General features: G+C 43.3%; 48 protein-coding genes and 2 riboswitches (2 of these 50 running past the window's edge). Of the genes, 37 read left to right on the top strand and 11 right to left on the bottom strand.

Annotated elements, in window-relative coordinates:
* Both ZOBGAL_RS04085 and ZOBGAL_RS04080 read left to right on the top strand, forming a co-directional pair.
* Positions 1-283, top strand: partial view of an inorganic diphosphatase gene (locus ZOBGAL_RS04085; RefSeq protein ID WP_013992240.1) — the 3' portion only. The gene continues 245 nt to the left of window position 1, outside the view; the window shows 283 of its 528 coding nt (coding positions 246-528); its start codon lies beyond the left edge, outside the window; it ends in the stop codon at positions 281-283.
* A gap of 108 nt (positions 284-391) precedes the next feature.
* Positions 392-2767 carry a sodium-translocating pyrophosphatase gene (locus ZOBGAL_RS04080; protein ID WP_013992239.1) on the top strand — a complete coding sequence of 792 codons (2376 nt, stop codon included), beginning with the start codon at positions 392-394 and terminating at the stop codon, positions 2765-2767.
* 58 nt (positions 2768-2825) lie between these two features.
* On the opposite strand, the gene ZOBGAL_RS04075 is transcribed toward ZOBGAL_RS04080, so the two are convergent.
* Positions 2826-3530 carry an energy transducer TonB gene (locus ZOBGAL_RS04075; protein ID WP_013992238.1) on the bottom strand — a complete coding sequence of 235 codons (705 nt, stop codon included), beginning with the start codon at positions 3528-3530 and terminating at the stop codon, positions 2826-2828.
* A 185-nt stretch (positions 3531-3715) separates the two neighbouring features.
* Here ZOBGAL_RS04075 and ZOBGAL_RS04070 point away from each other — a divergent pair, with 185 nt between their 5' ends.
* Entirely contained in the window at positions 3716-4723 is a 1008-nt protein-coding gene (locus ZOBGAL_RS04070; protein ID WP_013992237.1) for an App1 family protein, read from the top strand.
* 7 nt (positions 4724-4730) lie between these two features.
* Here the strand turns inward: ZOBGAL_RS04070 and ZOBGAL_RS04065 are convergent, their stop codons facing one another.
* Complete coding sequence (locus ZOBGAL_RS04065) at positions 4731-5345, bottom strand: deoxynucleoside kinase (RefSeq protein ID WP_046287740.1); 615 nt, start codon at positions 5343-5345, stop codon at positions 4731-4733.
* Between the two features lie 195 nt (positions 5346-5540).
* On the opposite strand from ZOBGAL_RS04065, the gene ZOBGAL_RS04060 reads away from it, so the two are divergent.
* The 6 genes from ZOBGAL_RS04060 to ZOBGAL_RS04035 all read left to right on the top strand — a co-directional run bounded on the left by ZOBGAL_RS04060 (position 5541) and on the right by ZOBGAL_RS04035 (position 16910).
* Positions 5541-6404 (top strand): GLPGLI family protein, encoded by an 864-nt coding sequence (locus tag ZOBGAL_RS04060; RefSeq protein WP_013992235.1) that lies wholly within the window; start codon positions 5541-5543, stop codon positions 6402-6404.
* Positions 6405-6458: 54 nt separating this feature from the next.
* Positions 6459-9137, top strand: coding sequence for a carboxypeptidase-like regulatory domain-containing protein (locus ZOBGAL_RS04055; RefSeq protein ID WP_013992234.1), 2679 nt, complete (start codon positions 6459-6461; stop codon positions 9135-9137).
* A 268-nt stretch (positions 9138-9405) separates the two neighbouring features.
* Positions 9406-10662 carry a methionine adenosyltransferase gene (metK, locus tag ZOBGAL_RS04050; RefSeq protein ID WP_013992233.1) on the top strand — a complete coding sequence of 419 codons (1257 nt, stop codon included), beginning with the start codon at positions 9406-9408 and terminating at the stop codon, positions 10660-10662.
* A 76-nt stretch (positions 10663-10738) separates the two neighbouring features.
* A riboswitch (SAM riboswitch) is annotated at positions 10739-10853 on the top strand.
* Positions 10854-10976: 123 nt separating this feature from the next.
* Positions 10977-12251, top strand: coding sequence for an O-acetylhomoserine aminocarboxypropyltransferase/cysteine synthase family protein (locus ZOBGAL_RS04045; RefSeq protein ID WP_013992232.1), 1275 nt, complete (start codon positions 10977-10979; stop codon positions 12249-12251).
* A gap of 68 nt (positions 12252-12319) precedes the next feature.
* Positions 12320-15712, top strand: coding sequence for a bifunctional aspartate kinase/homoserine dehydrogenase I (gene thrA / locus ZOBGAL_RS04040; protein WP_013992231.1), 3393 nt, complete (start codon positions 12320-12322; stop codon positions 15710-15712).
* A gap of 34 nt (positions 15713-15746) precedes the next feature.
* Complete coding sequence (locus ZOBGAL_RS04035; protein ID WP_046287327.1) at positions 15747-16910, top strand: trans-sulfuration enzyme family protein; 1164 nt, start codon at positions 15747-15749, stop codon at positions 16908-16910.
* Positions 16911-16983: 73 nt separating this feature from the next.
* On the opposite strand, the gene ZOBGAL_RS04030 is transcribed toward ZOBGAL_RS04035, so the two are convergent.
* The 6 genes from ZOBGAL_RS04030 to ZOBGAL_RS04005 form a co-directional block, all read right to left on the bottom strand.
* On the bottom strand, positions 16984-17694 hold the full coding sequence (locus ZOBGAL_RS04030; protein ID WP_013992229.1) for a fibronectin type III: 711 nt from the start codon (positions 17692-17694) through the stop codon (positions 16984-16986).
* On the bottom strand, positions 17691-20438 hold the full coding sequence (locus tag ZOBGAL_RS04025) for a T9SS type A sorting domain-containing protein (RefSeq protein ID WP_013992228.1): 2748 nt from the start codon (positions 20436-20438) through the stop codon (positions 17691-17693). Before ZOBGAL_RS04025 ends, ZOBGAL_RS04030 begins: the two co-directional genes overlap by 4 nt.
* Positions 20439-20735: 297 nt before the next feature.
* Positions 20736-21128 (bottom strand): nuclear transport factor 2 family protein, encoded by a 393-nt coding sequence (locus ZOBGAL_RS04020; protein WP_046287326.1) that lies wholly within the window; start codon positions 21126-21128, stop codon positions 20736-20738.
* A 68-nt stretch (positions 21129-21196) separates the two neighbouring features.
* Complete coding sequence (locus ZOBGAL_RS04015) at positions 21197-22036, bottom strand: MBL fold metallo-hydrolase (RefSeq protein ID WP_046287325.1); 840 nt, start codon at positions 22034-22036, stop codon at positions 21197-21199.
* 136 nt (positions 22037-22172) lie between these two features.
* Positions 22173-22754, bottom strand: coding sequence for a Crp/Fnr family transcriptional regulator (locus ZOBGAL_RS04010; RefSeq protein ID WP_013992225.1), 582 nt, complete (start codon positions 22752-22754; stop codon positions 22173-22175).
* Positions 22755-22890: 136 nt separating this feature from the next.
* Positions 22891-23547: a hypothetical protein gene (locus ZOBGAL_RS04005; RefSeq protein WP_013992224.1), complete on the bottom strand. Its 657-nt coding sequence runs from the start codon at positions 23545-23547 to the stop codon at positions 22891-22893.
* 208 nt (positions 23548-23755) lie between these two features.
* On the opposite strand from ZOBGAL_RS04005, the gene ZOBGAL_RS04000 reads away from it, so the two are divergent.
* The 15 genes from ZOBGAL_RS04000 (at position 23756) to ZOBGAL_RS03925 (ending at position 40639) form a co-directional block, all read left to right on the top strand.
* Complete coding sequence (locus ZOBGAL_RS04000; RefSeq protein ID WP_013992223.1) at positions 23756-24166, top strand: RrF2 family transcriptional regulator; 411 nt, start codon at positions 23756-23758, stop codon at positions 24164-24166.
* Between the two features lie 179 nt (positions 24167-24345).
* Entirely contained in the window at positions 24346-24609 is a 264-nt protein-coding gene (locus tag ZOBGAL_RS03995; protein ID WP_013992222.1) for a DUF2061 domain-containing protein, read from the top strand.
* Positions 24610-24615: 6 nt separating this feature from the next.
* Entirely contained in the window at positions 24616-25239 is a 624-nt protein-coding gene (locus ZOBGAL_RS03990; RefSeq protein WP_013992221.1) for a phosphoadenosine phosphosulfate reductase domain-containing protein, read from the top strand.
* A 54-nt stretch (positions 25240-25293) separates the two neighbouring features.
* Complete coding sequence (gene cysD / locus ZOBGAL_RS03985) at positions 25294-26208, top strand: sulfate adenylyltransferase subunit CysD (protein ID WP_316932907.1); 915 nt, start codon at positions 25294-25296, stop codon at positions 26206-26208.
* 57 nt (positions 26209-26265) lie between these two features.
* Positions 26266-27516 carry a sulfate adenylyltransferase subunit 1 gene (locus ZOBGAL_RS03980; RefSeq protein ID WP_013992219.1) on the top strand — a complete coding sequence of 417 codons (1251 nt, stop codon included), beginning with the start codon at positions 26266-26268 and terminating at the stop codon, positions 27514-27516.
* 122 nt (positions 27517-27638) lie between these two features.
* A complete protein-coding gene (locus ZOBGAL_RS03975) occupies positions 27639-29729 on the top strand; it encodes a HEPN domain-containing protein (RefSeq protein ID WP_013992218.1) in 2091 nt (696 codons plus the stop codon).
* Positions 29730-29731: 2 nt separating this feature from the next.
* Complete coding sequence (gene cobA, locus ZOBGAL_RS03970) at positions 29732-30529, top strand: uroporphyrinogen-III C-methyltransferase (protein WP_013992217.1); 798 nt, start codon at positions 29732-29734, stop codon at positions 30527-30529.
* A 2-nt stretch (positions 30530-30531) separates the two neighbouring features.
* Complete coding sequence (locus ZOBGAL_RS03965; RefSeq protein ID WP_013992216.1) at positions 30532-31593, top strand: NAD(P)/FAD-dependent oxidoreductase; 1062 nt, start codon at positions 30532-30534, stop codon at positions 31591-31593.
* Positions 31594-31746: 153 nt separating this feature from the next.
* A riboswitch (SAM riboswitch) is annotated at positions 31747-31853 on the top strand.
* Positions 31854-31961: 108 nt separating this feature from the next.
* Complete coding sequence (locus ZOBGAL_RS03960) at positions 31962-32963, top strand: homocysteine S-methyltransferase family protein (protein WP_013992214.1); 1002 nt, start codon at positions 31962-31964, stop codon at positions 32961-32963.
* A 44-nt stretch (positions 32964-33007) separates the two neighbouring features.
* Positions 33008-35746, top strand: coding sequence for a methionine synthase (gene metH / locus ZOBGAL_RS03955; protein WP_013992213.1), 2739 nt, complete (start codon positions 33008-33010; stop codon positions 35744-35746).
* 192 nt (positions 35747-35938) lie between these two features.
* Complete coding sequence (gene metF / locus ZOBGAL_RS03950) at positions 35939-36892, top strand: methylenetetrahydrofolate reductase [NAD(P)H] (RefSeq protein WP_013992212.1); 954 nt, start codon at positions 35939-35941, stop codon at positions 36890-36892.
* Between the two features lie 72 nt (positions 36893-36964).
* The gene (locus ZOBGAL_RS03945; RefSeq protein ID WP_013992211.1) at positions 36965-38059 is read left to right on the top strand and encodes an acyloxyacyl hydrolase; all 1095 of its coding nucleotides are present in this window, start codon (positions 36965-36967) and stop codon (positions 38057-38059) included.
* 17 nt (positions 38060-38076) lie between these two features.
* Entirely contained in the window at positions 38077-38895 is an 819-nt protein-coding gene (locus ZOBGAL_RS03940) for a head GIN domain-containing protein (protein WP_231854794.1), read from the top strand.
* A gap of 86 nt (positions 38896-38981) precedes the next feature.
* Positions 38982-40070, top strand: coding sequence for a serine hydrolase domain-containing protein (locus tag ZOBGAL_RS03935; protein WP_013992209.1), 1089 nt, complete (start codon positions 38982-38984; stop codon positions 40068-40070).
* 101 nt (positions 40071-40171) lie between these two features.
* A complete protein-coding gene (locus ZOBGAL_RS03925; protein ID WP_013992208.1) occupies positions 40172-40639 on the top strand; it encodes a hypothetical protein in 468 nt (155 codons plus the stop codon).
* 57 nt (positions 40640-40696) lie between these two features.
* Here ZOBGAL_RS03925 and gldA read toward each other — a convergent pair whose 3' ends face one another.
* The gene (gene gldA, locus ZOBGAL_RS03920; RefSeq protein WP_013992207.1) at positions 40697-41593 is read right to left on the bottom strand and encodes a gliding motility-associated ABC transporter ATP-binding subunit GldA; all 897 of its coding nucleotides are present in this window, start codon (positions 41591-41593) and stop codon (positions 40697-40699) included.
* A gap of 439 nt (positions 41594-42032) precedes the next feature.
* Between gldA and ZOBGAL_RS03915 the strand changes: the two genes are divergently transcribed.
* The 4 genes from ZOBGAL_RS03915 to ZOBGAL_RS03900 are packed head-to-tail and all read left to right on the top strand — an operon-like array spanning position 42033 to position 45968.
* Positions 42033-42860 carry a prephenate dehydratase gene (locus ZOBGAL_RS03915; protein ID WP_013992206.1) on the top strand — a complete coding sequence of 276 codons (828 nt, stop codon included), beginning with the start codon at positions 42033-42035 and terminating at the stop codon, positions 42858-42860.
* Positions 42857-44002, top strand: a complete 1146-nt coding sequence (locus tag ZOBGAL_RS03910; RefSeq protein WP_013992205.1) for a pyridoxal phosphate-dependent aminotransferase — start codon at positions 42857-42859, stop codon at positions 44000-44002. The genes ZOBGAL_RS03915 and ZOBGAL_RS03910 overlap by 4 nt, the downstream gene beginning before the upstream one ends.
* A gap of 23 nt (positions 44003-44025) precedes the next feature.
* Positions 44026-44886, top strand: a complete 861-nt coding sequence (locus ZOBGAL_RS03905) for a prephenate dehydrogenase (protein ID WP_013992204.1) — start codon at positions 44026-44028, stop codon at positions 44884-44886.
* On the top strand, positions 44886-45968 hold the full coding sequence (locus ZOBGAL_RS03900; protein WP_013992203.1) for a bifunctional 3-deoxy-7-phosphoheptulonate synthase/chorismate mutase type II: 1083 nt from the start codon (positions 44886-44888) through the stop codon (positions 45966-45968). Before ZOBGAL_RS03905 ends, ZOBGAL_RS03900 begins: the two co-directional genes overlap by 1 nt.
* 63 nt (positions 45969-46031) lie before the next feature.
* Here ZOBGAL_RS03900 and ZOBGAL_RS03895 read toward each other — a convergent pair whose 3' ends face one another.
* Complete coding sequence (locus tag ZOBGAL_RS03895) at positions 46032-46475, bottom strand: hypothetical protein (protein WP_013992202.1); 444 nt, start codon at positions 46473-46475, stop codon at positions 46032-46034.
* Between the two features lie 176 nt (positions 46476-46651).
* Here ZOBGAL_RS03895 and rsgA point away from each other — a divergent pair, with 176 nt between their 5' ends.
* The 9 genes from rsgA (at position 46652) to ZOBGAL_RS03850 (ending at position 57307) form a co-directional block, all read left to right on the top strand.
* On the top strand, positions 46652-47605 hold the full coding sequence (gene rsgA / locus ZOBGAL_RS03890; protein WP_046287736.1) for a ribosome small subunit-dependent GTPase A: 954 nt from the start codon (positions 46652-46654) through the stop codon (positions 47603-47605).
* A gap of 43 nt (positions 47606-47648) precedes the next feature.
* Positions 47649-48101 (top strand): D-aminoacyl-tRNA deacylase, encoded by a 453-nt coding sequence (gene dtd, locus ZOBGAL_RS03885; RefSeq protein WP_013992200.1) that lies wholly within the window; start codon positions 47649-47651, stop codon positions 48099-48101.
* 79 nt (positions 48102-48180) lie between these two features.
* The gene (locus ZOBGAL_RS03880; protein ID WP_013992199.1) at positions 48181-50091 is read left to right on the top strand and encodes a DUF3857 domain-containing protein; all 1911 of its coding nucleotides are present in this window, start codon (positions 48181-48183) and stop codon (positions 50089-50091) included.
* Between the two features lie 29 nt (positions 50092-50120).
* A complete protein-coding gene (locus ZOBGAL_RS03875; protein ID WP_013992198.1) occupies positions 50121-52181 on the top strand; it encodes a DUF3857 domain-containing protein in 2061 nt (686 codons plus the stop codon).
* Positions 52147-52473 (top strand): nucleotide pyrophosphohydrolase, encoded by a 327-nt coding sequence (locus ZOBGAL_RS03870; RefSeq protein ID WP_013992197.1) that lies wholly within the window; start codon positions 52147-52149, stop codon positions 52471-52473. Before ZOBGAL_RS03875 ends, ZOBGAL_RS03870 begins: the two co-directional genes overlap by 35 nt.
* Before the next feature lie 102 nt (positions 52474-52575).
* A complete protein-coding gene (locus ZOBGAL_RS03865) occupies positions 52576-53805 on the top strand; it encodes a 3-phosphoshikimate 1-carboxyvinyltransferase (RefSeq protein ID WP_013992196.1) in 1230 nt (409 codons plus the stop codon).
* Positions 53806-53976: 171 nt separating this feature from the next.
* On the top strand, positions 53977-55026 hold the full coding sequence (queA, locus tag ZOBGAL_RS03860; protein WP_013992195.1) for a tRNA preQ1(34) S-adenosylmethionine ribosyltransferase-isomerase QueA: 1050 nt from the start codon (positions 53977-53979) through the stop codon (positions 55024-55026).
* A gap of 83 nt (positions 55027-55109) precedes the next feature.
* Complete coding sequence (gene rlmN, locus ZOBGAL_RS03855; RefSeq protein WP_013992194.1) at positions 55110-56150, top strand: 23S rRNA (adenine(2503)-C(2))-methyltransferase RlmN; 1041 nt, start codon at positions 55110-55112, stop codon at positions 56148-56150.
* A 179-nt stretch (positions 56151-56329) separates the two neighbouring features.
* The gene (locus tag ZOBGAL_RS03850) at positions 56330-57307 is read left to right on the top strand and encodes a polyprenyl synthetase family protein (RefSeq protein WP_013992193.1); all 978 of its coding nucleotides are present in this window, start codon (positions 56330-56332) and stop codon (positions 57305-57307) included.
* A 101-nt stretch (positions 57308-57408) separates the two neighbouring features.
* Here the strand turns inward: ZOBGAL_RS03850 and ZOBGAL_RS03845 are convergent, their stop codons facing one another.
* Positions 57409-57671, bottom strand: the end of a protein-coding gene (locus ZOBGAL_RS03845; RefSeq protein ID WP_013992192.1) for an SIMPL domain-containing protein. 301 nt of this gene lie beyond the right edge of the window; the window shows 263 of its 564 coding nt (coding positions 302-564); its start codon lies beyond the right edge, outside the window; the stop codon is at positions 57409-57411.

Below are 57671 nucleotides of genomic sequence, written 5' to 3'. Positions count from 1 at the left end.
GATCGGTGTTTTTCATATGACCGATGAAAAGGGCCCGGATGAAAAAATTATCTGTGTACCTGTTTCTGACCCGATATGGAGTAATAATCATGATATCAGTGATTTGAATCCACACCGTTTAAAGGAAATCGAGCATTTCTTTAAGGTGTATAAAGATTTGGAAAAGAAGAAAGTCGATACCGGTGGATGGGGCGATGCCGAAGAGGCCGTCAAAATCTACCATGAATGTGTACAACGTTATGATGAGAGCGATTTAAAGAAGAAACGCACTTTTACGATATAAATAATTATCACGATTTAAAAAGCCTTTTTTAGCAATAAAAAAGGCTTTTTTTTATAAGATCAATTTCATTACTTTAGTAGACATTAGGAATTTTAAATAACTTCTCGAATGGATTTAGTAGTGAAATTTTTGCCTGTATTTGGAATACTGGCGCTAGTGTTCGTTTTTGTCAAGAACTTATGGGTAGGCAAACAAGACGTAGGTGACGCCAAGATGGCGCGCATCGCGAAGAATATTGCTGACGGAGCCATGTCTTTCTTGAAGGCAGAATACAAGATTCTAGCAATTTTTGTATTGGCCGTAGCAGTACTCCTCTATTTTAAAGGGAGTAACGAAGAAGGTTCGAATGGTATGGTGGCCGTATCGTTTATTGTTGGGGCCATTTGTTCGGCCTTGGCTGGCTTTATAGGTATGAAGGTCGCTACTAAGGCCAATGTAAGAACTACACAGGCCGCACGTACATCGTTAGGTAAGGCGCTAGAGGTAGCCTTTGCAGGAGGGGCCGTAATGGGTCTTGGCGTTGTGGGTCTTGGCGTCTTGGGGCTCAGTGGTCTTTTTATGATATATCAAAGCATTTGGCCCGGGGCCGATAATTTGGGCTTGGTCCTGAACGTGCTCTCCGGATTTTCCCTAGGGGCTTCTTCCATTGCCCTTTTTGCCCGTGTGGGCGGAGGTATTTATACCAAGGCTGCAGATGTTGGGGCCGATTTGGTAGGTAAGGTAGAGGCAGGTATTCCTGAGGATCACCCGTTGAATCCTGCAACCATTGCGGATAATGTTGGTGACAATGTTGGTGACGTTGCCGGTATGGGTGCCGATTTATTTGAATCTTATGTTGGGTCCATTATCGGAACCATGGTTTTGGGTGCCTTTATAATTACGCCCGATTTTGAGGGCTTGGGTGCCGTTTACCTGCCATTGGTTCTTGCGGCTGTCGGTATTATTATGTCTATTATCGGAACCTTTTTTGTAAGGGTAAAAGATGGTGGAAACCCACAGACAGCCTTGAATATCGGTGAATTTGGTTCTGCCGGTCTTATGGTGGTGGCCTCATATTTTATTATAAACGCTTTGATTCCTGAGAGTGTAGAGGGACTTCCAAGTGGGGCCATGGGAATTTTCTGGGCCACTTTGGCCGGTCTGGTTGCTGGTCTAGGTGTTGGGAAAATCACGGAATACTATACGGGAACCGGTACAAAACCGGTGAATTCCATCGTTAGACAGTCGGAGACCGGGGCGGCAACGAACATTATTGCAGGTCTTGGCGTCGGAATGATGTCTACCATGATTCCTATTTTATTGATTGCCATAGCTATTATAGTGTCTTTCCATTTTGCGGGATTATACGGTATTGCCATTGCGGCAGTAGGTATGTTGGCCAATACGGGTATTCAGTTGGCGGTCGATGCTTACGGACCTATTTCCGATAATGCCGGTGGTATTGCGGAAATGGCCGAATTGCCTTCGGAAGTTCGTGAGCGTACCGATAAATTAGATGCCGTTGGTAACACTACTGCGGCCATAGGTAAGGGTTTTGCCATTGCTTCCGCGGCCTTGACGGCCTTGGCTTTGTTTTCGGCCTTTATGAAGGTGGCCAATGTATCCGCTATCGACGTTTCAAAACCGACCGTTATGGCCGGTCTATTGGTCGGAGGTATGCTGCCCTTCGTTTTTTCGGCCTTGTCGATGAACGCGGTGGGTCGTGCGGCCATGGCCATGATTGAAGAGGTAAGACGTCAGTTTAGGGATATTCCACAGTTGAAGGCGGCCTTACAGGTCATGAGGGAGGTCGATTCCGATATGTCAAAGGCAACCCCGGAACAAAGGGCCATATTTGATGCTGCAGATGGTTATGCGGAATATGATAAATGTGTGGATATTTCTACTAAGGCATCGATAAAGGAAATGGTATTGCCTGGCTTGTTGGCCATTGCGGTTCCTGTAGCCGTTGGTTTTATTGGTGGGGCGGAAATGCTAGGAGGGCTTTTGGCTGGTGTAACTACCTGTGGGGTGCTTATGGCAATCTTTCAGTCGAATGCCGGTGGTGCATGGGACAATGCCAAGAAAATGATAGAATCGGAAGGTCGCAAAGGTACCGATGCACATAAAGCAGCGGTTGTAGGGGATACTGTCGGTGATCCGTTTAAAGATACTTCGGGACCCTCGTTGAACATTCTCTTAAAGTTAATGTCGGTGGTGGCCTTGGTTATCGCTCCGAGTATTGCTATAAGTTCTACGGGAGTGGCCGTGCTTGATCAAGAAAAGGAAATCAAGATCGAGATGAGTGCCCTTGATATGGATACGGCCGAAGCAACAATAGCTTATACAACGGTGGTAAACGGTGAAAAGTTCTTGCAAGAGGAAGTTTTTACGGGTACTGAATCCGCTGTTAAAAATCAATTGATCGCTTTTGAAAAGAAGGTGGAATCGAGCAAAGGAAAAGAAAAGGAAATCACCATAGAAAAGGTCGATATCCGAAAGTAACCAAACCCATTTGAATGAAAAAGGGACCTTTTTATGGGGTCCCTTTTTTTTGATTTTTTTATTGTAGTTTGAAAACGATTGGAATACTGAAGGGTACCCTGACCGGTGTGCCTCGTTGTTTTCCGGGCTCCATACGGGGTAGTTTGTCAATAATTCTTTTCGCTTCCTTTTCAAGGCTTTTGTCCGGTCCCCGCAACTGTATGTTGTCGATGCTGCCGTCTTTTTGAATGACGAACATAATGTTTACCCTGCCTTGTATGCCCATTTCTTGAGCGGACTCCGGATACCTGAAATTCTTGGCGATATGCTTGTTCATCATGGTTTGAAAGCAGGCACGTTTGTCTTTTGCTTTTTCGCATCCGGGAAAAACGGGAACGTCTTCAATGACCATAAATGAAAATTCCTCGGGCTCATCCGTCTCCATTACCTCTATATCCGATACATCCAATATCTTTTCTTCTTGGTCCGTTTCGGTAGATTCGATTACGTCTTCTATGTCCTCCTCGTCATCATCGATTATCTCGATAATCGGGGGGGCTTGAATTTGCTTGGGAGGGGGCGGCGTTTTAAACTCGACCAAAATTGGCAGTTCTTCTGTGAGTTCGTCCTCAATATTCATCGAAGTGTCGTAGTCGTAGGTACGGTCGTAGGTCTTCCATTCAAATGCGGCTAGGGTCAACATAAGTGCGAACAGTAGTCCGAATAAAAAGTAAATAGGCCGTTTTCCGTTAAGGTCCTTTTGTGGGTTTTTCTTGGGTTTCATAGGGTATGGATTTTATGTCTTTCAACGAAGGACAGGTTAAACATACCCAAACCTACATCGCGATACCTATAGTAAAAACCGAAAATGAGTGAAGTATCCTTTCCAATGCGTGAACGCTACTTTTGGGTGTGGGGCGATTTGTTCGGAGGGCAATTGAAATGCTATATTTAAGTATATTTGACCCTATGGGTTTATTCGGGAAGAAAGACAAGTTACAGATCATCGCTTTTCAGGGTTATGGTGCCGATTCGCATTTTTATGCGCGTGGTCGGGCCTTGGAGGATGAAGAAATAGATTTGTCGAAAAAGGGTTTCTTCAATTTGATTTGGAACAGTTATAAGCGGTTTGAAACCGATGAAATCAGAAACACCCCAGTGAGGGTGAAGCTTTCAGACGGTAGGGTGCTTGTTGGAAAAACCGATGCAAGGGGCTATTACCTCTTTGACGAGTCCATTGAAAATTTACGCCCACTTACCAATGGGGAAGGATGGTTGCAGTATGAGGTTTCGTATGATGACCATGCCCTTCGAAGGGAGATCCTTCACCAAAACCGCTTTCCCGGTGAATTATTGATTCCTTCGGCCACAGCTGAGTTTGGGGTAATCAGTGATATCGACGATACCATTTTACATACGGGAGTGGTGTCTTCATTAAAGTGGAAAGTAGTGGTCAATACCCTTTTTAAACGCCCGGGTAAGCGTACACCCCTCAAAGGGGCTTCAGAATTGTATAACCTTTTGCATAGGGGAGGCTCGGGCACGGCGGCCAATCCTATTTTTTACGTGAGCCATAGCCCATGGAACCTGTATCGCTATCTTGAGCTTTTTCTTCAAAAGAACAATTTTCCCAAGGGGCCGATTCTTTTGCGAAATTTTCCAAAGCTGGAAAGCCTTCGGTCAGTGGGCGAAAAACCTCAAAAACAAAAGGAAATCCTCAATATCCTTAAGACTTATCCCAAACTCAAGTTTATCCTGATCGGCGATAGCGGTGAGCACGATGCCGATATCTATAAGGAAATTGCGGAGCTATATCCTGAACAGATAAGCGCAATCTACTTAAGGAGTGTAGCCCATAAGGGGAAAATGGAAAGGGTGCGGGGGCTGTTCAAAGCCTACGAGACCACTCCCGTATTATTGGTCGAAAACAGTGAAAGCGCCATTGCCCATGCCAAGGAAAACGGTTTTATAAAGTGATATTGCCCTAAAACAAGCCGTTGATCTCTGCGTCGATCATATTCAGGATCGTGCCTAAATCTTCCGGTTGGTCTACGAAATCTAAATTATCTACGTCTACAATTAATAGGTTGCCCTTTTTGTAACCATGGATCCAGGCTTCGTACCGTTCGTTGAGGCGGCTTAGGTAGTCTATGGAAATACTGTTCTCGTATTCACGCCCTCTTTTGTGGATCTGTTTTACCAAATTAGGAATAGAGCTTCTCAAATAGATAAGGAGGTCTGGAGGCTGAACCAAGCTTTCCATCAATTCAAAGAGACTTTGGTAATTTTCAAAATCCCTATTGGTCATAAGGCCCATAGCGTGCAAGTTAGGGGCAAAAATATAGGCATCCTCGTAAATGGTCCGATCTTGAATGATTTCTTTGCCACTTTCCCTAATTTGAAGAATTTGACGATACCTCGTGTTCAAAAAATAAATCTGAAGGTTGAAACTCCAACGCTCCATTTGATTGTAAAAATCGTCTAGATACGGGTTGTCTACAACATCTTCAAAATTGGCTTCCCAGTTGTAATGTTTTGCAAGTAACCTAGTTAGTGTCGTTTTTCCTGCACCGATGTTTCCGGCAACTGCTATGTGCATAGAGATAAATGAATTAATGGTTGTGTTGTCGTTTTTACTAAAATTAGAAGGTACAAGATACAAGATAAGTATATGAAGTAAAAACATATTTTAAGTACAGTGGAAAAAAGTTGTATAAGAAATCCCTTTTCTTTTGAAATTCAGATTAAACCATATGCGTCAATCATAGTCTTAAAAGTATTCTAACACGTTATTATGATGAAATATACATGGTCAATAGCAATGGTTCTTGTCTTTTTCTGCACAAGTTCATACGCACAGGATTTTCAGGGGAAAGCAACATATTTGAGTAAAACCCAAGTGAATATGGATTTCGGCAACCGAAAAATACCGGAAGACCGTAAGAAGGAAATCTTGGAACGGATGAAAAGAGCCAATGAAAAAACATACGAGCTCAATTTCAATCAGATCGAATCTATTTATAAGGAAGAAGAGCAGTTGGAGCAACCTGGAGGCAGGGAAGGCGGAAGGGGTCCACGTTTTGGAGCTTTTTCCAATTCTGGTGGTGACCTGTACAAGAATATAAAGGAAGAACGGTATCTGGTAAAAAACGATTTGTTCGGAAAGATATTCTTGATCGACGATACACTCGAGAAACTCGATTGGAAATTGGGAAGCGAAACCAAGCAAATAGGAAACTATACGGCATTTAAGGCAACAGCTTTAAAAACCATAAAACGCCCCAATATGCGGGCTATTTTCCGCCGTCCGAACGATGGTAAGGAAGGAGACAAAAAAGACGAGGGCGAAAAGAATGAGGAATTCGTAGAAAAGGAAGTCGAAATCGTAGCTTGGTATACCCCTGAAATACCGGTCAATCAAGGTCCTTCATCCTATTGGGGCCTTCCAGGGCTTATCTTGGCCGTAAGCGATGACATTACGACTATAGTTTGTTCGCAGATTACCCTGAATCCATCGGAGAAAGTCACTATAAAGGCCCCGACCAAAGGCAAAAAAGTAACCCAAGAGGAATACGACGAAATCTCGAAGAAGAAAATGAAAGAGATGCGTGAAAACTTCAGAAACAGAAGGGGTGGAGGACGAAACGGCCGATCGTAATGGTCGTCTCCCTTTTTTATTTTAGAAATACTTGTTGCATCTAATTCATTGATAATGAAGAATATATTGTTGTTTGTCGTATTCCTTAGCGTGGCAGCCGCTAGCTGGGCCCAAGAAATTGCGCTTACCGGTATGGTTAAGGATAGTTTGGGTACCGGTGTCGATATGGCCAATGTTATCGCTATTAATACCGAGACCAAGGGCTTGGAGTCTTACGGTATTACCAATCATGCGGGACTGTATAAGTTGAAGCTGAAATCGGGTCATCAATATACCGTAAAAGTTAGTTATCTTGGGTTTAAAACGGAGTCGTTTACGTTTACTGCCAGTGATGTTGATGCGGTAAAAGACATCGTCATGCACGAACAGGCCAATCAATTGGATGAGGTTGAGGTAACCTATGAAATGCCCGTATCGGTCAAAGGCGATACTATTGTATATGATACCGACTCCTTTGTTTCGGGAACCGAGAAGAAGCTAAAAGATGTGCTTGAAAACCTTCCTGGGATCGAGATCAACGATGATGGGCAGATAGAGGTAGAGGGGAAGACCGTAAGCAAGGTGATGGTAGAAGGGAAGGATTTTTTTGATGGAGACTCTAAATTGGCCGTTGAGAATATTCCGGCAAATGCCCTTAGTAAGGTTGAGGTACTGCGGAATTTTAACGAGGTGTCGCAAATGAAGGGACTTACCAATGACGATGATAACGTGGCCTTGAACATAAGGTTGAAAGAGGGTAAAAAGAACTTTTGGTTTGGCGAACTAACCGCAGGCTACGGGCCTGATGATAGGTATTTGGCCCACCCGAAGTTGTTCTATTATAGTCCTAAATACAGCATCAATATTATTACCGACCTGAATAACTTGGGGGAAGTTCCGTTTACACGAAACGACTATAGGAATTTTACCGGGGGCTTTAGGAACATAAATGCAAGGGGAGGCAGTTCAATTGCCACAGGTGCCGATGGGCTCGGTCTTTCTACGGCCCAAAACAATAGGGCCAACGATATAGATACCAAGTTTGCCGCAGCCAATTTTAGCTATTCCCCAACGGAGAGTTTAGATTTGAGCGGTTTCGGAATTTACTCGTATACGGGGACCTTGATGAAGTCACAACGAAATACGGCCTATATAGCCAGTAACGATGTAGAAAATGCGACCACCAATACAGATCAGACCGTACATCTAGGTTTGGCAAAATTCAGTGCCCGATATAAACCCAATGCCGATTTTCAGTTCGATTACGATGCCCTTTTGAAACAATCGGACGATAATGAAAAGGTAGATGTGCTTTCGGTATCCGATATAACCGATGAAATTTCAGAGGTAAAAAAACAAAAGCCTTTAGCCGTAAACCAAAACCTCAATCTCTATTATACGCTGAACGAAAAGAATATTTTTGCCGTAGAGGCACAACATATGTACCAAGACGAGGACCCCTTTTACGAGGCTATCCGAAATGAATTTGCCTACGTTGATATATTCCCGGTAGATGAAGGGCAAGAGGGGTACAATATAAATCAGGCCAAAAATGTGGTGACGAATAAAGTAGATGCCAAGGTTGATTATTACTATGTACTCGGCACCAAAAGCAATCTGAATTTAACCTTGGGAACCACGCAAAGCCACCAGAATTTTAACTCGGGAATCTTTCAGATTTTAGATAATGGGGAAAGCTTCGATATGAGCGGAGAGGCGTTTGGGAACGATGTTACCTTTAATGTTTCCGATCTGTATTTAGGATTTCATTATAAGGTTATTTCGGGAATTTTCACCTTTAATCCAGGGGTGACCTTGCATCAGTTCAATGTGAAAAATGAGCAATTGAACACCGTGGTGGAAGACAATCTTACTTCATTATTGCCCGATGTGTATATCAATGCACAGTTGAAGAAGTCGGAAAATATCCGGTTTAACTACCGCGTTACCCGATCCTTTACCGATGTGAGCAAATTTGCACAAGGCTATGTGCTCAATAACTACAACTCGCTTTACAGTGGTAATAGGGATTTGGAGAGTGCCCTTAACCATAACCTTTCGCTAAATTTCTTTAGCTTCAATATGTTCAATTTCACCAATATTTTCGCGAACATAGCCTATACAAAGCGAATAGACGCCCTAAAGAGTAGTGCCGATATTATCGGGATAAACAGGGTGAGTACTACGATCAATTCCAATTTTGAAGACGAGTCATTGTCCGCCAGCGGCAATTATGAGCGTACCTTCGGGAAGATAAAAGCTTCGGTAAGGGGTAATGTGGCGTGGTCGACTACCTATAACTTGGTGAGCAATGAGCAACGCATGTCGAATGCTTTTACCCAGAACTATAGGGGAGCCTTATCTACCAATTTTAAGAATGCCCCCAATTTGGAAGTAGGGTACAGGTATACCGTAAACAATTATGAAAACGGTGATTTGGAGACTACTTATTTTACGAGCAGGCCCTATGCCCGTTTCGATGCCACTTTTTTAAAGAACTTTATCTTTAACGTAGACTATGATTACTACAATTACACGGATAAGGAAAATACCATCGAAAACCAATATAGTTTTTTAGAGGCCAACTTGACTTATCAGAAAAGGGATAGCCGATGGGAATATGGTATTAAAGGTACCAACCTATTAAATACCACTACGCTCAACAGAGACAGTACCAATGACCTGTTCTTTACGACACAGGCCTATTTCGTGCAACCGCGTTACTTGCTTTTCTCCATAAAATACGATCTGTAATTTGCTCGAATAGCATGTCGTGAAAACCCCAATATGCAACTTAGGGAAATAATTAACCCGATAATAATATTTTGAACTGAACATTTTTTATACTTTTGCGTCCTAATTAAATTAAAGAGGAGGGATTTGACTGATTGCAACCTCTGTTTTAAACCTGAGTAGGGTGATAAAAACAAAAAAATGCTAAAGCAGTTGATGTAGATTCGATTCACATCATCTTCTTTCGGCATTCCTTTCAGATCCTTTTACGAAAAAATAAAAGTTTGTTATGCCGTATTTATTTACTTCCGAATCCGTTAGTGAAGGACACCCTGATAAAGTTGCCGATCAAATAAGCGATGCCTTGTTAGATCACTTTTTGGCCTTTGACCCAGAGAGCAAGGTAGCTTGTGAAACTTTGGTTACCACAGGTCAGGTCGTATTGGCTGGAGAGGTTAAGAGCGATACATATCTAGACGTGCAGACCATTGCTAGGGATGTGATCAATTCCATCGGTTACACCAAGGGCGAATACCAGTTTAGTGGAGATTCTTGTGGGGTCATTTCATTGATCCATGAGCAATCGCAAGACATTAGTCAGGGGGTAGACCGTGGTCAAAAAGAGCAACAAGGAGCGGGAGACCAAGGTATGATGTTCGGCTATGCGACTAAAGAAACCGAAAATTACATGCCATTGGCCTTGGATATATCGCATAAGATCCTCCAAAACTTGGCGGAGTTGCGTAGGGAAGGTAAGATCATAGATTATCTTAGACCAGATGCCAAGTCGCAGGTAACCATAGAATATTCCGACGACAATGTGCCCCAGCGAATCGATACCATTGTAATATCTACGCAGCACGACGCTTTTGATATCGACGATGCCAAAATGTTGGACAAGATCAAAAAAGACCTTGTGGAGATTTTGATACCTAGGGTTATAGAGCAATTGCCCGAAGCGATTCAGAATTTGTTCGACGATAAGATCAAATACCATATCAACCCTACCGGCAAATTCGTTATCGGTGGGCCACATGGTGATACGGGACTTACGGGAAGGAAAATAATTGTTGATACCTATGGGGGTAAAGGTGCCCACGGTGGAGGGGCTTTTAGTGGAAAAGACCCAAGTAAGGTAGACCGAAGTGCCGCGTATGCCGCACGCCATATCGCCAAGAATTTAGTGGCGGCCGGAGTGGCCGATGAAATTTTGGTGCAGGTGAGTTATGCCATTGGTGTAGTTGAGCCTACTTCCATTTATATCGATACATACGGAACGTCTAATGTTGACCTTAGCGATGGTGAGATTGCCAACAAGACAAAAGACTTGTTCGACATGCGTCCGTTTGCCATTGAAGAACGACTAAAGTTGCGTAACCCCATTTATTTGGAAACGGCAGCTTACGGACATATGGGCAAAACGCCTAAAACGATCAAAAAGGTTTTTGAATCGCCCTACAACGGTCGTATCGAAAAAGAAGTCGAATTGTTTACCTGGGAGAAATTAGACCGGGTAGATGAGGTAAAAAAGGCGTTTAATTTATAAATTTTTCAAAAATGTTGGTGAATTTAAATTCACCGACCATATATTTGTATTTCCAAAAGTTCAAACACGTATTGATCAGTTATCAAGAAAGGTGGAGGGAATAGACCCTTTGAAACCTTAGCAACCCTTTGTTTCTTATACAGAGAAGGTGCTACATTCTATCCTGAAATAATTATTAGGACAGATAACGAAATAGATTACTCATCCTAATCTTTTACTTTCTTATAACTTTTTTGATATTATACCTAACTACAAGGCCGTAGTCTATGGTTGGGCTTTTAATTATTTTAAATAACAATTAAAAATCTAGAATTATGAGTGATCTTAAACTTGCAACCAATGCACTACATGCTGGGCACGATCCGGCGCAAACCGCTGGAACACGTGCAGTCCCTATCTACCAGACGTCATCCTACGTTTTTAACGATACCGACCATGCTGCCAATCTTTTTTCTTTGGCCGAACTCGGTTTTATCTATACTCGTCTGAACAACCCTACCAATCAAATTTTACAAGAGCGATTGGCGGCCGTTGAAGGCGGTATTGGCGCTGTAGTTTTTGCTTCAGGGGCTTCCGCGATTTCTACCGGATTAATGACGCTTTTAAAGGCAGGAGATCATATTGTAGCTTCTAGTAGTCTGTATGGGGGAACTTTCAATTTGTTGAACGTTACCTTGCCAAGGATGGGAATCACTACTACTTTCGTAGATGCCTCCGATCCTGAAAATTTTGGTAAGGCGGTGCAAGACAATACAAGGGCTTTCTTTGTAGAATCTTTGGGCAACCCTAAACTAGACGTGCTTGACTTAAAAGCAATCTCAAAACAGGCCAAGGCGGCTCAGGTTCCTTTTATAGTAGATAATACAGTAGCTTCACCGGCCCTTTTGAACCCTATTGAGCATGGGGCCAACTTGGTGATTCATTCCTTAACTAAATATATCGGTGGTCAAGGTACTTCATTAGGAGGGGCTATAATCGATGCGGGAACGTTTGATTGGACCAACGGAAAATTTCCTGAGTTTACCGAGCCTTCTGCGGGCTACCATGGTTTAGTGTATAGCGAAGCCCTAGGTGCGGCGGCCTTTACCTTTAAATTGATTTTGGAAGGATTGCGCGATTTTGGAGGGGCTTTGAGTCCGTTTAACGCATTCCAGATCATACAAGGCTTGGAGACTTTGAACGTGCGTATCAAACAGCACAGTGCCAATGCTTTGGAATTGGCGACCTGGTTGGAAGGAAGGGACGAAGTGGCATGGGTAAATTACCCAGGTCTTAAGAGTAGTAAATACTACGATCTTGCCCAAGAATATTTGCCTAAAGGACAAAGTGGTTTGGTGACTTTCGGAATAAAAGGTGGTTTTGAGGCCGCTAAAAAAGTGACCGATGCTACCAAGATTTTCTCCCTATTGGCCAATATTGGCGATACAAAATCATTGATCATCCACCCTGCCAGTACAACGCACCAGCAGTTGAACGCCGAGCAGCAGGAAGCCGCCGGTGTGGGTCAAGATTTGATTCGTTTGTCAGTGGGGCTAGAGGATATTGAAGATTTGAAAGCCGATTTGGCAAACGCATTCGCAGCGCTTTAACCGATACTATTTTTAGAAATTAATAAGACCTGGCCGGCACAACGCCGGTGAGGTCTAATATATGCCGTATGCTTCACCATTTGAAATTATCGAACTATACTACGATCAGTGGGGTAACTCAAGATATTGAGCTTTCCTATCAGTTGTTCGGGAAAGAATTGCACACTGCGCCCATAGTGCAGGTCAACCATGCCTTGACCGGTAACTCCAATGTTACGGGTGATGATGGCTGGTGGTCCGCCCTTATTGGCGAAGGCAAGTGTATCGATACCAATAAGTACACCATTCTGTCCTTTAATATTCCTGGGAACGGATACGATAAATTCGTTATCGATAATTATAAGGATTTCGTGGCAGGCGATATCGCAAGAATCTTCTTGTTGGGCCTCCAAAAACTTGAGATCAACAAATTGTTCGCCCTTATCGGCGGCTCTTTGGGAGGAGGTATAGCCTGGGAAATGGCAGCGCTTAACCCGAAGATCATGGAGCATGTGATTCCTGTTGCATCGGACTGGAAATCTACGGATTGGTTGATCGGTAATTGCCAGATACAAGAACAGTTTTTGGTCAATAGCAAAAAGCCCGTTCACGATGCGCGTATGCACGCCATGTTGTGTTATCGTACACCCGAGTCTTTCAAAGAGCGTTTTAAGCGGAGTACCAATGAGGAACTTCAGGTTTTTAACGTGGAAAGTTGGTTGATGCATCACGGGGAAAAGTTACAGGAACGATTTCAACTTTCGGCCTATAAGCTCATGAACCAGTTGCTCAAGACCATAGATGTCATGAGGAACGGGGAGCAGAATTTTATCGACCTTCAGAACAGCGATGTGAATATCCATATCATCGGGGTTGATTCCGATTTGTTCTTTACGGCCAAGGAAAACAAGGAGACCTTTAAACGCTTGGCACAGGCCAATGGTAACGTTACTTACGGTGAGGTGCACTCCCTCCACGGTCACGATGCCTTTTTGATAGAATTTGAGCAGATGGAACAATTGCTGGAGCCGGTTTTCAGTAGAAATGGAAAGTCAAAACATATCAAGGTTTTGAAATTTGGAGGAAAATCACTGGCCAATGGCGAGGGATTGGAACGTGTTTTGGGTATTGTTTCGAAAAAAGTAGAAGAAGGTGAAAATATTGCCGTGGTACTTTCTGCCCGTGAAAAGGCCACCGACCAACTGGAAGCTATATTGGAAAAGGCCGCAAGGGGCGAAAATTACTATGAAGATTTTGAGGCTTTTGAAAAGTACCAAAAGAGTGTCTTTAAGAATGTCAACCTTTCGGCCGAGTTTAAAGATTTGGCAAAATTACTCGAAGGGGTTTCGCTTTTGGGCGATTACAGCTTAAAGATAAAAGACCAGTTATTGGCCTTCGGGGAGCTTATTTCTGCAAAATTGGTGACCAAACTGCTTATAGGAAAAGGGATAAATGCGGTAATGCTCGATTCTAGGGAATTGATAAAAACCGATTCTAATTTTGGGGATGCCACGGTCAACGAAACGCTTTCAAAAGAAAACGTTTTACGCCGTTTTGCCAAGTTAGATGCCGATGCGGTACCGATTATTACAGGTTTTATCGCTTCTGATGAAAATGGGGAAACTACCACTTTGGGTCGTAATGGCAGTAATTATTCGGCGGCCCTATTCGCTAATTTCCTGAATGCGGAGGAGCTTCAAAACTTTACGCATGTAGACGGAATATATACGGCTAATCCCGATTTGGTATCCGATGCCAAGCGCATTTCGCACCTTTCCTATGGAGAGGCGAACGAACTGGCAAATTTCGGGGCGACCATTTTGCATGCCAAGACCATTATTCCGTTAATAGAAAAAAATATACCCCTTCGTATTTTAAATACCTTCAATAACGACAATGAGGGAACCTTGATCAGTGCCAAGACCAAAGAGGGGGGTATTAAGTCCTTGTCGGTTATTGAAAACGTATCCTTGATCAATGTAGAGGGTAGGGGACTCCTAGGGAAAGTTGGGGTCGATGCACGTATTTTCAGTGCGCTTCAGAAAAGTAATATTAGTGTAAGTATCATCTCCCAAGGCTCTTCGGAGCGAGGCATTGGCCTGGTCGTAAATGCCGACCGGGCCCTAGAGGCCAAGAGGGCTTTGGACAGGGAATTCGAAAGCGATTACCAGTCGAAGGACATTAATATGATTACCGTACTCGATGAGGTCTCGGTCATTTCTATCGTAGGTCAAGATTTGAGTACCTTCCATAGACCGTACAATGCCTTGATAAAGAACCAGATTGCCCCATTGCTATTTAATAATACGGTATCGGGCAGGAATGTAAGTTTGGTACTTAGAAAATCGGACCTGAACAAGGCCTTGAACGTAATGCACGGACAGATTTTCGGAATCAGTAAAAAAGTCAATTTGGTGATTTTCGGACATGGAAATGTGGGCGGAACGCTTATTGACCAAATTTTGAAATCTACCAAGACCATTCAAAAGCGAAAGGGGATAGACCTCAACGTTTTTGCTGTGGCCAATTCGAGGAAAATCCTATTGGATAAAAAGGGTATTCCTAAAAATTGGAAAACGGCCATAGAAGAAAAGGGTACTCCATATAAGGTAGGCGATGTTATCGCATATGCCAAGGAAAACCATCTAGAGAACCTCATTTTGGTCGATAATACGGCTAATAGCGATTTTGTAGCCCATTACTTTGAGTTTGTAGAGAATGGTTTCGATATTGTGTCGTCCAATAAAATAGCCAATACGCTCGGTTTCGATTACTACCAGTTGTTGCGCGATGAGTTGGATAAGCACCAGAAACAATATTTGTACGAAACCAATGTGGGGGCAGGCCTTCCTTTGATCGATACCATACGTTTGTTACACCTTTCGGGTGAAAACATTACCGGTATCAAAGGGGTGTTCTCAGGTTCCTTGAGTTATATCTTCAATACCTTTTCAGAGAGCGAGGAACCCTTTTCCAATATTTTAAGGACGGCAATGAAAAGTGGCTTTACCGAGCCGGATCCCCGCGAAGACCTATCGGGTAACGATGTGGGCCGAAAATTGTTGATCCTTGCCAGGGAACTCGATCTACGCAACGAGTTTTCCGATGTAAACATTGAAAACTTGATTCCCGAAGAGTTGAGGGATGGCGATGTACAGCATTTCTTGGACCATCTCGATTTGGTAGATGCCAAGTTCAACGAAATTAAAAAGAACCAAAAGCCCGGCCATGTACTGCGGTATGTGGGCGATTTGCACGGTAATCTTCAGGAAGAGAAGGGTATTTTGGACGTCAAACTCATATCGGTGCCCAAAGAAAGTGCCTTGGGACAGGTAAAAGGATCCGATTCCATTATAGAGATCTATACCGAGTCATATGGCGAAAATCCATTAGTGATTCAAGGGGCGGGTGCAGGTGCAGCCGTTACGGCAAGGGGTGTTTTTGGCGATATTTTACGAATAGCAGAAAAAGGATATAAATAATAGAGAAAGTCCGCTTTCAGCAAATTATATGCATATGGAAAATAAATTTGAAACGAACGCTATCAGAACGCAATTGGAACGCACTAAAAATTTGGAGCATTCGGTGCCGATGTACATGACTTCGAGTTTTGTATTTGAAGATGCGGAAGATATGCGCGCTTCGTTTGCCGAAGAGAAAGAACGTAATGTTTATTCGCGCTATTCCAATCCGAATACCTCTGAGTTTATAGAGAAGGTATGTCAGATGGAAGGAGCTGAAAACGGATTTGCTTTTGCTTCGGGTATGGCAGCGGTATTCTCTACTTTGGCGGCCCTTTTGGATAGTGGTGACCATGTATTGTCGGCGCGGAGTATTTTTGGGTCGACGCATTCGTTGTTCACGAATTTTTTTCCTAAATGGAATATTGATCACAGCTATTTTAAGATTGATGATTTAGATGGGATAGAGGCTTTGATTACGCCAAAGACCAAAATTATCTATGCGGAATCACCGACCAATCCTGGGGTAGACATCCTCGACTTGGAAGCTTTAGGAAAGATTGCCAAAAAGCATAATCTGATTTTGGTGATCGACAATTGTTTTGCTTCGCCCTATTTACAACAACCGATCAAGTTCGGGGCCGATTTGGTCATCCACTCCGGAACGAAATTAATGGACGGACAAGGTCGTGTATTGGCCGGCGTTACCGTAGGAAAGAAGGAATTGATCGATAAGGTCTACCGCTTTTCAAGAATTACAGGTCCGGCCCTATCTCCCTTCAATGCCTGGGTACTTTCCAAAAGTTTGGAAACCTTGGCCGTAAGGGTGGATCGCCATTGTGAAAATGCACTGAAATTAGCCGAGTTTTTAGAAGGCAACGAAAAGGTCAATTGGGTAAAATATCCGTTTTTAAAGTCGCATCCCAAATATGAAATAGCCAAGAAGCAGATGAAAGCCGGTGGCTGTGTCGTAGCTTTTGAGGTAAAAGGCGGATTGGAAGCCGGCCAGAAGTTTTTCGACTCTATAAAAATGCTATCGCTTTCGGCCAATTTGGGCGATGCACGTAGTATTGTAACACATCCGGCGTCAACAACTCATAGCAAACTCTCGGTAGAAGAGCGTGCAGAAACGGGCGTTACGGACGGAATGGTACGCGTATCGGTGGGGCTTGAGCATATAGACGACATTATCGCCGATATTTCGCAGGCACTGGCCTAAGGACGAATAAGATTTCTGTAAATAAAAAAACCAAAGCTTTTGACTTTGGTTTTTTTATGCCTTGGAATTGGGTTTATTTGGTTTTGAACTCAAAGACCGGCGATTGGGAACAGGAACCATTTTCGTCGGTAGTGACTACCCTCCAATAGTAAACGGTGGCAGGATTGAGCGCAATGTCATCTATTTCTGAATCCGAGGTGCTTGCATGTAAGGTGGTCGGTGGATTGTCGGTACCTAGGTATATATCGTAGGAAGCGATATCGTTGTCAACATCACTCCCTTTCCAACTTAGGGTTAGGGGTTGGCTCACACTGGCCCCCATGGTCGGGGCTACGGCCTCCGCTGGAAAGGGGGCATAATTTTCATTTCCTTCGCCGGCATTGTAAAACTTCCAGGTTTCGCTAGTTGCGGTCGTGGCCGTTTCGTCAGATTTTGAAATAATGTTCCAAGAATAGGGCGTATTTCTCAAAATGGTCAGGGCAAGCGAATTGGTCGAAGTATCGTTTTCGCTCGTTTCGTTGGTTTCTAGGTTTTTTAGCACCAAGGTATAACTGTCCGTATGGTCCGAAGCCTTCCATTTAAAAGTTACTTTGCTTTGGGTGGCGGAGATGATGTCGCCTTGGTTACATTCTTCATCTTTCTTCGGAAAAACCAAAACCGAGGCTTCGGGCGGTAGGCTTTCTTGGGGCGTAGGGTCTTTAGCTCCGTCATCGCTACTGCTACAACTGCAAAAGGCGATAAGAAGAAGGAATAGGCTTGATCGAATATAGGTATTGGGTCTCATTGTTTGACAATTTTGGCTTGGGATTTGATATTTGTAGCTGTGATGTTCAGGAAATAAACGCCCGAACTTAGATTGGAGGTGTCTAGGGTCGTAATCTGGTTCACGACCGATTCGGTTTTGCTTAGAATGACCTTGCCCGTTGCCGAAATCAGTTCAAGGGTGACCAAGGAATCAAGCTTGTGGGAGAAGGCAACGTTCAGTTGGTCTTTTACCTTGTTCGGAAACACGGTGACGCCGTCAAAAACGCTGATGATTTCACTATACTCGCCCTGGCAAAGCTTATCTGCCTTAACGGAAAGTTTGTTCTGGCCTTTCGATAGGTCAAGTGTAATTTCATCTTCGGTAGTATGGGTAACCACCCCGTTTAGGTCAATGCTATAGTTGGTGGCCCCTTTCAAGCTTAAGGTAAGTTGATTTGTGCTATTGTCGACCTTTGATGTTACGGATAGGTCTTCGGGCTCGTCTATCGATATAACAAAGCATTGCTCGAAGTTGGCATCGGAGGGCGTGGTAATGCACAGGGTGTAGTCACCGGCGCCCAACTGCCCGAACAAGGCATCTGAAGTAAAATCCTTTTCTGCTCCGGTCTCCTTTATTTTTCCCTTAAACTGAAGTGAGCTATCTTTTGAATGTATGGAAATCGTTCCATCATTACTGCTGCTGCATGATTCATCGGTTCCCTTCACCTTAAAATTATCGGCGGCAAGACTGAATATTTTACAGCCCTTGGTGTTTACGGTACTTCCTAAGGGAGTTTCGGGGCATTCGTCATCGGCATTGGCTACGCCGTCATTGTCGTCATCATTAGGGTCGAAGGCGATACAGTCTTCCCCGGGCAATCCGTAACAGCCTAGGCCTGCAGCCCCATATAGCGGCTGCCAGGTAATACCTGCGATCCATTGCTCACCTCCGTTTTCGTAGGCCCCGACATCGGGGTGGTCGCCCGTAAAGCCGTCGGTTATACCCGGAATACCCTTCCCTTGGTCAATGGGTGAAGCTCCGCTCTTTAGTTTGAAATCGCCATTGGCGGCGTTTACGAACACTTCGGAAGTGACGGTTAAATTATTCTGTTTGTCCGACTGCGGCTCCCAATTGGTATCGCTTCCTAGATTGTTCCAAACCCGAACGTTAGAGAAGGCCGTTCCATCTTTATGCCATGCTCCCATTACTGCGGAACCGTTCCAAAGGGTATTGTTGAAAATATCGATATCCGTTCCGTTCCAATTGATCTGTACGCTGGTCCATTCGGTATTCCAGACTACATTATGGTGGACGACAAAGCCCGCTGCATTGTTGTCTAGGTAAATTCCGGCAGCTTTGTATTTTGTGCCGCCGGAAGCGGTATCGTGAAACCAGTTATGGTGGATTTCCGTTGTGTATTGTGCTCCTACCGTATAGAAAAGGGCGCAATCATCGGCGATCAAGTTGCTTCGGGAGATATCGTTATAGGAAAACTCGTTGTCGGAGCCATTGTACTGTACGGCGTCCCGTCCTCCCCTGAATACCGTATTGTTCTTTACTAAACTGTTCTTTATGCCCCTGATTACCAATGGGCCATCGTAGGAACCTAGAAAGTTACAGTCATGTATATAGTTGTCTATAATTTGTTGGTTGTTTCCCCTTACCACCAATCCGGCCCCTGCGTTAAATGCGATTTCGCATTTTTCAACTCTATTGTTCGAGCCTTGTACATGTACATTGGCATTGTTGGTACGTGAGCTATCGGTAATCCCTTGGGTATGGTTGCCGTAAAGGGAAGTTACGCCGTAGAGGAGGTTGTTCGTGGTTTTGCTATTGGCATTGGAGGCCCACCAAGTGGAGCTGTCCTCCATATTGATGCTGCCGCCAAATACGGCCAAATTCCGTATTTCGATGTATTTTTTGTCTTTTAGGTTGATGGTTTCCAGACGGCGTCTCATCTTCACCTTGCCATCGACCGGGGCTTTGCCTCCGGGAAGCTGAACGTATAGGGTGCTTGTACTTTCATCGAAGTACCATTCATTTTGATAGTCTAGGGCGTCTTTGACTCCTTCTAGATAAAAATCGCCCAAATCAGCCGGGGCATGAAAGGTTCGCACCCAAGTCTCGTTGTTCGTGGTGGTGTGATTAAAATTGACCCTACCGGCAGAGCTGCCCGTAATTTTTCTTTTCCAGGCGAGCCAACCGCTACCGCCCTTATCACCACAGAACCAAAGTGCGCCACCGGTCCAGTCAATACCCGGAATTGTGGATTCTGTCAAATAGGCCCCATTGATGACATCGCCACTGCTTCCTCCGGTATTTCGGATAGTTCCCAAGGCAAAGGGGTCGTCGTCCGTTTTATTTGGCCATCGGGCCAGGTCCAATGCGGTAGCATCGTTCATGATAAAATTTTCTTGGCCTAGGGAAGGGAAGGAAATGGTGGTTTTGTAAATAGGGCCACTGTCTTGCGTCCAACCGGATAAGGCATCCATGGCCGAAATAATGACTTTTTCCCCGGGATACGATTGAAAGACAATGGGCTGACCAGGGCTTCCGGAATTCGCAGGGGTCAATGTCTCCTCGTAGGTGCCGGCCCTGATATATACGATGTCGCCTGCAACCGCTTCGCTCGCTGCTTTTGAAATGGTCAAGTACGGGCTCTCCAAAGTGCCCGGGTTGGTGTCGTCGCCGTTTTTGGCTACGTAGATGTCTCTGGCAAAAGAGCTTATACCTATTAGGAATAAGAATAAAAAGGAGAAACGATAATTCTGTTTTATGGACATATGTAATAGATTTAGGTAGGTTCAACCCATGGGTGTGTTACCAAATCTAAATGAAAGGGGGGTTGCTTCAAATAGTAAATGATCAAAACGATACAACAAATGATTTTTTATGAAGGCGGTAGCTTATTTGTCAAGTTTTTGATCAGTTGGCATTGCTGGGATTTTTAGTTTTTTGGAGCCAAAATCTTGAAAATCATGGTTTGTTGAAGGTGGGGAGGCTTATGGGAAGAGCTATTGTGTGTAAACAAAAATGCTTCCCGTTAGGAAGCATTTTTGTTTTGAGTCAGCTATAATTTTCTATTTGGTCATGGCGTCGGTAACGGTTTTACTGTCGACAATCTGTTCGAACCTAATGATTTTACTATCCTTTAAAGTCCATACGTGTGCCACTCGTGCTTCAAAGCCTTTGCCTGTTTTTTTATAAACCCCGGTATAGTTTCCAATGGCGATGACCGTATTTCCCTCGGCAACATATTGTTTTGGGCTAAACTGGTAGTGAATCCATTCAGAACCTAATCTAGAGAATACATTTTTGGTGATCTCTTCCAAGCCTATATAGGTGCCTGCATAGGGAAAGCCTTTGGCTTCCGTCCATTGAATGTCTTCTGCTACATACTTGGCCAGGTTCTTTCCGTTTTCTTCAGAGGTTTTGCCCTCGTAGGTATTTTTAACTATGTCTAGATTCGTCATGTTATTTTTGTTAAATGGGCAACTTGACAATGCCATAAGGATCGTCAAGTAACCCATTCTTACTGATTTTACCATTTCATTTCGCCTGTGTTCACCTTGGCGCCGATTTGAAGAGCAGTTTCAAAAGTGGCGTTGGGGTATTGCTTTTTCATTGTATGGATCAAGTCCTCTGAAGTAGTGTTGGTTTTTAAGGCCTCTTCATAGAAGGCGATGTAGTTTTTAGTGTGGGCCACAGAGGTCAAATTCAGTTGGGTATCTTTATTTCCGTGAGCGGGAATAACCACTTTCGGGTTTAAGCTTTCAATTTTGTCTAGAATGGAAACCCATTCTTTTCTAGTTGCCTTGGTTTGGGCATCGGCCATCCATACATGAAAATTATCCGAGAAAATATTAATGCCACCGACGACGGTCTCGCTTGAAGGGATATAGATGAAAGTTCTTTTAGGGAAGTCCTCCAAACCTATAATTTCAAGCTTTTCCCCTTCTAGTTCCAATGCATTTTCCTGAAGTACCTGTGGTAAAATAATATTGGTGGTAATGATGTTCCCTAATCGCGACCCCCAAACCTCTAGTTTCTTTTGGGCAGTGGCCTTGATGTGTTCTACGGTTGCCGGAGCGGCATATACGGTAACTTCTGGAAAATAGGTTTTAAAAACTTGCAATCCGAAGTAAAAATCGGGGTCACCATGCGATACATAAATGGTTTTTAGATTTTTACCTGATGCTTTGATTTCCTGTGCCACTGCTTCGGCATCTGCCAAGGTGAATTGGGCATCGATCAGAATGGCATCTTGCTTTCCCGAGACCAAAATCGAGGCCACGCCAAAGCTGTTTTCGGAGGCGTTATAGACCTGTAAGTCAAAATTGCCGGTTTTGATGGTTCTTGGGTTCTGGGCTTGTACTTCCATATGAAATAAAATTATTGTTGTTAATACTAGTGTGGAAAAAATGGTTTTCATTTTACTTGTTTTAATTAGAGGGAACAAAGGTGCATACCAAGGCCACTCAAAACATTGAACTAGTTCAATAAATGAAGTACAAGGATTATTTTGAAGCGGTCTTGCTTCTGATCTTACTTAAAAATTCGTGGGAGATCCCTAGGTAGGAAGCCAGTTGGAGATTGGTGAGCTTTTGGGCGATTTGGGGGTATTTTTCAATAAAATTGAGATAGCGGGCATCTGCGGTCTGGCTCAGGTTGCTGATCATTCTTCTTTGCAAGGCGACCAAGGTCTTTTGGGTCATCACCCTGAACAGTTGTTCTATCTGGGGTATTTCGGTATAAAGGCGCGCTTTGTCTTGGTGGTCTACGAGAAGTACCTCACTGTCTTCTAAGGCCTGTATGGTTAAAAAAGAAGGCTTTTGGTTGGTGAAACTGTCAATGTCGGTTATCCACCAGTCTTTAATGGCAAAATAAAGTACGTGTTCTTTACCTTGCTCATCTAGGGTGAAAACCCGAAAACAGCCCTTTGTTACATAACCTTCGAACTTGCAGATGTCACCCTGCCGTAGTAGGTATTGTTTTTTTGCAATGGACTTAGGGTAAAAGGCTTCGCAAAAAGTATGGAGCTCCTCTTTGTTCAGTGCCGCATTTTTTAAAACGTTTTGTTGTAAGCGCTCTATCGACATTTTTAGTTCTAACTATACGTGTGGCCCCATATCTTTTACGGGGAAAGTCCTGTCAAAGATAAACATAAGGATTAAACCCGATTTCTTGAAAAGAAATATATAAAGGGAGGGGCTAATGTGTTCTTTATGTAGGTGATTATATTTTTTTGGAGGCTACAGTTTTGGGGTTGACCTTCCTTTTCCAATACATAATGTAAATAGTGCCAAGTACGGTAGGAAGCGTCCATGCCATGAGGTTTCCTATACTGAGACCCGCAATAATAAATGCCGTAATGGAAGCGATCAAAGCTCCGATCATTTTTCCGATATGGGACAGGAGCCATCCATTTTTGGTCTTCTGGGGATTTTTGTAAAACTGAAAATCCTTCAAGGTTAAGAGCAGTCCAAACCCTCCAAAGAATATATATAATACACCAGTAGTGACGGTATTCATAAGACTGTACATTCCGATACCCAGCATGATTACCGAAAATAAAAGCATACTTCCCGATATTGCTTTGTCTACTATATCGGCATTGCTTCTTGTTTTGAATTGCAATGCCCTATTGCCTACCAGTACAAGGTAGATGGTAAATAGCCCGATCAGTAGTAAAAACAGGTTTTCGTGGTTGGGCATCATGGCTATGGGTATAGATATGGTTGAACTGCCGATCATGCCTATAGAGAATAGTTTTCCCAATTTCTGGTGTAGAGGGCTTCCTTTTTTGGCAATGGTACTGCCTATTCCCGAAATTAGGCCTATCCCTCCTAAGAATGCGTGTAGGTAAATGAAGAAAGTGATGGTTTGTTCCATGGTATTTGTATTGGTTACGGGGGCAAAGGTTGGGTAATGCCTTGGTTTTCAAAAGAAGCTATTGCCGAACTGTAGTTTATGAGGGATGAATTGAAAAGAGTAACATTTTAGTTGGGGGTGTTCTTGGGGTGGGGATCGGATGTTTTTATAATCTTCAGGCAGGTCTATGGCACTATTTACTCGTCCCAATTTTTGTTATATTTACCCCATGCTCTCAAAAAAGACAAAATATGGCTTAAAGGCCCTGACTTACTTGGCTTCACAGAAAGACCAACAGCCGGTGCAGATCTCTGAAATTGCCCAGGCCGAGAATATTTCGCAAAAATTCTTGGAGAGCATCCTGTTGTCTCTTCGTAAAAGTGGATTTTTGGGCTCGAAAAAGGGTAAGGGGGGAGGTTATTATCTAATCAAAGACCCCCATGAGGTGCTGATGACCGATGTAATGCGTATTCTTGAAGGTCCCATAGCCATGGTACCTTGTGTAAGCCTTAATTTTTATGAAAAGTGTACCGATTGCCCAGATGAGGCCAGTTGTTCGGTAAACAAGTTGATGCTGATGGTGCGTGATGCCAATCTTGAGGTGTACCGCAACCATACCTTGGCCGATTTAATAGCCTGATTTCCCGATCTTCTGGAAGAAGTGCTGAAAATTCTGCAATTTTATTTACGGTTTATTATAAATCTACTAAATCTATAGGGTAAACGTAAATTCTTTTAATTTGTGGCGTCTAACACAATAAAAATATACTACATTTGTTTACTCTATTAGATTGATAGGGTAATTAGATTAACGAGAAAATGATTGTAGATCAATTGATTTTAGATAAAGCAGCTCCCAAGAAAAAGTTTTCAGAAGATCAAAAATCTGAAAGACCTATCCGTAGTATCGCCAAGGCGGTAAGCTGGCGGGTAATCGGTACTTTAGATACCTTATTGGTTTCGTATTTGTTGACTGGTGAGGTGGCCATTGCGGCCTCTATCGCATCCATTGACTTTGTGACCAAGATGTTCTTGTACTTCTTTCACGAGCGTTTGTGGAATAAAATTAACTGGGGTAAATAATAAGCTATGGGTTTTTCAGAAGAACAGATAAAGAAGCTTAATGAGCAGTTTAAGGATGCCGATCCGGCCGTAATTATAGACTGGGCCATCAAAAATGCCGAGAATGCCGTAGTCACTACGAATTTTAGGCCTTATGAAGTGGCCATTTTGCATGCGGTTTCGAATGTAAAAGGCGATATACCTGTAATATGGTGCGATACGGGGTACAATACCCCTAACACCTATAAGCATGCAGAGGACTTGATCAAGCGTTTGGATTTGAACATCGACCTGTACGTGCCGAAGCAGACCAGTGCGCATCGCGATAGTGTAATGGGCATACCGCAAATTGATGACCCAAGGCATGCCGAGTTTACCGAGCAGGTGAAATTGGAGCCTTTTAAAAGGGCAATGGCGGCGCATAAGCCCGATGTTTGGTTTACCAACCTAAGAAAGGGGCAGACCGCGCTAAGGGATTCCTTGGATATTCTCAGTTTGAGCAAAGACGGAGTACTTAAGGTAAGTCCGTTCTATTATTGGAGCGATGCCCAACTCGATGCCTATTTGGAAGAAAGGCAATTGCCTAACGAACATAAATACTTTGATCCGACCAAGGTTCTTGAGAACCGTGAGTGTGGGTTGCATACCTAAACGACATTCCGCTTTAAGCGAAAAAAATAATCGAAGCACAGTAGCGAAAAATATATTCAAGAAATTATGAGCCAAGATACATCACACATAAACGCCTTAGAAAATGAGGCCATCTATATTCTTAGGGAAGTAGCGGCGCAATTTGAGCGACCCGTACTTTTGTTTTCGGGAGGAAAAGACTCCATTACATTGGTACGTTTGGCGCAAAAGGCATTTTGGCCTGCCAAGATTCCCTTTCCTTTAATGCATATCGATACCGGGCATAACTTTCCTGAAACTATCGAGTTTAGGGATAGGTTGGTCGAAGAGCTGGGTCTGGAACTTATCGTTAGAAATGTTCAAGATTCTATCGACCAGGGTAAGGTGAAGGAAGAGTCGGGTCGGTACTCGAGTAGAAACTCCTTGCAGACCACTACTTTGTTGGATGCTATTGAGGAATTCAAGTTCGACGCCTGTATAGGGGGTGCCCGTAGGGACGAGGAAAAGGCAAGGGCCAAGGAGCGTATCTTTTCGGTGCGTGACGATTTTGGCCAGTGGGATGAGCGTAACCAACGCCCAGAGCTTTTTGATATGTTGAACGGTCAGATAGAATTGGGACAAAACGTACGTGTTTTTCCAATCTCAAACTGGACGGAACTTGATGTTTGGTCTTATATCAAAGAGGAAGAAATTGAAATACCTTCCATTTACTTTGCACACAAGCGTAAAGTATTCTTGCGTGACGGCTTGATCTGGTCACATTCCGATTATGTGTACCAAGAGGAAGACGAAGAGGTTTTAGAACGTATGGTGCGTTTCCGTACCGTGGGCGATATGAGCTGTACCGCGGCCGTTTTTTCCAATGCGACCGATATTGAGTCCGTTGTTGAGGAGATTCGCGATTCCAGTATTTCTGAAAGAGGGGCCCGTATAGACGATAAAAGGTCTGAAGCGGCAATGGAGAAGAGAAAACAACAGGGATACTTTTAGGATTCTCGTTTAGGGAATTAGTTTAAAAAATTTGATTAAAAATTACAGCCAAAGAAGATGGACGTATTAAAGATAGCAACAGCAGGTAGTGTAGATGACGGAAAAAGTACCTTGATCGGTAGAATTCTGTACGATACAAAATCATTGACCAGCGATAAGTTGGAAGCCATAGAAAAGACCAGTAAGAGCAAGGGGTATGATTATCTCGATTTCTCATTGGCTACAGATGGTCTTGTGGCCGAGCGTGAGCAAGGTATCACCATAGATGTGGCACATATCTATTTTTCAACAGCAAAGAAAAGTTACATCATAGCCGATACTCCCGGCCATGTAGAGTACACGCGTAACATGGTTACGGGGGCTTCTACGTCTCAAGCGGCGATTATTTTGATCGATGCGAGAAAAGGGGTTATCGAACAGACCAACCGTCACTTTTTTATCAATAACCTCTTGCGCATTAAAGATGTGGTAGTGGCTATTAATAAAATGGACTTGGTAGATTATTCCGAGGAAACTTATAATGCCATTAAGGCCGATTTCGAGGAATTGATGGCCAAAAGGGATTATCAAGACCAGAAGATCACCTTTATTCCCGTTAGCGCCTTGAAGGGTGATAACGTAGTGAATAAAACGGATAAGACGCCTTGGTATACGGGTCCTACGTTGTTAGAGCATTTTGAAGCCCTAGATCGCAAGGATATTTTCAATGTGGGTACACCACGTTTTCCCGTGCAGTACGTAATCCGTCCAAAAACGGAGGAGCACCATGACTTTAGGGGCTTTGCCGGTAAGGTTTACGGTGGGGAGCTTAGCGTAGGTGATGAGGTAGTTGCCTTACCATCGCAAACACGGTCTAAGATCAAGGATATCTATTTTTACGATAAAAAATACCATACCGCTTCAAGAAGGTCTTCGGTAACCATTACTTTGGAAGATGAGATCAATTTGAGTCGAGGCGATATGTTGGTCAAGGCCGAAGATTTGCCTACGATCGATAAGCAGTTTACGGCTACTATCTCTTGGATGGATTCCGATAACCTGACCGCCGGTAAAAAATATGTGGTGCAACACGGGGTGAACAAAGTGTTGGCCAAGGTCGATAACATCCATCACAAGATCAATCCCGATTATTCGGGAATCGATACCAACGTTGACGGGGGATTGGGTATGAACGATATCGCCCAGGTAACCTTCAAATTGAACAAGCCTATTTTCTACGATAAATTCAAAGATCACCGTACCAACGGTTCGTTTATCTTGATCGATACACAAACCAATAATACGGTCGGCGCGGGTTTCATAAGTTAAGAAGTTCGTAAAAAAAGAACAAGGGTCAGGGTTTTGATTCAATTATCCCTATAAAACCTATAGGAAAAATATATAATTAACAATCTGCCGTCAAAACGGTGAGAAACTAGAATAGAGATAGCATGCAAAGTTTCAGAACAGAAATAGAAAACCCCGTAGTTGAGAAGGATATTTTGGCCCTAGAGGCTAAAATACGCCAGTTCAAGGAAGGTAATTTAGACGAGGAAAAGTTTCGTAGTTTGCGTCTGGCCAGGGGTATTTACGGTCAACGTCAACCTGGCGTGCAGATGATCCGTATTAAATTGCCCTACGGAAAAGTTACCTCACGGCAACTTAGGCGCATTAGCGACGTTTCCGATGAATATTCTAGAGGTAGATTGCATATTACTACGCGTCAAGACATCCAGATCCACTATGTGGATATAGACCGTACGCCCGAACTTTGGTCGGAACTCGAAAAAGATGATGTTACCATTCGTGAGGCTTGTGGTAATACGGTCCGTAACGTAACCGCTAGTGAAACCGCCGGGATTGATGTAGATGAACCATTTGATGTTTCGCCCTATGCGCACGCACTTTTTCAGTATTTTTTGCGTAACCCTATCAGTCAGGAAATGGGGCGTAAGTTCAAGGTTTCTTTTTCTGCCAGTGATGCCGATACCGGTCTTTCATATATGCACGACCTTGGTTTTATAGCCAAGATACAAGATGGGGTAAGAGGGTTTAAAGTGATGTTGGGCGGTGGTCTGGGGTCTCAACCACGTCACGCCGATTTGCTTTTTGATTTTCTTGCCGCAGATAAGATCATTCCTTTGATGGATGGTGTAGTTCGTGTCTTTGACCGTTACGGGGAAAGAAAGAGTAGGGCCAAGGCCAGAATGAAATTCTTGTTGAAGGACTTGGGGCTTGACGGATTCAAAGCCTTGTTGGCCGAAGAGCAAAAGGCCGTTCCTTACCAAACCTATCCTATCGATGCCGAGGCCTATCCTAAGGTTGAGGTAGCCAAAGCTGAGGCGCCGCAAGTAGAAATAGAGGATACCGAAGCTTTTGAAATCTGGAAATCTACGAACCTTATACCTCAAAAGCAGGAGGGCTATACCGCTATCGGTATTAAAGTACTGCTAGGGGATTTCTATACGGATAAGGCTAGGTTGTTGGCTGATTTGGTGGATCAATACGCTGCGGGTGAACTAAGGTTGAGCCTTCGTCAGAATATTTTGATTCCTTATGTGGCCAATGAACTGATTCCCTTCTTTTATACGGAACTGAAAAGATTAGGCTTTGTAGAGGCCGGTTATAACAGGGCGGTTGATATTACGGCTTGTCCGGGTACGGATACCTGTAACTTGGGTATTGCGAGTAGTACCGGTATTGCCGAAGAATTGGAACGTATAATAAAAACCGAGTACCCGCAGTACATCAGCAACCCGGATGTGGCCATTAAGATCAGTGGGTGTATGAATGCCTGTGGTCAGCACAACATGGCGAATATCGGTTTTCAGGGGATGAGTATCAGAACCAAGGATAAATTGGTGGCGCCGGCGCTTCAAGTTTTGTTGGGCGGTGGTACCGATGGTGATGGAAACGGAAGATTTGCCGATAAAGTGGTGAAGGTTCCTTCTAAAAGAGGTCCTCAGGCCTTACGGTTGATTTTGGACGATTACGATAAAAATGGCAACGGAAAGTCGTATGCCGATTATTACGAGGAAAAGGGGCAAATGTATTTCTACGATTTTCTAACTCCTTTATCCGATATTGAAAACCTTACGCCGGACGACTTTATCGACTGGGGAAATACGGAGCGCTATGAGAAGGCCATTGGTGTCGGTGAATGTGCAGGTGTAGTGATAGACCTTATTGCCACCTTGCTGTTTGAAAGCGAAGAAAAAATACAGAATGCACAAGAGTCATTCGATGAAAAGAAATGGGCGGCCAGTATCTATCATTCCTATTCTTCCATGGTGAATTCGGCCAAGGCCTTATTGACCTCGGAAAAAGCGAAAGTGAACACCCATGCTACCATTATCAAGGATTTTGATCAAAAATTCATAGCCTCGGGCAGGATCGAGCTCGGAAGGGGGTTTGAAGAATTGGTGCTACAATTGAACAAAAACGAGCCAACGGAAGCTTTTGCAAAAAGTTATTTGGAAGATGCCACGGCATTTTTGAAAGCGGTGGAAACATTTAGAAAACAAGAATTGGCAGAGGTTTAACCATGAAACACTCCAACGAAATATCTAACAATTTACCTTATTCGGGTGGTCGACTTACGGTTGTAGGTGCCGGTCCCGGTGATGTGGAGCTCATCACCCTCAAGGCCATAAAGGCACTTGCCGACGCCGATGTGGTGTTGTACGACGCGTTGGTGTCGGTTGAATTGTTAGACTATGCGCCCAAGGCCGAACATATTTTTGTGGGTAAGCGAAAAGGTTGTTATGCCTATCAGCAGGAACAGATCAATGAATTGATCGTAAACCGGGCCAAGGCCAATGCCCATGTGGTACGTTTAAAAGGCGGGGATCCCTTTGTATTTGGCCGTGGTGCCGAAGAAATGGAGTACGCCGCGTCTCACGGGGTGAAAGTGGCTATGGTGCCGGGTATATCGTCTTGTTTGTCGGTGCCGGCTTCCCAGAACATTCCAGTGACCAAAAGGGGCGCTACCGAGAGTTTTTGGGTGATTACCGGAACAACAAAGGCCCACAAGCTGTCAAGTGATGTGGCTTTGGCCGCAAAGAGCAATGCTACGGTGGTTATTTTGATGGGAATGTCGAAACTATCGCAAATAGTGGAACTGTTCAAGGCAGAGGGCAAATCTGAAACCCCGGTGGCCATTGTGCAAAACGGGACGAGAACGGATGAAAAAGTTGCCATAGGCACTATTGCTTCCATAGAAGGGGAAGTAGAAATACAAGAGTTGGCCAATCCGGCAATAATTATAATAGGTGAAGTAGTAAAACACAGGGCGAGCATTCTATCCATTGCCCAAAATCAAGAATTACAGTTAAGTAAATAGTTATGATAAAAACAGATATTCTCATCATTGGCGCAGGCCCAACAGGTCTTTTTACGGTATTTGAAGCAGGTTTGTTGAAGTTAAAATGCCATTTGATAGATGCTTTGCCACAACCAGGTGGTCAGTGTTCGGAAATTTATCCAAAGAAACCGATCTATGATATTCCCGCTTTTCCAGAAATTCTTGCGGGAGATTTGGTGACCAACCTAATGGAGCAAATTAAGCCTTTTGAAGCAGGTTTTACCTTGGGTGAGCGTGCCGAAACATTAGATAGGCAAGAAGACGGCTCTTTTATAGTAACGACCAATAAGGGTACAAAACACCATGCCCCGGTAGTGGTTATTGCAGGTGGACTTGGGTCATTTGAGCCTAGAAAACCGCCTATTGGGAATATTACCGACTTTGAAGATAAAGGGGTGGCCTATATGATTAAAGATCCCGAAGTATACCGCGACAAAAAAGTGGTGATAGCCGGTGGTGGCGATTCTGCTTTGGACTGGGCAATTTTCTTGGCCGACGTGGCTTCGGAAGTATCCTTGGTGCACCGTAGAAACGAGTTCAGGGGCGCCTTGGATTCCGTAGAAAAAGCAGCGGAATTGGCAAAGGCAGGAAAAATAAAACTGTTTACCGAAGCCGAAGTGAAAAAACTGTACGGTGATGATCATTTGGAAGCAGTGGTCGTAAAGCATAACGATCCCGAAAAAGGGGAGACCTATGTTGAGGTTGATAACTTTATTCCCTTGTTCGGTCTTTCCCCAAAATTGGGTCCGATCGGTGATTGGGGTCTTGAAATAGAACGAAATGCCATTAAGGTAAACAACGCTAAAGATTATCAGACCAACATACCTGGTGTTTTTGCGATCGGCGATGTAAATACCTATGAAGGTAAATTGAAATTGATTTTATCGGGCTTCCATGAGGCGGCCGTAATGTGTCAGTTCGCTTATCAATTGATAAACCCAGGTAAAAGATACGTTATGAAATACACCACTGTAGGTGGGGTAGAAGGTTTTGACGGAAGTAAAAAAGAGGCCAAAAAAGAGGTCGTTCAAAGTATTGCTTAATTAGCTATTAGTGTATATATCGATAAAGGCCTTCTGTTGTAGTATTTGAACAGAAGGCTTTTATTAAATGCAAGCCGCCAAAAACCGGAAGGTTTCTTTGGTTTTGAACCATATGTGGCGTTACTTTGCAAATCGTTCATAAAAATAACAAGACTGTTATCAAGAAAGGTGGAGGGAATAGACCCAGTGAAACCTTGGCAACCCTTTTCTTATAAAGAAGGTGCTACATTCTATCCTAGTATTTGTGGGACAGATAACAAAGAGAGGCAAGATTGTCTGTCCTTATTCCTTTGCTTGATAGTTGTTTGTAGATTGGTCTAAGAGGGGCCTTTGTGCATGAACGTGCGACATAAGAAGGAAATAAGGAAATGAAAAAAATTCAAGAGATATTAAAGGAACGCATTTTAGTATTGGACGGTGCCATGGGTACCATGCTCCAACGCTATAAATTTACCGAGGAAGATTTCCGCGGTGAGCGTTTTAAAGATTGGGAACACCCCTTGCAGGGGAACAACGATCTATTGTCGCTGACCCAACCCGAGGCCATAGCCGATGTGCATCGTAAATACTTTGCCGCAGGCGCCGATATTGTCGAAACCAATACTTTTTCGGGTACTACTATCGCCATGGCCGATTACCATATGGAAGATTTGGTGTACGAACTCAATTATGAGTCCGCACGTATTGCCAAGGAGGTGGCCGATGAGTTTACCGCCAAAGAGCCCAATAAACCAAGGTTTGTAGCGGGGAGTATAGGGCCGACGAACAAAACGGCCAGCATGTCTCCCGATGTAAACGATCCGGGCTATAGGGCCGTTTCTTTCGACGAATTGCGAATTGCCTACAAACAACAGGTGGAAGCCTTGTTAGATGGTGGGGCCGACATTCTTTTGGTAGAGACCATTTTTGATACGCTTAATGCCAAAGCCGCCCTTTTTGCCATTGAAGAGGTAAAGGAGGAACGGAATATAGAGGTGCCCATTATGGTGAGCGGTACCATTACCGATGCCTCGGGAAGAACCTTGTCAGGACAAACGGCAGAGGCATTTTTGATTTCCATTTCACACATTCCAATCCTGTCGGTAGGGTTCAACTGTGCCCTTGGGGCCAATCAGTTGGTGCCACACTTGGAGGTTTTGTCTACCAGAACGGAGCATGCCGTTTCGGCCCACCCGAACGCGGGCTTGCCCAATGCCTTTGGGGAATATGATGAAACCCCCGAGCAAATGGCCGAGCAGATAAAGGAATATGTGGAAAAAGGCCTGGTCAATATCGTTGGCGGGTGCTGTGGTACAACGCCTGAGCACATTACGGCCATTGCGGATCTAGTGAGAAAATACGACCCACGGAAGATTGCCGTAGAATCTTGAAGGGAATGCAGATTCGTCAAGTATAAAAAAATGATGGAGATATTATGAGTAACGACTCGAACATACCGATAACCGATACCCGGCCCTCGGCCGCCCGCTACCTAAAACTATCGGGTTTGGAGCCCTTGGTGATCACCCCCGAAAGTAATTTCGTAAACGTGGGCGAACGTACCAATGTGGCCGGGTCTAAACGTTTTTTACGTCTGATCAAGGAGCGTAAGTTCGAAGAGGCGCTAGACGTTGCAAGAGATCAGGTTGAAGGTGGGGCCCAGATCATCGATATTAATATGGATGACGGCCTGATCGATGGAAAAGAGGCCATGGTCAAATTCTTGAACCTGGTTATTGCCGAACCTGATATTGCCAAGGTGCCTATAATGATCGATAGCTCTAAATGGGATATTATCGAGGCAGGCTTGCAGGTCGTTCAGGGGAAGTGTGTGGTGAACTCCATCAGTCTGAAAGAAGGTGAGGAAGAGTTTATCAATCACGCCAAATTAATAAAAAGATATGGCGCGGCCGTTATCGTAATGGCCTTTGACGAGGTTGGTCAGGCCGACAATTATGATAGGCGCGTAGAAATTTCAAAAAGATCCTATGATATTTTGGTGAACCAAGTAGGTTTTCCGCCGGAAGATATCATTTTCGACCTTAATATTTTCCCCGTTGCCACGGGTATGGACGAGCACAAGCTCAATGCCCTAGATTTTATAAAGGCCACCAAATGGGTGCGTGAGAATCTGCCCTATGCCAGTGTGAGCGGAGGGGTGAGCAATGTTTCCTTTTCGTTTAGGGGGAACAACCCCGTGCGTGAGGCCATGCATTCGGTTTTTCTGTACCATGCCATCAAAGCGGGTATGAACATGGGGATCGTAAACCCGACCATGTTGGAGATTTATGACGACATTCCCAAAGATTTATTAGAGCACGTAGAAGATGTTATTCTCAACCGTAGGGAAGACGCGACCGAACGGTTATTGGATTTTGCCGAATCGGTAGTAGGTAAGGCCAAGGAAAGTAAAATAGACCTTTCGTGGCGTGAAGAACCCTTGCAGGACAGGATCACGAGGGCCCTGGTCAAGGGAATAGATCAATATATAGTAGAAGATGTAGAGGAGGCCCGTATGGCCGCCGATAAGCCTATTGAGGTAATCGAAGGCCACCTTATGATAGGTATGAACGTGGTGGGTGACCTGTTCGGTAGTGGAAAAATGTTTCTGCCCCAAGTGGTGAAGTCGGCCCGTGTCATGAAAAAGGCCGTGGCGTATTTGTTGCCCTATATCGAAGAGGAAAAATTGAAGAATCCGCAAGTAGGGGACGATAAGGGCAATGGAAAAATCTTAATGGCCACCGTTAAGGGCGATGTGCATGACATTGGAAAAAACATTGTAAGTGTAGTCTTAGCCTGTAACAATTACGAGATCGTCGATTTGGGGGTCATGGTTCCGCCCGAAAAGATAATTGCCGAGGCCATAGCCCACAATGTTGACGTTATCGGGTTGAGCGGACTCATTACGCCTTCGCTTGACGAGATGGTGCACTTGGCCAAGGAAATGGAACGCAAGAACTTTAAGGTGCCCTTGCTCATAGGAGGGGCAACGACGAGTAAGGCCCATACGGCCGTAAAAATAGATCCACAATACAGTGAGGCCGTGGTGCACGTAAACGATGCGTCAAGGGCCGTTACCGTAGTGGGCGACCTGTTGCAGAAAGATACCTCGGAGAAATATAAGAAGACGATCAAGGAAGACTATGACGTGTTCAGGGAAAAGTTCTTGAGCCGTACCAAAAAGAAGGAATACAAAAGCCTTGCAGCCGCTAGGGAAAACCGATTTAAGATCGACTGGGAAGCCAGTTCGATCGTAAAGCCCCGTCAGCTTGGTATTCAGGTAATCGAAGATGTGGATCTTGAAAAACTGGTGCCCTTTATAGACTGGACTCCCTTTTTTAGAAGTTGGGAACTGCATGGAAAATACCCTGATATTCTAACCGACGAGATTGTAGGCGAACAGGCCACCGAGCTTTTTGCCGATGCACAAAAAATGCTGCAATCTATCTTAAAGGATAAAAAATTGACGGGTAAAGGGATTTTCGGACTCTTTCCGGCCAATACCTTGGAGAACCATGACGATATTGAAGTAGAGGTCAACGACGGCCAAGAGGATAAAACATATGTCTTTAGAACCTTGCGCCAGCAATTGAAACGTCGCGAGGGCGTGCCAGATTACGCACTGGCCGATTTTGTGGCGCCAAAAGAATCGGGTAAGCAAGATTATGTAGGGTGCTTTTGTGTGACTACAGGTTTTGGAACCGACGAACTGGCGGATGCCTACCGTAAGAACCTAGACGATTACAACTCCATTTTGGTAAAGGCGCTGAGCGACCGTTTGGCCGAAGCTTTTGCCGAATACTTGCATCTAGAGGTGCGAAGGGAGCATTGGGGCTATGCCGCCGATGAGCATTTGAAAAACGACGAGTTGATCGATGAGAAATATAAGGGTATCCGTCCCGCACCAGGATATCCGGCCTGTCCCGACCACCTTGAAAAGCTGACCCTTTGGGATATGCTCAAGGTAGAGGAGCGGATCGGTGTGAAACTTACCGACAGTCTGGCCATGTGGCCGGCTTCATCGGTTTCGGGCTATTATTTTGGGAATTCCGAAGCCCGGTATTTCGGGTTGGGAAAAATAAAGGAAGACCAAGTGGCCGATTTTGCCGAACGGAAGGGCATTTCCCTAGAAGAGGCGACCAAGTGGTTGGCACCGAATATAGCGGACGATTGAAATAGAACACATATGCCGAGGTAAAGCGGATGCTTTTAGCGGTGTAGTCGATTGAGAAAACAGAATAATGCGTTAGGGATAGGAGCGGTATCTTTTTAAAGTCCGACAGGCTTTAAAAAATTTAGCGGATAGCCCGCCCGAACGCCATAAAAGAGCATAAACATTAAATTTCCCGGTCAAGGGGCAGCATACATGAAAATAACGGACCATATAAAGAATGCAAAGGGCAAAACTTTATTTTCCTTTGAAATTATACCGCCTGTAAAAGGACATCAGATTCAACAACTTTACGATAATATCGATCCCTTGATGGATTTCAAGCCTCCGTTCATTGATGTGACCACGTCGCGGGAGGAGTATGTGTATATTGATCGTGACGGTCTGTTGGATAAGAAGTTGACCCGTATGCGTCCCGGTACCGTTGGTATTTGTGCGTCTATAAAGCACAAGTACAATGTAGATACCGTTCCCCATGTGCTTTGTGGTGGGTTTACACGGGAAGAGACCGAGTATCTGTTGGTAGATTGCCATTATTTGGGCATCGACAATATTATGGCCCTTCGTGGCGATGCCATGAAAGACGAAAAATATTTTCAGCCGACCAAGGGAGGGCATGCCTATGCCGTTGATTTGGTGAAGCAGGTACACGAACTGAATTGTGGTAATTATTTGCACGATACGGTAGAGACCGATAATTGTGCCGATTTCTGTATTGGTGTGGCCGGATATCCTGAAAAACACCTGGAGGCGCCTTCTTTGAAATCGGACTTAAAACGATTGAAGGAAAAGGTAGATGCCGGTGCCGATTATGTGGTGACCCAGATGTTTTTTGATAATAAAAAATACTTTCAGTTTGTAGAGGAAGCCAAAAAAATGGGCATAAACATTCCGATCATTCCGGGAATCAAACCTATTGCGGTCAAAAGACACTTGCAGCTGCTGCCACAGGTATTTCGGATAGATTTGCCGCAAGACCTGATCGATGCCGTTGACGATTGTGCCTCGAACAAAGAGGTGCGTCAAGTGGGTATTGAGTGGGCCATTCAGCAATCAAAGGAGTTGAAAGCGGCCGGGGTTCCCGTACTGCACTATTACTCCATGGGTAAATCGGATAATATCAAGGCCATTGCCGAGGAGATTTTTTAAATAAAGGGCTTTGTAAGAAAATAAAGGCGAACCTTGGGCTTAAAATAACGAATAATATTATTTTTGCGCTCCATGAGCCCAAGGGTGTTTTTATTTTTTCTGATGTGTGCCGGATATTGTTTTTCACAAGAGTCCGAAAAAGCCCATACTTATACGTTTGAAGCGAACCAGTTTTACGGTTCCATTATACTTCACAATCCTGATATTTCGCATTTGATAACAGATCACCCTGCGGGTGTTGTTCTGGCGTACAATCGAAAGACTTTTGGTTTAAAGGAATGGGAGGAGTGGTACAACTATCCTGATTTGGGGGGCTCGTTTATCTATCACAACACGAACAGTTCGGTTCTCGGTGAGGCCTATGCTGTGTACGCCCATTTCAACTTTTACTTTTTAAAGCGCAACCTTCAGTTTCGGGTGGCCCAGGGGCTGGCCTATATGACCAACCCCTACGATCGGGAGACCAATTTTAGGAACAATGCCTACGGTACGCGATTGTTGAGCTCTAACTATGCCATGATAAATTACCATAAGGAGAATATTTATAAGGGCTTGGGCTTTAAGGCGGGTATTTCTATCATGCATTTCTCCAATGCCAATGTAAAGGCACCCAATACCTCTACCAATACCTTCGCCTTTAATTTGGGGCTAACGTATACCTTGGAAGGTAAGGACACGGAATATATTCGACGGGAAAAGGTAAGGCTTACCGAGCCTGTCAAATACAATTTGGTCTTTAGGGGAGGTGTCAACGAGAGCGACAATATTGGCCACGGACAATATCCGTTCTATATTTTTTCGGCTTATGCCGATAAACGCCTAGGGCGAAAAAGTGCCGTTCAATTGGGAACGGATGTGTTTTTTAGCAATTTTTTGAAGGAATTGATAAGGTATCAATCGATTTCATTTCCTGAAAATGACATAGATCCCGATACCGATTTTAAACGGGTGGGAGTATTTGTGGGACATGAACTTTTTATCAATAAGCTTTCCATTGAAACACAGCTCGGGTATTATGTGTATTACCCCTTTGATTTTGAGGGAAAGGTGTATAACCGCCTTAGTCTCAAACGTTATTTTGGTGATAAGGTATTTGGGGTGGTAAGCCTGAAATCACATGCCGCCGCAGCCGAAGCGGTGGAATTCGGTGTAGGGATACGATTATAATGAAAGAGGTATAAAATATGGCAATAGGATTAAAAGATAGGGATAGTGAAACCGTGCCTTTGGGCAGTGGTAGAGTGGTGCGCTGGTCTCGTTTTTTTGCGATGCTTTGTTGTACCGTTGTGCTTGTTTCCTGTAATGGTGAAAATGCTTCCGACTGTTTTCAGAATACCGGTGATATCGTTCGTGAAGAGGTAGTGGTTGATAATTTTACCCAGATTACCGTTTACGAGAATGTAAGCTTGGTCGTAAAGCAAGGTGCCGTTCAAAAGGTAGAGATTGAAACGGGAAGTGTATTGCGGAACGAGGTTACGGCCGAGGTGGTAGATGGGCGGCTGATTTTACGCGATACCAATGATTGTAATTATTTTAGGGATTATGGCGTTACAAAAATTTACGTGACCGCCCCCGATATTACCGAGATACGAAGCAGCACCGGCTGGCCTATTTCAAGCGATGGCGTTTTGGCGTATTCGAGATTGAACCTATTGTCTGAAAGTTTTGCCGACCCCGAAGCACAAACCACCGATGGTGAGTTTGATTTGGAGGTGGCGGCTACCGACCTGAACGTGATAGTGAACGGAATCGCTTATTTTAAGTTGAAAGGTACGGTCGATAATTTAAGTTTGACCATTGCTGCGGGCGATTCGCGCATAGAGGCCGCGGACCTGGTCGCCCAAAGCGTGACCTTGAACCATAGGGGGTCGAACGATATGTACGTGAATCCGCAAGAGTCCATTAAAGGGGTAATTCGCGGGGTTGGTGACGTCTTTAGTTCAAACCGGCCGACAGAGGTAGATGTGGAAGAATTATACAAAGGGCGCCTCATTTTTGAGTAGTTTCCCGGGTTAAGGTTCAACTTCTGCCCATAAGATCGGTACGGGCACAAATGCAATCTGTAACTTTGTGCCGACCGAAACCCGATATGAATCCGATACTCAAGTATATAGAAAACCTGTTCGCTAAGAAGCGTGTGTTGGGCAATGATCCATTGTTGAACGGATTGGTGGAGGCCGATCGCCTGTTGTTAGATCTGGTGTCGGAAGAGAAAGTCCCCGGTCTGGCCATTACGGTACTCAAGCAGGGGGAGCCCTTTTTTCAAAAGGGATACGGCCTTGCCGATCTGGAAAGGAAGCTTCCGGTAGACCCTCAAAGTTCCGTGTTTCGCATTGCCAGTGTTTCAAAGCCTATTGCGGCTACCGCCTTGGCCTATATGGTGGGCGATAACTTGATCGATCTAGATGCTTCCTTTTACACTTATGTACCTTATTACCCGAAGAAAAAATACGATTTTACCATTCGTCAATTGGCGAGTCATACCGCTGGTATAAGAGGGTATAGGGGTATTGAGTACGGCCTGAACAAGCCTTATACCATCAAGGAGAGTATTGAAATCTTTAAAGACGATGAATTGCTCTTTAAGCCCGGAACGGACTATCTTTATAATAGTTTTGATTGGGTGTTGATATCCTTGGCCATGGAAGAGGTCAGTGGAATACCGTTCGAGACCTATGTGCAAGAGAAGGTTTTGGTGCCCTTGGGGATGGACCGTACTTCATGGCCCGATTTAGGGCATACCCAAGCGGAACCATGTTTCTACTCTAAAAACAAAAGGGGCTTTCGTAAGGCCATTCCCGTGAACAACTATTATAAAATGGCGGGCGGGGGCTTTCTTTCTACAACGCCCGATATAGCCAAGTTCGGGCAGGCCTATCTTGAGGGCCAGGTATTGACACCTGGGCTTCGGAACGAGTTTCTCAGTGCTCAAAAGGTCGATGGTAGCTCTATTTATTACGGTCTGGGATGGCAGGTAAGCCAAGATGCCCAAGGAAGGCCTTACTATGGCCATGTGGGCAATGGCGTGGGCGGATACTCCAATTTCTTGGTCTACCCTGAAGAGGAAATGGTATTTTCCATATTGATCAATTGTACCGATCCCAAGGTGCAACCGGAACTGGATGTGGTTATCGATAGCCTGATACGGTCTAAGGAAGGGCAGTCCGGCCCATTGTAGCGGGTTTTGACTTAAATGCTGAAATAGTTAATGCATAAGCTTTTTGAAGGGGTGTAAGCTTGTTACTTGCCTTGAAATCGTTTAGCTTTAGATAAAAAGCTATGAAAAATCTAAAATCAATTATTTTGACCCTCGGATGCGGGCTCTTTGCGTTCACCTTAAGTGCCCAAGAGATAACCTCTTTTTCGGGCATGTGGGGACCTGAATTTTATCAAGATCGACAAAAGTTGACGTGGAAGGAAATCGATAAGATCATGTCGGAAAGTCAAGTGGCCCAAATGAACTGGGAAAAATCGAAAAAACAAATGATGGGAGGTATGATTGCCGGGGCCGCCAATTTTGGTACGGCCATTTGGTTTTTGGTGAACGAGAACGATGACAAGAGTGTTACGGCACCTGCCATCGCTTTTGCAGGAACCGGGATCATTGGCTCTATTTTCTTTCACCACGCCATGAAAAACAAAAAGGAGGCCATACTCAATTATAACGATAGTTTGGGTAACGGAACGTCGTTCCGTATGGTGCCCGCCGTTAATGAAAACGGAGTCGGCTTGGCCCTGAAGTTTTGATTCGGACTATTGTAAGCCTATCCGGAATTCCACATAGGGCTTCCGGATTTTTTGTTTTTAGTCGGAAGTAAGTTCGGTGAACAGGCTTTCGAGGTTTTTGTTCTTGCGGCTCAGTTGCAAGGTCTTCAGTTGGTTGTCGTGCGCAAAATCGAAAACGGCCGGGCGCATGTCTTTGGAGGTGCTGAACGTGATTTCATAGACAAAACCACCTGTGTTTTTTACATGGCTTACGTTGGGCAACTTGTTCAAGAAGGCCTCTTCTACCCGGTAATCGAACTCCACCTCAATGATTTGTTCTTCGGCATCGCGTAGTTCGCTAAGTTTCTTGTCGGCTACAAGTACACCTTTGTTGATGATCAGAACGCGGTCGCAAACGGCCTCTACCTCTTTCATGATGTGGGTCGAGAGCAGTATGGTCTTTTCCTTTCCGATCTCTTTGATGAGTTTTCTGATTTCCAATAGTTGGTTGGGGTCGAGTCCGGTGGTGGGTTCGTCTAAGATCAGTACTTCGGGATCGTGCAATAAGGCGGCGGCAAGTCCGACACGTTGGCGGTAGCCCTTAGACAGTTGCCCGATTTTTTTATGGGCTTCAGGTGATAGTCCGGTTTGATCAATGACCTCGGGTATCCTGGCTTTGTCCGTTTTGTAGACATCTGCGTTAAAGGCAAGGTATTCCTTTACATACATGTCTAGATATAGGGGGTTGTGCTCGGGCAGGTAGCCGATACTCTCTTGAACTTTTTTCTTTTCCGTCAGAACATCGAAGGAGTTGACCGAAGCCTCACCTTTATCGGCCGTATAATAGGTGGTCAGTATCTTCATCATGGTTGACTTTCCGGCGCCGTTCGGCCCTAAAAAACCAACGATTTCCCCTTTTTGAAGTTTAAAGCTGATGTTCTTCAAAGCTTTTTGGCTTCCGAAAGTTTTGCTGATTTTGTAGACGCTTATAGACATATTGGGACAAATGAAAGTTAGATAGTTGTTCTGAATGTAGATTTTAACGATGTACTTTTTAAGGGTACTTTCGGTTCATCCATCAAAAATAAACAATTAAGTAATATCGTATTTTTTAAAAAGGTGTCTGCGAACTATGAAATATAAAAATAGACCAATGCCTGAGTGCGAGATACATATAAATTGGAAAAAAATCGGTTCTACCCGTTTATTTTTAAATTTAATTGTTACTTTAGCCGAAGTTTAAGTGTGTTATGACAAAGCGATTCTTTTTCAACGGTTTTTATTTTTACTTCTTTTTTGAGAGAGGTACGGGACTGTTGTAAAATATTGCATGATATAAACCAATTGAAGTCCCGTGAAAAACGGGACTTTTTTTGTTCAATACCTATTGGGAATTATCGTTTAAAAGTGTTTCCCATAAGGCAGAAAGCCAGTTATGAAGCTAAAAATAGCCATTCAGGGAATTAAGGGGTCTAACCACCACCAAGTAGCCCGAGAGTATTTTGATGATAATGTAGATTTGGTAGAATGTATGTCGTTTGATTTCTTGGTAGATCAATTGCTGCAAAAGACCGCTGATATAGGTGTAATGGCCATTGAGAATTCAATTGCTGGCTCGATCATACCGAACTATGCCCTGGTTTACCATAAGGATTTGCATATTATTGGGGAGCACTACCTTAATATCCATCACCATTTAATGGCCTTAAAGGGACAGGAAATAGCCGATATTGAAGAAGTGAGGTCGCACCCTATGGCCCTGTTGCAGTGCAAGGAATTTTTTGGCGATTATCCACACATTAAAATGGTGGAAGATGTTGATACGGCCGAAACGGCAAAACGGATTCAAGAGCAACAGTTAAGGCATATTGCGGCCATAGCTCCGGAAGTTGCCGCCGATTTATACGATTTGAACATCGTAGCACGGGACATACAGACCATTCAAAACAATGCAACCCGCTTTATTATTGTAAAGACAAAAAATAAAGTGCTTCCGAAGGAAGAGATCAACAAGGCCTCGGTACGTTTTGTTACCGACCATAAACGCGGAAGTCTTGCGGCTGTGCTTAATGTTATGAGCGATTGCAATTTGAACTTGACCAAAATACAGTCGCTGCCCATAATTGAGACACCATGGAAATACGCCTTTTTTGTTGACGTGACTTTTGATGGTTATGATTGTTTCGACAAGGCAAAATCACTGTTGAACATCATGTCGGAAGACTTTAAGGTGTTGGGTGAATATAAAAATGCGAGAATATGATACGAACGGCAAATCGTTTACATACAGTTGAAGAATATTACTTCTCGAAAAAGTTGCGAGAGGTAAGAGGTTTGATCGCCGAAGGAAGGCCCGTGATCAATATGGGTATCGGAAGTCCGGATCTGGCTCCCTCAGAAGCGATCATAAAGAGTATTCAAGATGCGGTCTTGGAAGAAGGTGCACACCAGTATCAGAGTTATCAGGGTTTGCCCGAACTGCGTCAGGGTGTAGCGGATTTTTATAGTGAAAAATTCGATGTTACGGTAGATCCATTGACCGAGATTTTACCCTTAATGGGTTCAAAGGAAGGTATTATGCACATTAGCATGGCCTTTTTGAACGAGGGCGATGTTGCCTTGATACCCAATCCGGGCTATCCTACCTATACCTCGGTCACGAAGTTGGTAGGGGCAGAGGCAAAATATTATAACCTAAGTGCCGAAAGCGGATGGTTTCCCGATTTGGAAGAATTGCAGGAACACGATTTGTCAAAGGTAAAGATCATGTGGACAAGTTACCCCCATATGCCGACCGGGGCCACGGCGACAAAAGGGCAGTTTGAAAAATTGGTGGAATTTGCCAAAAAGAACGATATCCTTTTGGTAAACGACAACCCCTATAGTTTCGTGCTTAACGATGCGCCGGCAAGTATTTTGGCCGTCGATGGGGCGAAAGAGGTGGCCCTAGAGCTAAACTCCTTGAGCAAGACCTTTAATATGGCCGGTTGGCGCGTAGGAATGGTATTGGGCGGGGCCGAACATATCAATGCCGTGCTAAAGGTAAAAAGTAATATGGATTCGGGGATGTTCTACGGAATTCAGAAAGGAGCCATAGAGGCCCTGAAAAGTGATCAAGATTGGTTCGATAGGCTGAATGAGGTATATCGCTCTAGAAAGGCGCTTATGTGTCAATTGGCCGATAAATTGAACTGTACCTATGATACCGATGCGGTTGGAATGTTCCTTTGGGCAAAGTTGCCGGAAGGAAGCAAATCTGCCGAAGAGTTTATAGATGAGGTACTGTACGAAAAGAACCTTTTTATAACCCCGGGAACCATTTTTGGAAGTAAGGGCGAAGGGTATATACGATTTTCATTGTGTGTGCCCGAAGAAAAGATTGAAGAGGCGATAAGCCGTTTTTAGAATGACGAACAAGAGTTGATAAAATGAATGTTTTTATAGTTGGTGTCGGGTTGATAGGAGGTTCCTTTGCAAAGGATATCAAACGCCTGCGCCCAGAGTGCAAGATTTACGGTATAGATACGAATGTTTCGCATTTGCGCGAAGCCTTGGATCTGGGGATCATCGATGTAGAGTCGAGTTACGACGATCTAGGGGTGGCCGATATGGTCATTGTTAGCATTCCCGTAGATGTTATGGTTACCGAGCTTCCTAAGATATTGGATGCGGTTAACGATGATTGTGTGGTCTTTGATGGCGGGTCTACAAAAAGTTTGATCTGTAAAACCTTAGATTCGCACCCTAAACGAAGAAATTACCTGGCGGCGCACCCCATTGCGGGTACGGAGCATTCGGGACCGTCGGCGGCCATTGAAAATTTATACGTGGGTAAAACGAATATTATCTGCGAGATAGAGAAAACCGCCTTTAAGCTTCAGGAAAAGGCCCTGGAACTTTTTCAGCAGATAGGAATGCGTATTCGGTACATGAACCCCGATGCCCATGACAAGCACATTGCCTATGTGTCGCATTTGTCACATATCAGCTCTTTTATGTTGGGAAAGACCGTAATCGATAAAGAGAAAAATGAACGTGATATTTTTGACATGGCGGGCAGTGGTTTCGAGAGTACGGTAAGGTTGGCCAAGAGTTCGCCGGCCATGTGGACGCCAATTTTTAAACAGAATAAAGACAATGTGGTCGAAACTTTGACCGAATATATACAGAACCTCCAAGAGTTTAAACAGCTATTGGAAAAAGGAGATTACACGGGAATTTTTAACGAAATGAACGATACTAATAAAATAAAGGAAATTTTAAACGGAATACCACTAAACAAGAAGTAATGGAGAATTCAAAAGAAATGAGAACATGGTTGGATGATATGGGGTTAGACCATCCACTAGTAATAGCAGGGCCATGTAGTGCTGAAACCGAAGAACAAGTGTTGCGTATTGCTCACGAGTTAAAAGATACCGACGTAAACTACTACCGTGCGGGTATCTGGAAACCAAGAACACGACCAGGAAACTTTGAAGGTGTTGGCGCACTTGGTTTGAAGTGGTTACAGAAGGTTAAGGAAGAAACCGGATTAAAAACGGCCACAGAGGTAGCCAATCGTGCCCATGTTGAATTGGCATTGGAGTATGATGTAGATCTATTGTGGATCGGAGCGCGCTCGACCGTGAGTCCGTTTATCATGCAAGAATTGGCAGATGCCTTGGAAGGTACTGATAAGATCGTATTGGTGAAGAACCCTGTAAACCCTGATTTGGCTTTATGGTTGGGTGGTATCGAACGTTTGCATACCGCCGGGATCAGAAAGTTAGGGGCCATCCACAGAGGATTCTCTACCTATGAGAAAACGAAGTACAGGAACATTCCCGAATGGCAATTGGCCATCGAGTTCCAAAACAAGTTTCCCGATTTGCCTTTGATCAATGACCCATCGCATATTACCGGTAAGCGTGATATGATCTTTGATGTTTCGCAAACGGCACTTGATCTGAACTTCGACGGATTGATGATCGAGACCCATTTTGATCCCGACAATGCTTGGAGTGATGCCGCTCAGCAGGTTACTCCGGAGAAGTTGGTGCAGATCATGAGAGATTTGCGTATCAGGAAAGAGACCGACAGCGAAGCCGAATACAATGCTAAATTGAGCAACCTTAGGGCGCAAATAGATATTCTCGACAACCAGTTGATCGATACTATGGGCAAACGTATGAAGGTGTCGGATAGTATTGGTGAGCTTAAAAAACAGAAGAATGTAGCCGTACTACAGTCGAACCGTTGGAACCAGATTTTGGGAGCCATGATCTTGGAAGGGGAATCTCGCGGATTGAGTGAAGAATTTGTCCTTAAAATGTTCAAGGCCATTCACCAAGAGTCGATCAATCATCAAGAGAAGATTGTAAACGGATAGTAGTACCTATTCGATATACTATAATAAAACGGCTTGTCGAAAGACAAGCCGTTTTATGTGTTTTTAGTCCCTTCTGAAAATATATCGCGTAATGAAAATTCCCTGGGCATCGTTGTCGCCGGCATCGGCTTCTACGCCACTGGTTACAAAGACCAGCTCCCATCCTTCTTGAAGCATATTCGTAAGTTTCGAGGAGATAACGGCATCGTTCGCGGCAATATTTTGAAAGCGGATACCGGCAATATTGTAAAAGTTGAGGAGTTTGGTTTCCTCAAAATTCTTTACCCTGATAGTGCCCCTTTTAGATTTGTTTCGGGTATTGTCTTCCTCGGTCTGTTCAGAGGTATATTCTTCAAAATCCTTTTCCTCTTGGGCATCAATGATTCTTGAGCGCCCTAGTCCGCTGGGTACAATAGACTCGACACTGGTAATTATTTTTATTTCTTGGGCGTTCACACTGAGGGTTGTGGCAATTAAAACAAAGGCTATTACGGCTATCTTTTTCATCGTTTAAAATTTAAATTAGGTTTAGTAAAGACAAAAGTAAAGTCTAAAAGGTTGCATTTATAGTGAAAAAACAGAGGGGGAATAGGGGCTTTTTTTGTTGGAACAAGCTTTAAGACAGCCTGTTTTAAGCTGATAGTATGAAGTAAAGTTGTTTCTTTGTAATGAAATTGAAAAGAATGAAAGGAACTGTATATAAATCTACCGGAAGTTGGTATACCGTAAAAACGCAAGATGGCGAATTTTACGAATGCCGTATTAAGGGTAAGTTTAGGATTCAGGGGATAAAAAGTACGAACCCCATCGCCGTGGGGGATGAGGTGGCGTTCAAAATAGAACAATTGGGCGATGATACCGTAGGCACCATTCACGGTATTGACGATCGTAAGAACTACATCATTCGAAAATCGGTAAACCTTTCAAAACAAACGCATATTATTGCGGCCAATTTAGATCAGGTGTTTCTATTGGTCACTTTAAACAACCCGACCACCTATACGATTTTTATAGACCGTTTTCTCGCTACTGCCGAAGCCTATGATATTCCTGCCGTTCTACTTTTTAATAAAGTGGATAGCTATACTATTGAAGAACTGGCGGAAATTAAATACCTGGCCGAGCTTTATAGAAATGTGGGATATACCTGTATCGGTATTTCGGCCAAGTCTGGTAAAAATGTAGATAAGGTAAAGGAAATGATGGTCGGTAAAACCAGTATGTTTGCAGGGCATTCCGGTGCAGGAAAGTCTACATTGGTGAACGCCCTGGAGCCAAAACTCAATTTGAAAACTACCGAAATCTCCGGACAACATCTACAAGGCCAGCATACCACTACATTTGCCGAAATGTTCGACTTGGATTTTGGGGCGCGTATTATCGATACGCCGGGTATTAAGGGCTTTGGTATCGTGGATATGGAAAAGGAGGAAATAGGGGATTATTTTCCGGAATTTTTCAAACTCAAGGGGAATTGCAAATTTAACAATTGCCTACACCTCGATGAACCAAAGTGTGCCGTGAAGGAAGCCTTGGAAAACGAGGAGGTCGCATGGAGCCGTTATAGGAGCTATGTGCAAATGGTAACCGGAGAAGAGGAAAATTATAGGGTCGATATCCACGACGTAAAAAAGTAGCTCTTGGTGTAGAATCAGAAAATAAGAAATCAGTTTAAGAACGATGCGAGCCATTATTCAAAGAGTGTCAAGGGCCAGTGTAAGGGTAGACGGCCAAATAATATCAGAAATACGGAACGGACTTTTGATCTTACTGGGCATTGAAGATGCCGACGGGCAAGAGGATATTGAATGGTTGTCACGTAAAATCGTGAACCTTAGAATTTTTAACGATGCCAATGGTGTCATGAACGAGTCGCTCAAAGCTGTAGGGGGCGATGCCATTGTGGTCAGTCAGTTTACCTTGCATGCCGCTACTAAAAAAGGCAATAGGCCATCTTATATCAAAGCTTCCAAACCCGATGTGGCGATTCCCTTATACGAAAAGTTCGTGCAGCAAATGGAGGTCGATTTGGGCAAAAAAATAGGTACGGGAATTTTTGGCGCCGATATGAAGGTCGACTTGCTCAATGATGGTCCGGTTACCATTGCAATAGATACAAAAAACAAGGAATAAGCGCTTTTTGTCGATTTTTTTCTTCGCTATGTAAGAAAAATGTATGTTTTGTGTTGAATTTCAATGCCAAACCTAAGCAATGCGATTACCGCTTTTATTTCCATTACTTTTCATAAGTTTCTTTTTAAATGCCCAAGACTCAAACTATCCAGCTCTTTTTCTAAACGAGGATTTGACCGAAATGGCCAATGCAGTGGTACGCTTGGATAGGATGGATATTCACATTTTTTCTTCAAAAAAAATGACGGTTAAGAGCAAACAAGTGGTTACCGTTCTGAACCGGGCAGGAGACCAACACGCTAGGACCGCCTTGGGGTATGATGGTTCAAAAAACATAAAGAATCTTAATGTTGTTGTTTATGATGCGGCAGGGAGGCAAATAGAAAAAATTAAAAAGAAGGATTTTAGGGATGTAAACATAGTGGATGGTTTTTCGCTTTATAACGATTACCGTAAGCTGTACTACAATTATACCCCTATTAATTATCCTTACACGGTTGAGTTTAACTATGAATATGAAACATCTGATACCGGAGCAATCCCTTCTTGGTATTTTTTGGGAGGATTCTTTGCAAGTGTAGAGAAGAGCTTTTATTCCATTACCTATGCAGAGCCAAGTCTAAGGCCGATAATCCATGAGAAAAATTTGGAGAATTTCAAATTTGAAAAAAATGAAACAAACAACTCAATAAGCTACTTGGCGAATAATATCCCTGCTGTAAAGAGGGAAAGTATGAGTCCTTCGTTCAAAAGAATCACTCCGAGTTTGATGACTAGAATCAAGAATTTTCATTATAAAGGATTTGATGGTTCTGTAGACAATTGGGCCGAACTTGGTTCTTGGGTAGGCAATAAACTTTTATCGGGGAGAGATGAGCTTAGCCCGGAAACTATCGCAAAAGCCAAAGCTTTAGTGGCGGGGGTGGAAGATAATCTTGAAAAAGCAAAGATTATTTATAAATACGTTCAGGAAAATACTAGGTACGTAAGTGTGCAAATAGGTATTGGTGGACTGCAGCCTATTGCGGCCGTAGAGGTAGACCGTGTAAAGTATGGCGATTGTAAAGGTCTTTCGAACTATACCGGGGCATTGTTAAAAGCAGTAGGGGTAACAGCTTACTATGCCGTGGTTGAGGCAGGAAACGATAAAGTTGATTTTGAAGATGACTTCGCCGATTTGGCACAGGGGAACCATGTAATTCTATGTATACCCTATAACGACAAGTATTATTGGTTGGACTGTACGTCACAAATTCTTCCATTTGGGTATATCGGTAGTTTTACGGATGATAGAAAAGTTATGGTCGTAAAGCCGGATGGAGGTGAAATTATAACTACAACGGCCTATGTAAATGAAGATAATTACCAATCCATTATAGCAACATATGAATTAAAACCTGATGGTAGTATATCTGGGCAAACTGAGGTTGTGACTAAAGGAAGCAAATACAATAGTCATTTTAGATTAGAGGAAGAAACCGAAGTGGAAATTGTAAGACAAATTAAAAATAGGTGGAGTTCCATAAATAACCTTACTGTTGTCAATTATCATTTTGAAAACAATAAAAAGGATGTGGTCTTTAATGAGAACATATCTTTTAGTGCAACAAATTATGCTTCTACAAGTGGGGAAAGAATTTTTTTTATAGCCAATGCTTTCAATAATAGAAATATTATTCCAGACCGCTATCGGAACAGAAAATTGCCTTTTGAAATTCAGCGTGGATATTTAGAGGAGGATAATTCAACAATCAGGCTTCCGGAAGGATATGTGGTAGAGACGCTGCCAAGTACAAAGAAAATTGAAAATGAATTTGGGGTATATACCGTAAATTTTGAACGCAATGAAGAAAGTAATACCGTCAATTATGAACGACGCTTTTTTTTGAAAAAAGGTTTATACCCTAAGGAAAAATATAAAGATTATCGTGATTTTAGAAAGGAAGTAGCGAGTATAGATAACGCACCAATCGTACTTCTTAAAGAATAGCAAACCACTTTTTACATAAAACCAATAACATGATACAGACTAGAACAACTCTTTTTTGGGTTCTTTTAACCGTGGTGTTTTCGGTAAATGCCCAAAATTTTAAATTCGGAAAAGTTTCTGAGCAAGAGTTAAAAGAAACCTTTAATCCCAAAGATTCCACTGCTGCTGCCACGGTTTTGTACAGGAGTAAGAACATCAGGTTCGATTATACTAAAGGCATTGGATTTAAAGTAATAACCGATGTCTTTGAACGCATTAAAATATATAATAAGGCGGGGTTTGATTATGCCACCATTTCACAAACGCTATATAAGGACGATAGTGATGTGGAGTCCATTTCTGGGTTAAAGGCATATACCTATAATTTGGTGAACGGGAAGGTTGAAAAAAGTAAAATGGAAAAATCCGCCGTGTTTACGACTGAACTGAGTAAGTACCGAAAGGAAGGGAAATTTACCCTTCCGAATATAAAAGAAGGTTCTGTTATCGAATATCAATATAGGATTACGTCTCCATTTTTCTATTCTGTAGATGAAATTGTATTACAATATGATATTCCGATAAAAAGACAAGAAATAAGTTTTGCCACACCGGAATATTTCAATTTTAAACCCTTTATCAAAGGGTATTTAACCGTAGCTCCCAAGTACAGCTCAAAATCTGGCAGTATTAATTTAACTGGTTCAATAAGATCTACCCCAGGAGGGGTTGCTCCGACTACTACAAAATACATAAATCAAAATATTGATTATAAGATAAATAGTACGGATTATAATATGAGCGACGTGCCGGCTTTAAAGGAAGAGCCTTTCGTAAACGATATGAATAATTATAGAAGTGCCGTTAAATATGAGCTTCAGTATATAAAGTTTCCTGAGCAAATGCAGAAAAACTACACGACTACTTGGGAGGATGTAATTAAAAATATATATAAGAGTAGTGATTTTGGCGGGCAATTAACCTCAAACAAATATTTTGATGAGGATCTCGTAGTCTTAAAGAAAAGTACATCATCTTCAATTGATTTGATGGCAGCTATATTCTTCCATGTACAAAACCGTATGACTTGGAACAATATTTATGGTTACTCTGTAGATAAGGGGGTGAAAAGAGCCTATAAAGAACGTTCTGGTAATGTAGCCGATATCAATCTTATGTTAACGGCTATGTTGCAAGAGGCCGGCTTGAACGCCAAGCCTGTTTTGGTGAGTACAAGAGGGCACGGTATTCCTTTGTTTCCGACTATGGAAGGATTCAATTATGTGATAGCTTCTGTTGAAATTGACGGAGAAATGATATTGCTAGATGCCACCAATAAATATACCAGTCCTAATTTATTGCCGACAAGGGCGTTGAATTGGTTTGGTAAGAAAATCGAAAAAGATGGCTCTTCAGTTTCAATAAATCTTTTGCCCAGTCAACTTTCACTAGAGAACGTGCAAATGAACGTTAAGCTAGATGAAAATGGCGAGGTGAAAGGTAAATTTAGGAGTACGGGTCATTACTATAACGCTTATTTGTTTAGGAATACGTACGGCAGTAGCAACGAAGACGACTATCTGGAAAAACTGGAAAACCGAAACAACGGTATTGAAATTTCAAACTATCTAATTAAAAATAAGAAAGGTAATGGTAAGTCTGTACAAGAGAGCTATGAGTTTGTTTTGGATAAACAGGCAGATGTAGTTGGGGATAAGATTTATTTTTCCCCCTTGTTTCACCTGGTAGAGGCTGAAAATCCTTTCAAACAGGAAGAGAGAAAATACCCTATAGATTTGATGTTTCCCAAGAGAGATAAATATTTGGTGATTATTTCTATTCCAGATGATTATGAAGTAATATCAAAACCAGCAGACATGAATATTGGTATGATGGATAATATGGGAAGCTTTCAATATAAAATTTTGAGTGGTGGCCGGCAGTTACAACTCATGATAGATCTTAAATTAAATCAAGCGGTTATAGGGTCTGAACACTATTCTTCTTTAAAAGAATTCTTTAAAAATGTTGTTGAAAAACAAACAGAAAAAGTAGTTTTATCCAAAATTACTACCAATGGAACTTCAGACAGCACAGGAAAGAGTAGATAAGTGGATCAAAGAACACGGGGTGCGTTATTTTAACGAATTGACCAATATGGCACAGCTTACCGAGGAAGTAGGCGAGGTCGCCCGTATTATTGCCCGCAGGTATGGCGAACAAAGTGAAAAAGAGTCGGACAAGAACAAAGACCTTGGTGAAGAATTGGCCGACGTTCTTTTTGTAACCCTCTGTTTGGCCAATCAAACCGGGGTGGATCTTCAAAAGGCTTTTGATAAAAAGCTCGATTTGAAAACAAAACGAGATCATGACCGTCATCACAACAATGAAAAGCTCAAATAGTATTATATTTGGCAACTTAAATTATACCCTATCAGCATAGGGCAAACGTATAGGTCGCCAAGTGATCTGTCCGGTTTAAGAACCTATTAAAGAGAACAACTTTTGAAACTACACCTATCCGCTCCGTCAAACCAATTATTGCGTAACAATATACAGATTACAGGCTCAAAAAGTGAGTCGAATCGGTCTTTGTTGCTGCAGGCCTTGTATCCGAATATCAGCATTGACAATCTTTCGAACTCCGATGATGCAGAGGTGATGCAAAAGGGGTTGAAAATAGGAAATGGGGTAGTGGATATTCACCATGCGGGTACCGCTATGCGTTTTCTTACCGGATTTTTTGCCTCACAAGAGGGTAAACAGGTAACGCTCACCGGCTCAAAACGTATGACCGAAAGACCGGTCAAGGTGCTTGTTGAGGCCTTGCGGCATTTAGGAGCGGAGATTTCATATGGAAAAAATGAGGGCTATCCCCCGATTTTGATCAAGGGAAAGAAACTGGAGAAAAGTCAAGTGAGCCTTCCTGCCAATATCAGTAGCCAGTATATCTCTTCCTTGTTATTGATTGCGCCCAGTCTTGAAAACGGACTCGAATTGGAGTTGGTCGGTAAGATTACTTCAGTACCCTATATAAAAATGACCCTGGCCCTTTTGTCTCAGATAGGGGTGGAAAACTCTTTCGAGGGCAATACTATAAAAGTGTCGCCCAAAGCAAAGGTAGGTCCTGTTAATTTGGTGGTGGAATCCGATTGGAGCTCTGCCTCTTACTATTATAGCATTGTTGCCTTGAGCGAGGTCGGTAGTGAAATCTGCTTGTCTGCCTATAAAGATAATAGTCTACAGGGAGATAGTGTTCTTCAGGAATTGTATACCGAATTTGGTGTGGAGACCCGTTTTGAAGGGAACACCCTTGTCTTAAGGAAAGTTGGGGCCCCAAAGGGACAAACGGTACAGTTTGATTTGGGCAACGCACCCGATATAGCGCAAACCATTGCCGTTACGTGTTTCGGACTCGGAATGGGTTGCCACTTGACCGGCTTGCATACCTTAAAGATCAAGGAGACCGATCGCTTGGAAGCTTTGCATACCGAACTGTCGAAACTGGGTGCCGATATTTCCGTAACGGACAAGGACTTGACCCTGGGGCTCTCGGGAACCATGAAGGCCGAAGTGGCCATAGATACGTATAATGACCACAGAATGGCCATGGCTTTTGCTCCCTTGGCCATGAAAATACCGCTGTATGTGAACGACGCCGAGGTGGTTTCAAAATCATATCCTGATTTTTGGAAAGATCTTGAAAAATTGACTTTCTTGGTTGATGAGGTGTAATTGACTGTAATTTAGGGTGTTGTAAAAATATTTTTGATTTTTTGGAGGAGATGTATCGGTTGGTGATGCCGTGCAATGCAATAAGAATCAATATAATCGGTGTTTTACTTGACAACCCCTATCCACACATCGTATATTTGCAACCGCAAAACTTTTAACTAAATTTCATAAATGAAACTATCGCACTTCCATTTTGAATTACCTGATAATTTATTGGCCGAATACCCAGCTGAGAATAGGGATGAGTCCAAGTTAATGGTCATTCACCGAGAAACCGGAAAAATAGAACATAAAATGTTCAAAGACCTTATCAATTATTTTGATGAAGGCGATGTAATGGTTTTGAACAATACTAAGGTTTTTCCTGCCCGCTTATACGGTAATAAGGAAAAGACCGGGGCAAGGATCGAAGTGTTTTTGTTGAGGGAATTAAATGAGGAACAACGCCTTTGGGATGTTCTTGTTGATCCTGCACGTAAAATACGTATCGGAAACAAATTGTATTTTGGTGAAGACGAAACCTTGGTAGCGGAAGTTATAGATAACACCACGTCAAGAGGAAGAACCTTGCGTTTTCTTTATGATGGTTCATATATCGATTTTAGAAGAAAACTTCGTGAGCTTGGTCAAACACCATTGCCAAAATATATAAAGAGAGACGTAGAGCCGGAAGATGAGGAGCGTTACCAAACCATTTATGCAAAGCATGAAGGAGCGGTTGCGGCACCAACAGCAGGGCTTCACTTTTCAAAGCATTTGCTGAAACGCCTTGAGATCAAAGGAGTTGATTTTGCCGAGGTAACTTTACATGTAGGTTTGGGTACCTTCAACCCTGTTGAGGTAGAAGATTTGTCCAAGCATAAAATGGACAGTGAAGAACTGGTCATAGATGAAAAGGCTACGGAAATTGTCAATAATGCCAAGTTGAAGAAAAAACGCATCTGTGCCGTAGGTACTACCGTTATGCGCGGACTTGAAAGTGCCGTTTCTTCTGAGCATACCCTGAATACTTTTGATGGATGGACGAATAAATTTATCTTCCCTCCTTACGATTTCAGTATTGCCAACTGTATGGTGACCAATTTTCACTTACCTAAATCAACTTTGTTGATGATGGTGTCTGCCTTTGTTGGTCATGATTTGATGAAAAAAGCTTATAAGGAAGCCATTTTAGAGCAGTACAAGTTCTATTCATATGGTGATGCCATGCTAATAATCTAATTTTGCCAAGCTGGCAAAAGCATAAATTTCAAGCCCTTCTTTATTTGTATATTAAGTAAAGAAGGGTTTTTAGCTTCTAAAATGTGAAGGCACAAAAAAAAGACATACGGGCATTGACCAAAGAGCAATTGCGAAATTTCTTTGTCTCACAAGGAGATAAGGCTTTTCGGGGCAATCAGGTCTACGAGTGGCTATGGCAAAAGGCGGCCCACTCCTTTGAGGGTATGACCAATATTTCAAAGGAAACCAGGGATATGCTCGAGGCCAATTTTGTAATCAACCATATAAAGGTAGACCAAATGCAGCGTAGCAATGACGGTACGATCAAGAATGCCGTCATTTTGCACGATGATTTGGTGGTTGAATCGGTGCTTATTCCCACAAAGACCAGAACTACGGCCTGTGTTTCGAGTCAAGTAGGATGTAGTCTCGATTGCCGGTTTTGCGCTACGGCCCGTTTAAAGCGGATGCGAAACCTCAATCCTGATGAGATTTATGATCAGGTGGTGGCAATCGATAATGAGAGTCGCCTGTATTTCGATAGACCTTTGAGCAATATTGTTTTTATGGGTATGGGAGAGCCGCTCATGAATTACAATAATGTATTGAAGGCCATAGATAAGATTACTTCCCCAGAAGGTCTGGGTATGTCGCCAAAGCGTATTACGGTCTCCACTTCAGGTGTGCCGAAGATGATACGAAAAATGGCCGATGATGAGGTGAAGTTTAAATTGGCGGTATCGTTGCACTCCGCTATTGATGATATCCGTACCTCTATAATGCCCTTTAACGCTACCTTTACTTTGGCCGACCTTCGAGAGGCCTTGGAGTATTGGTATGCAAAGACGAAAAGTAGAATAACCTACGAATATGTCGTATGGCAAGGTATAAACGATTCGCAGACCGATGTCGATGCCTTGGTTGATTTCTGCAGGTTTGCCCCTTCAAAGGTGAACCTTATTGAGTATAACCCCATAGATGACGGCGAATTTCAACAGGCTTCGAACAGTGCCATAGACATGTACGTGAATACCTTGGAAAGAAACGGTATAGTAGTTACGGTGAGAAGGTCGCGGGGCAAGGATATCGATGCCGCCTGTGGTCAGTTGGCTAATAAACAATAGGGAATTCGTGTATTTCTGAGGTGGAACGTGTATTCAAATTATCTGTTTTTTATAGGGTAAATCGTACGATCAGACTATCTTTTGTGCTTTTTGCGATTACTAGGGGAAGCATAGGATGTACTCATTTCTTTTTCCTTAAATTTATGCGCTTAAGTAGGTAACCAGCTAAACCGATTTTTTTGAAAATAGTAGCGCAAATAAAAGAGCCAGTAAACCAAGAGATGGAGCTTTTTGAGACGAAGTTCCGCGAGGCCATGTCTTCTAAAGTGGCGCTGCTGAACCGTATTACCTATTACATCGTTAATCGTAAGGGAAAGCAAATGCGGCCTATGTTCGTATTTCTTACCGCCAAGATGCTCAATAATGGAGTGGTAAACGAACGTACCTACCGTGGGGCATCGGTAATCGAATTGATACATACCGCCACATTGGTCCACGACGACGTGGTTGATGAAAGTAATAAGCGCAGGGGTTTCTTCTCGATAAACGCCCTATGGAAGAATAAGATTGCCGTATTGGTCGGTGACTATCTTCTATCAAAGGGCTTGTTGCTCTCCATAGATAACGAAGATTTTGATCTCTTAAAAATTATTTCGGTAGCTGTACGTGAAATGAGCGAGGGTGAACTATTGCAAATAGAAAAAGCGCGTCGCCTAGATATTACCGAAGAGGTGTATTACAATATTATCAGACAGAAAACGGCGACCCTGATTGCGGCTTGTTGTAGTTTGGGGGCTTGTTCCGTACAGCCGGATTCACCTGATGTAGAGACCTTCCGTAGGTTCGGGGAGCTTTGTGGTATGGCCTTTCAAATAAAGGACGACCTTTTTGATTATGGGGAGGACAAGATAGGAAAGCCTACAGGGATCGATATCAAGGAGCAAAAAATGACCCTGCCACTGATCTATACGCTTAACACTTGTTCTAAGGCCGAAAAAAAATGGCTGATCAATTCCGTAAAGAACCACAACAAAGATAAGAAGCGGGTCAAGGAGGTGATTGCCTTCGTGAAAAATAATGGGGGATTGGATTACGCCGTACAACGAATGCTTTTCTTTAAGGAGGAGGCCTTGAAAATCCTTGCCAGCTATCCGCCGTCAAGCTATAGGGATTCCCTTGAGTTGATGGTCAACTACGTTGTCGACCGGAAAAAGTAGGTGGATCAAATTTTTACCGGAAGCCTTTCCATAAAAAAAACTCCTCGACTTATCTTAAGTCGAGGAGTCGTAAAATAGTCCTTAGAATAAGTGTATTCCCTTTATAAGAGCTCAAACGATACGGAGATTGCGTACAACCTCTTCTCGTCGGTATGGCCGTAATACAAAGATTCTGAAATCCTGCTGGGGTTGGTATCGCTAATGTATAAGGCCTTGCCTATTTTTCGCCCAATTTTTTGGGCAATCGATGCAGCCTTGCTCTTCGCGTCTTCATAGGCGTGTTTTGCAAAATCGGCCATTTCGTCCTCACTTAGCTCTACTTCAAAATTCGTATCGGAACGGGTAACGCCAATCGATTTTACAT

This window comes from Zobellia galactanivorans (assembly GCF_000973105.1).
GTDB classification, from domain to species: Bacteria; Bacteroidota; Bacteroidia; order Flavobacteriales; family Flavobacteriaceae; genus Zobellia; species Zobellia galactanivorans.
Note: the sequence above shows the minus strand (reverse complement) of the source record. Positions and strands in the feature narration are given on the sequence as shown.

Bases quoted from the DNA above. Each gene is read 5' to 3' on its own strand.
- ZOBGAL_RS03960 (WP_013992214.1), top strand. From the start codon at position 31,962: ATGAAAAAAATTCAAGAGATATTAAAGGAACGCATTTTAGTATTGGAC.
- ZOBGAL_RS04020 (WP_046287326.1), bottom strand. From the start codon at position 21,128: ATGACGAATCTAGACATAGTTAAAAATACCTACGAGGGCAAAACCTCT.
- ZOBGAL_RS04070 (WP_013992237.1), top strand. From the start codon at position 3,716: ATGGGTTTATTCGGGAAGAAAGACAAGTTACAGATCATCGCTTTTCAG.
- metF (WP_013992212.1), top strand. From the start codon at position 35,939: ATGAAAATAACGGACCATATAAAGAATGCAAAGGGCAAAACTTTATTT.
- ZOBGAL_RS04015 (WP_046287325.1), bottom strand. From the start codon at position 22,036: ATGGAAGTACAAGCCCAGAACCCAAGAACCATCAAAACCGGCAATTTT.
- ZOBGAL_RS04055 (WP_013992234.1), top strand. From the start codon at position 6,459: ATGAAGAATATATTGTTGTTTGTCGTATTCCTTAGCGTGGCAGCCGCT.
- ZOBGAL_RS04075 (WP_013992238.1), bottom strand. From the start codon at position 3,530: ATGAAACCCAAGAAAAACCCACAAAAGGACCTTAACGGAAAACGGCCT.
- ZOBGAL_RS04030 (WP_013992229.1), bottom strand. From the start codon at position 17,694: ATGAGACCCAATACCTATATTCGATCAAGCCTATTCCTTCTTCTTATC.
- ZOBGAL_RS04035 (WP_046287327.1), top strand. From the start codon at position 15,747: ATGGAAAATAAATTTGAAACGAACGCTATCAGAACGCAATTGGAACGC.
- ZOBGAL_RS04005 (WP_013992224.1), bottom strand. From the start codon at position 23,547: ATGGAACAAACCATCACTTTCTTCATTTACCTACACGCATTCTTAGGA.
- metK (WP_013992233.1), top strand. From the start codon at position 9,406: ATGCCGTATTTATTTACTTCCGAATCCGTTAGTGAAGGACACCCTGAT.
- ZOBGAL_RS04080 (WP_013992239.1), top strand. From the start codon at position 392: ATGGATTTAGTAGTGAAATTTTTGCCTGTATTTGGAATACTGGCGCTA.
- ZOBGAL_RS03910 (WP_013992205.1), top strand. From the start codon at position 42,857: ATGATACGAACGGCAAATCGTTTACATACAGTTGAAGAATATTACTTC.
- ZOBGAL_RS03870 (WP_013992197.1), top strand. From the start codon at position 52,147: ATGGAACTTCAGACAGCACAGGAAAGAGTAGATAAGTGGATCAAAGAA.
- ZOBGAL_RS03900 (WP_013992203.1), top strand. From the start codon at position 44,886: ATGGAGAATTCAAAAGAAATGAGAACATGGTTGGATGATATGGGGTTA.
- ZOBGAL_RS03965 (WP_013992216.1), top strand. From the start codon at position 30,532: ATGATAAAAACAGATATTCTCATCATTGGCGCAGGCCCAACAGGTCTT.
- queA (WP_013992195.1), top strand. From the start codon at position 53,977: ATGAAACTATCGCACTTCCATTTTGAATTACCTGATAATTTATTGGCC.
- ZOBGAL_RS03945 (WP_013992211.1), top strand. From the start codon at position 36,965: ATGAGCCCAAGGGTGTTTTTATTTTTTCTGATGTGTGCCGGATATTGT.
- metH (WP_013992213.1), top strand. From the start codon at position 33,008: ATGAGTAACGACTCGAACATACCGATAACCGATACCCGGCCCTCGGCC.
- ZOBGAL_RS03925 (WP_013992208.1), top strand. From the start codon at position 40,172: ATGAAAAATCTAAAATCAATTATTTTGACCCTCGGATGCGGGCTCTTT.
- ZOBGAL_RS03975 (WP_013992218.1), top strand. From the start codon at position 27,639: ATGCAAAGTTTCAGAACAGAAATAGAAAACCCCGTAGTTGAGAAGGAT.
- ZOBGAL_RS03995 (WP_013992222.1), top strand. From the start codon at position 24,346: ATGATTGTAGATCAATTGATTTTAGATAAAGCAGCTCCCAAGAAAAAG.
- ZOBGAL_RS03895 (WP_013992202.1), bottom strand. From the start codon at position 46,475: ATGAAAAAGATAGCCGTAATAGCCTTTGTTTTAATTGCCACAACCCTC.
- rsgA (WP_046287736.1), top strand. From the start codon at position 46,652: ATGAAAGGAACTGTATATAAATCTACCGGAAGTTGGTATACCGTAAAA.
- ZOBGAL_RS03915 (WP_013992206.1), top strand. From the start codon at position 42,033: ATGAAGCTAAAAATAGCCATTCAGGGAATTAAGGGGTCTAACCACCAC.
- dtd (WP_013992200.1), top strand. From the start codon at position 47,649: ATGCGAGCCATTATTCAAAGAGTGTCAAGGGCCAGTGTAAGGGTAGAC.
- ZOBGAL_RS04065 (WP_046287740.1), bottom strand. From the start codon at position 5,345: ATGCACATAGCAGTTGCCGGAAACATCGGTGCAGGAAAAACGACACTA.
- gldA (WP_013992207.1), bottom strand. From the start codon at position 41,593: ATGTCTATAAGCGTCTACAAAATCAGCAAAACTTTCGGAAGCCAAAAA.
- ZOBGAL_RS03875 (WP_013992198.1), top strand. From the start codon at position 50,121: ATGATACAGACTAGAACAACTCTTTTTTGGGTTCTTTTAACCGTGGTG.
- thrA (WP_013992231.1), top strand. From the start codon at position 12,320: ATGCTTCACCATTTGAAATTATCGAACTATACTACGATCAGTGGGGTA.
- ZOBGAL_RS03935 (WP_013992209.1), top strand. From the start codon at position 38,982: ATGAATCCGATACTCAAGTATATAGAAAACCTGTTCGCTAAGAAGCGT.
- ZOBGAL_RS03990 (WP_013992221.1), top strand. From the start codon at position 24,616: ATGGGTTTTTCAGAAGAACAGATAAAGAAGCTTAATGAGCAGTTTAAG.
- ZOBGAL_RS03905 (WP_013992204.1), top strand. From the start codon at position 44,026: ATGAATGTTTTTATAGTTGGTGTCGGGTTGATAGGAGGTTCCTTTGCA.
- ZOBGAL_RS04010 (WP_013992225.1), bottom strand. From the start codon at position 22,754: ATGTCGATAGAGCGCTTACAACAAAACGTTTTAAAAAATGCGGCACTG.
- ZOBGAL_RS03940 (WP_231854794.1), top strand. From the start codon at position 38,077: ATGGCAATAGGATTAAAAGATAGGGATAGTGAAACCGTGCCTTTGGGC.
- cobA (WP_013992217.1), top strand. From the start codon at position 29,732: ATGAAACACTCCAACGAAATATCTAACAATTTACCTTATTCGGGTGGT.
- ZOBGAL_RS04045 (WP_013992232.1), top strand. From the start codon at position 10,977: ATGAGTGATCTTAAACTTGCAACCAATGCACTACATGCTGGGCACGAT.
- ZOBGAL_RS04025 (WP_013992228.1), bottom strand. From the start codon at position 20,438: ATGTCCATAAAACAGAATTATCGTTTCTCCTTTTTATTCTTATTCCTA.
- ZOBGAL_RS03880 (WP_013992199.1), top strand. From the start codon at position 48,181: ATGCGATTACCGCTTTTATTTCCATTACTTTTCATAAGTTTCTTTTTA.
- ZOBGAL_RS04060 (WP_013992235.1), top strand. From the start codon at position 5,541: ATGATGAAATATACATGGTCAATAGCAATGGTTCTTGTCTTTTTCTGC.
- ZOBGAL_RS03980 (WP_013992219.1), top strand. From the start codon at position 26,266: ATGGACGTATTAAAGATAGCAACAGCAGGTAGTGTAGATGACGGAAAA.
- ZOBGAL_RS04000 (WP_013992223.1), top strand. From the start codon at position 23,756: ATGCTCTCAAAAAAGACAAAATATGGCTTAAAGGCCCTGACTTACTTG.